The sequence below is a fragment of the Streptomyces doebereineriae genome (assembly GCF_031845645.1).
Classification (GTDB): Bacteria; Actinomycetota; Actinomycetes; order Streptomycetales; family Streptomycetaceae; genus Streptomyces; species Streptomyces canus.
This window is the reverse complement of record NZ_JAVREZ010000034.1, coordinates 1-57671: the sequence shown is the minus strand read 5'-3', so window position 1 is coordinate 57671 and position 57671 is coordinate 1. Positions and strand designations below refer to the sequence as shown.

The following is a 57671-nucleotide window of genomic DNA, read 5'->3' as shown; positions in this document are numbered from 1 at the left end:
CGACGATCTGCGCGCCAGCAGCGAGGCATTCGCGGCCTCACTCGTGAAGTCGGGCGTACCCGTGCGGCATGTCACGGTGCCCGGCGTACTGCACGGCTTCCTGAACCTGCCCTCTTCAGTTGAACCGGTGGACCACGCGCTCGCCGTCCTGGCCGAGACGGTGACAACGGCTCATGCGGGAGAACTCGCGCCGGACCAGGGAGAACGCGAATGACGGAGCGCCTGTACTCAGTGCAGCTCTATACGCTGCGCAACGCCATCGAGACCGATCTCCCGGGGACGCTCGCGCGTGTTGCCGGTATGGGATTCGAGAACGTGGAGCTGTGGAAGTTCGAGCAGTACCGCGACGCGTACCAGCGTGCGCTGGCCGAGACACCTCTGTGCCCTCTCAGCGCACACGCGAGCCTTGTCGATGGAAATGCTTCCGCGGCTGTCCGCGTGGCAGCAGAGCTCGGAATCGGCACGCTCATCGAACCGCACATCATCGCTCAGCGCTGGACCACGCGGGCAGACATCGAAGCGGCGGCTGCGAGTCTGAACGGCGTCGCGAGGCTTGCCCGGGACGCAGGCGTCACCATCGGGTACCACAACCACGACCACGAGGTCCGTCAGGACTTCGGCGGCAGGACCGGCCTCGAAGTCTTCGCGGAGGCGCTGGAGGAGGACGTCGTCCTGGAACTCGACACCTTCTGGGCCGAGGTCGGTGGCGCTTCCGCCGTGGAGTTGATCTCCCGGCTCGGGGCGCGCGTCAGGTTCTTGCACGTCAAGGACGGCCCGTACACCACAACCCTCCTGGAGCAGCAGCCGGTTGGCCAGGGTGCGATGCCGGTGGCGGACATCCTGAAGGCCGCACCGGACGCGGTCCGCGTCGTGGAACTGGACGACTACGCGGGCGACCCGTTCGAAGCCGTGCAGCAGAGCCTGCGCCACCTGGTGGAGGTCGACCGGTGAACTCCAAGCGAGTGGGTGTCGGCGTCATCGGCGCCGGCGTCATCAGCAGCCACTACCTCGAGAACCTGACGCGGTTCCCTGATCTGAACGTGGTCGCGATAGCGGACCTCGACCAGGAGCGCGCCCGCGCTCGTGCGCGGCAGTTCGGGTTGCGGCACCTGCTCGTCCACGAGCTCCTGGCCCACGACGACATCGAGATCGTGCTGAACCTCACCGTCCCCGCCGCCCACTTCGACGTGTCGGCCCGCAGCCTCGCGAGCGGCAAGCACGTTTGGAGTGAGAAGCCCCTCGCCATCAGCCGCCGCGAAGCACGACTGCTGCTGGACAAGGCCGGTCGGAGAGGACTTCGCGTGGCCTGCGCGCCCGACACGTTCCTCGGTGGTGCCCTGCAGACGGCACAACGAGCGGTCCTCGCGGGCCGCATCGGCGAACCGAAGAGCGCGCTGGCGATCATGCAGTCCCCGGGACCGGAAGGCACCCACCCGAATCCCGCCTTCTATTACGACCAGGGAGCCGGCCCGCTGCTGGACATGGGGCCGTACCACGTCACCGCGCTCGTGCAGACCTTGGGTGCCGTCCGGCGCGTGAGCTCGGTTTCCTCAACCGCACGAGCCGTCAGGCGTGTCCTAGTCGGTGCGGGCGCCGGGACCGAGTTCGACGTGCGCGTACCGAGTCAGCACATGGCTCTGCTCGAGTTCGCCTCCGGCGCTCGGGCGACCCTCGTCACGAGCTTCGATTCGGGGATCCGCCGCGACCTCCTCGAACTGCACGGCACGGAAGCCTCACTCGAGGTCCCCGACCCCAACCGCTTCGCTGGAACAGGCAGGTTCGTCCCTCTCCATGCGGAACCGGAAGACGTACCCGCTGTCGGGTCCACGTGGGGCCGGGGAGTGGGGGTGCTGGAGCTCGCTCGCTCGATACGCGACGACGTACCGGAACGCGCCTCCGGCGCTCTCGCCTGCCACGTTCTCGACGTGCTCCTCGCCATAGAGGAGGCGGCACGAGCCGGGGCACCGCTGCCCCTCGAATCCACCGTGGCATCGCCGGCCCCCCTGGACGAGAACTGGGACCCCACGGCCGCGACCCTCTAGAACGATCGAGCAAGGAAGTTTCAATGATCCGCATCCCGTTCAACGACGCGTGGCGCGTCGGCCCTCTCGTGTCCGTTCACGAGGCGATCGTGGTCGCCGGTGCCGGTGACGAACAAGTCACCCTGCCGCACGACGCCATGCTGGGGGGAGGGCGGTCCGCGCAGAACTCCGGTGGACCGCAGACGGGCTACTTCCGCGACGGAAAGTGGACCTACGAGAAGCAGTTCGACGTTCCGGAGGAATGGGCGACGAAGCGAGTCACCTTCGAGTTCGAAGGTGTTTACCGCGACGCGATGGTCTACATCAACGGTGCTCTCGCCGGTCAGTGGGCAGGCGGATACTCCCGCTTCCACGTCAGCGCGGACCCCTTCCTGCAGTACGGCCGGGTCAACACCGTCCGGGTGGACGCACAGGCACACCAGGACTCCCGCTGGTACTCGGGGGGCGGCCTCCACCGCCCCGTCGGCATCCTCGTCGGCGACCTCGTCCACGTCACTCCGACCGGCCTGCAAGTGACCACACCGGACATCGACGCCGATCTCGCCACCGTGGTGGCGGCGACCGAGATCGTCAACGAGGACGTCTCCACTCGCGTCGTCGAAGTGCTTCTCGAGATCCTGGACGCCGGGGGCGAGGTGGTGGCGTCCGACCGAGCCCGGGTCACGCTCCTGGCGGGCGAAGGGATCACCACCCATCAGCGGGCCTATGTCCAGCGGCCGTCACTGTGGAGCGTCGACGCGCCCCACCTCTACCACGCGTCCGTGCACCTCCACGACGAAAGCGGCCCGCTCGACGAGGCTTCCACGTACTTCGGTATCCGCACCGTCACCGCCGATCCCATCCGCGGCCTGCGGATCAACGGCGAGACCGTCAAGCTCCGCGGCGGTGCGATCCACCACGACAACGGCATCCTCGGCGCCGCCGACTTCGCCGACGCCGCCGAGCGGCGGGTGCGGATGCTGAAGGCCGCGGGCTTCAACGCCGTACGCTCCGCGCACAACCCGATGAGCATTGCCCTGCTCGACGCGTGCGACCGTCTCGGCATGCTCGTCATGGACGAGCTGTTCGACGTGTGGACGGTCGCGAAGTCGGGTGACGACTACTCGCGCAGATTCCCGCAGTGGTGGGAACGCGACGTCGACTCGCTCGTGGCGAAGGACTTCAACCACCCCAGCGTGATCATGTACTCGATCGGCAACGAGATCATCGAAGCCGGAACCCCGCACGGTACGCGCCTGGGCCGCCAGATCGCCGACCGGGTGCGCGCGCAGGACCCCACCCGTCTGGTCACCCACGCGCTCCAGGGCATGTACATCGCCCGCGACAAGATCCCCGCGCTGAAGGCGGAACTGGAGCAGGACGCCGCCCCTGTCCGGGGGCTGAACGACTACCTGGGCCAGGTGACGCATCTGATCGACGCCCTGATGGCCTCGCCGGTCGTCGGTGAGCGACTCGCCGAACCCGCCTCCGTGCTCGACGTCGTGGGGCTCAACTACGGCGAGAGCCGGTACATGCTCGACAAGGAGGCCCACCCCAACCGCGTCGTCGTGGGCTCGGAGACCTTCCCGACGAAGATCGACCGGCTGTGGCAGCTCGTCACCGAGAACCCCCACGTCATCGGCGACTTCACCTGGACCGCATGGGACTTCCTCGGCGAGGTGGGAACCGGCCGGCACGTCTATCCCGAGGACCAGCAGGTGCACCGCGCCCCGTACCCGTGGCTCACCGCCGAGTGCGGGGACATCGACATCGTCGGACAGCGTCACCCGATCTCGTACTATCGCGAGATCGTCTACGGGCTCACACAGACGCCCTACCTCGCTGTGCGACGCCCCCGCGAGGACGGTTACGTGATCAAGCCCAGGGCATGGACCTGGACCGATGTCTCCCCCAGCTGGACCTTCGACGTTCCTGTCGGCTCGCTGCTCCATGTCGAGGCGTACGCGGCGGGCGAGGAGGTCGAGTTCCGGCTCAACGGCACTACCGTCGCGACCGTGCCCGTCGGCAGCGAGCGGAACTTCGTCGCCGAAGCCGACGTGCCATACGAGCCCGGCGTCCTGGAGGTCGTGGCGTACCGCGGAGGAGCGGAGGTGGGACGCTCGGCGCTGCGCACCGCCGGTGAACCCACGCGCCTGAGCCTGGAGACGGACCGCACCGAACTCGGCGCCGATCCACAGCGGTTGGTCTACATCGACATCACCCTGATCGACGACGGCGGTGTGCTCAACCCGAACCGGGACACAAAGATCACGATCCAGGTCGACGGTCCTGGTGTCCTCCAAGGATTTGGTACGGGAGCTCCGGCCACCGAGGAGGGCTTCCTCGACGATTCCGCCACGTCGTTCAAGGGGCGTGCCCTGGCGATCGTCCGGGCCACCGGGGAAACGGGACGGATCACCGTCACAGCCCGGGCGCACGGGCTCCCGGACGCCTCCGTCGAGATCGACGTCGTCCAGGCACCCATTCATCACGTGACAGGGGAAGGACAGAAATGACCTACGCGCCGACATCGGCCGGCTCGCCCAACATCGAGGTCGGCCCGAAGTGGCAGCGTCCTGACGGGGAGTTGCTAGCGCAGTTCCAGCGGCACTCGGTCGCGAACATCGGTGACGCACTCGGGCGCCTCGGCATGCCCGACGGTGGCATCACACCCCTCTGGGACGGCTGCCGTGCCGTAGGCAGCGCCCTGACGGTTCTGACGGTCGCCGGAGACGATCTGGCCGTGATCGACGCCGTCGCGCACATCGAACCCGGCGACTTCCTCGTCATCAACGGATTCGGTTACCCGGGCCGGGCCGTGATGGGCGACATCCTCAGCCAGTACTTCTCCTCACGGGGAGCCGTGGGAGCGATCGTCGACGGAGCGGTCAGGGACCGCGACGAGATCCGGCAGCAGCAATTCCCCGTGTGGTCGCGTTCGGTCACGCCGGCAGGGCCGTGGAAACACGGCCCGGGAGCCGTCGGGACGCCCGTCGCTATCGGCGGTGTCGTCATCAACCCCGGTGACGTGGTCGTGGCCGACGCGGACGGCATCGTCGCAGTGCCCCTGAAGAAGGCGTATGACATCGCCACCGAGCTGGCGCGGATCGCGGAATCCGAGCAGGGCATGCGCACGCAGGCCAAGCAGGCGCCCACGAAATGAGCCGCGTACATGGAGAGGACGCGCATGCGCAGGGATCAGCGGTTGAACAACGCCAAGCTGATCCAGGCCGCCGCAGAGCTTTTCGAGCGTTGCGAGCAGCCGATCAGCCTCGCCGACATCGCTCGGCAGGCGGATGTGTCGGTCGCGACGGCTTACCGGCACTTCGAGTCCGCGGACGACGCCCTCAGCGCCTACCGACGGGACATCGTGAGCAAGTTCCGCGATCACAGTCTCGAGCAGCCGAGCAACGGTCTGGCCCTGCTCGAGAGTGTCTGCGGCTTCTGGGTGGACCTCATCCTCGCCGAAGGCGCGGCGCTGGTGCACCGCCGGTCATCGGAAGGGTTCCTCGCGCGGTACAAGGCCGATGAGCCGTACTTGGAAGGCCAGGCGGAGGCCCTCGCCCGCCCCATCCGCGAGCTCGTGATGATTCTCGGGGTGGGCGAGCTCGTCGGCGTCGAGGACGAGGCCGCCTTCCTGTGGAACGTCCTCTTCGACCCCCGGGAGATCTTCGATCTCCGTGACACGCTCGCGCTGTCGCCCACGCAGATCACGCACCGACTGGTGTCGGCGTTCCGCGGCGCGCTGCTCGGATGGACGACCGCGCGGCTGACCGAACCAGCCTGATCGCGAGGAAGCCGTCTCTGCGCACGCGCGGACGGGCGGGACCTTTAGCAGCCCCAGATTGTTGTGAGGAAGAGGACGATGACTGCACCCATCACCGAGACCGAGCAGCCGGGCAGCCGACGCTTCCGTCTGGATGACCGCTACCGCCGCGAGGAAGGCGTCGTGCACGTCTCCGGGATCCAGGCTCTCGTCCGCGTTCTGCTGGACCGCTCCCGGCGTGACAACACGAACGGACTGCATACCGCGACATTCGTCTCGGGCTACGAGGGATCACCACTCGCCGGCTACGACATCGAGTTGAGCCGACGCGGGGCGTTGTTGCACGAGCACGACATCGTCCACAAACCGGGGCTGAACGAGGAGCTCGCCGCGACCGCCGTCATGGGCAGCCAGTTGGCCGGCCAGATCGGCACCTCACGGTGCGACGGCGTCGTGGGCATCTGGTACGGCAAGTCCCCCGGCCTCGATCGCGCCTCCGACGCCCTCCGCCACGCGAACCTGGTGGGAACCGGCCCTTTCGGCGGTGCCGTCGCGTTGGTCGGCGACGACCCGGGAGCCAAGTCGTCCAGCGTGCCGTGTGCCAGCGAGGCGACGCTCGCGGACCTGGCGATCCCGACGCTGTACCCGGCCGATGCCCAGGACGTCCTCGACTTCGGGCTCCACGCGCAGTTCCTCTCCCGGTTCAGCGGCCTGTGGTCGGGCCTGAAGATCACCACCGCCGTGGCGGACTCAGCGTCCACGGCCGTCGTGGCACGCGATCGGATCACGGGCACCGAGGGCGACGGGAGCCCCAGCCCGCACAAGCCGAGCTCCATGCTCCTGGGCGCCAACCTCATGGGCCTCGAACGCAGCCTGCACGACATCCGCCTCCCTCGTGCCGTGGAGTACGCCCGGCTCAACGGCCTCAACCGCGTAGTCCAGCGCGGGCCGTCGGACAAAATCGGCATCCTGACATCCGGCAAGACCTATCTCGACGTCCGCGAGGCCCTCCGCATCATCGGCCTCACCGACACAGACCTCGCCCGGTACGGCATCAGGATCCTCAAACTCGGCATGATCTTCCCCCTCGAACGCGATGCCATCGTCGACTTCGCGGACGGTCTCGACCAGCTGGTCGTCGTCGAGGAGAAACGGCCGTTCCTCGAAACCGCCGTCAAGGAGACCCTCTACGGCCGACCCAACGCCCCGGTCGTCCACGGCAAACAGGACCAGGACGGGCGATCGCTGTTCAGTCACTCAGGAGAGCTCGACGCCGACAGCATCGCCACCGGGCTGTCCAGGGTGCTCGCGCGGCTCGGCATCGAAGCCGCCCGCGCATGGCGTCAGCGGCCCAAGGCCCGTACGGCGTTGTCGCTGCCGCTCCTGGCCCGCAACCCGTACTACTGCTCGGGGTGTCCGCACAACACCTCGACCACCGCCGGCGGGGACTCGCTGGTCGGCGCTGGGATCGGCTGCCACTCCATGGTCGTGTTCATGGATCCCGAACAGGTCGGCCCGGTCGTCGGCATGACCCAGATGGGCGGGGAAGGGGCTCAGTGGATCGGGATGGAACCGTTCGTCGACGCCGACCACTTCGTGCAGAACATCGGTGACGGCACCTTCATGCATTCGGGCAGTCTGGCCGTCCGGGCAGCGGTCGCCGCGGGGGTGAACGTCACGTTCAAGCTGCTCTACAACGGAACGGTCGCCATGACCGGCGGCCAGGACGCCGTCGGCGCCCTTCCGGTCGACCGGCTCGCCGCCATGCTGCTGCACGAAGGCGTCGCCAAAGTGATCATCACGACGGAGGACAGGGCCCGCATCCCGCGGGCCCGGCTTCCGAAGTCGGTGAAGGTTCTGGACCGGGCCAAGATCGAGGGAGCGCTGGCGGAGCTGAAGGCCACTGCCGGTGTCACGGTCCTCATCCATGACCAGGAATGCGCCGCCGAGAAACGGCGTGCGCGTCGGCGCGGCAAGGCCGACGCGCCGACGACGCGAGTCTGGATCAACGAGCGCATCTGCGAGGGTTGCGGTGACTGCGGCCGCAAGTCGAACTGTCTGTCGGTGCACCCGGTCTCGACCGAGTTCGGCCGCAAGACCAGGATCGACCAGTCCTCGTGCAACCTGGACTATTCGTGTCTCGACGGCGACTGCCCGGCGTTCATGACCATCACGCCCGCCGGCAAGCCGAAGCGCGCCGAGCTTCCCGCCCTGGGGGCCACCGACATCGCCGAGCCGGCCCGCACGGCCGGCGCCGACTCCTTCGGCATGCGGATCACCGGGATCGGGGGAACCGGCATCGTCACCATCTCGCAGGTGCTGGCGACCGCGGCCGTCATCGACGGCCGCCACGCCCGCAGCCTCGACCAGACCGGACTGGCCCAGAAGGGCGGCGCGGTCGTCTCCGACATCAAGATCACTGAGGATGTCGTCGAACAGGGCGCCAAGATCGCCGCGGGGCAGTGCGACCTCTATCTCGCGTGCGATCCGCTCGTCGCGACCGACCCGCAGTACCTGTCCGTCGCCTCCGCGGATCGCACCGTCGCCGTCATGACCACGACCGAGATACCCACCGGGCAGATGGTGGTCGACACCGCCGTCAGTTTCCCGGCTCCCGATGTCGTACGTCATGCCGTCCACGACGCAATGCGCCAGCTCATCGCTCTGGACTCCGGCGCGCTGGCCGAGCGGCTGTTCGACGACGAGCAGTACGCCAACATGCTGCTGGTGGGAGCCGCGTACCAAACCGGGCTGCTGCCGATGCCGGCTTCGGCCATCGAAGAGGCCATCGCCCTGAACGGAGTCGCCGTTGAACGCAATGTGCAAGCCTTCCGGCGAGGCCGCCAGGCGGTCGCCGACCCCGAGGCGCTGAGTGCCGCGCTTGCCGGCCCGACGCTCCCAGACGTGGAACTGCGGCTGCCCGCCGGGACCACCGAGCTCGTGGCGTTGGTCACCGATGATGAGGAATCGGAGCTGCATCGCCTCCTCACCGTGCGCGTGGCAGACCTCATCGACTACCAGGACAGGCGCTACGCTCGTGCCTACGTCGACTTCGTCCACACGGTGGCGGCCACGGAGCGCGCTGCCGCCGACGGCTCGACCGAGCTGACCGAGGCTGTCGCCCGCTGTTTCCACAAGCTCATGGCATACAAGGACGAGTACGAGGTCGCACGACTCGCCATTGACCCAGCCGTGGACGACCACATCACCGCGGCATTCGGAAGCGCGAGCCGACGCTCCTACCGCCTGCATCCGCCCGTCCTGCGAGCCCTGGGCATGGAAAGGAAGATCGCTCTCGGAAGCTGGTTCCGCCCGGCCCTCAAACTGCTGCGTGCACTGCGGCGCGTTCGAGGGACCCGCCTCGATGTGTTCGGACTCCAGCACATGCGACGCATCGAGCGTGAACTCGTCGCCGAGTACCGCGAGTCGATCAGCACCGCGCTCGCGCTCCTGAACGAGGAGAACCTGGCCGAAGTCCGCCGACTCGCGGAACTGCCCGATGCGGTCCGTGGATACGAAGGCCTCAAACTCGCGGCCATTGAGCGCTACCAGGCCGAGCAGGCGCGCGTACTCGGCGAGTTGCGGGAGAGCGCGGACCCCGTCCCGACGGAAGCCGGGCAGGGCCGTTGAACTCGATGTGAGGCAGGCCGTCTCGCGGGGGCCACCGGCTCAGGGAGTACGGCCGCGTCCGGACGGGAGGCTCGCCCACAGGTCCGTTGCCCCGCCCCGGACGCGCGCATGGTGAAACTGACACCATGCCGGTTCGGTACGGGACCCGGTCGGCATGATTGGCCACTCCAACGCGACGCCCAGTTGTTCGGTTCCGTGATCGCCCGCCGTGCGGCTACTTCATTCCCGTGGTAGCGATTCCCTCGACGAGGTAGCGCTGGCCCGGTCAGACGCCGAGAGGGCGCCAGCCGGCCGAAGTACCCGGTCTGACCTGCGAGTTCCGGTCCGTTGACCGGCTACACCACCCGGCGGGACGCCATCCGATTCCGTCACTCGCTCCATAACCGACGAGGTGCTGCGGCCCGTGCGGGCCGTTGTGACCGGCGTACTCGGCCAGCCGCCGGCTGTGCTTGCGGCCGACCGAGCTCAGCAGGCCCGGATGTAGTCCCGCATCCGGCGCCGCGCCGACCCGGCCGAATCTTCCGATCACTCGCAGGAACAGGTCCTCGAGCTCGGCGCTCCAGCGTCCACGGACGAAGTCCGCCATCAGGCCGCGATCGTGCGCGTCTCGGCCCGCCGTCCACGGCGGCTTCCCGGAACCGTCCCTGAGACACCGTCAGCCCTGCACGAATGTGGCGCCCGCTACCGCGGCCAGGCCCGCCAACTCCACGCTGTGCCCTGGAAGAAGATCCCCGTGATTCACCGCGCCGACGACCGGGGCCACGGCCGCCACGAACAACGACTCGTGCAGGTCGTCACCGTCGACGGCCTGCTCTTCCCGCACGCCGCCCAAGTCCTGCGCATCCAACGCCGCCGTCTCTATGGAGCGAAGAAGTGCTCCAGCGAGACCGTCCACGCCATCACCGACCTGTTCGCCGAGCAGGCAAGAGCAGCCGAGATCGCTTCCTGAGCTCGCGAACCCGGACCGTGGGAAACACCGCCCACTGGGTGCGAGGTGTCGTCTCCGGAGAAGACAAACCCCAGGTCAGGACCCGTAACACGCCTGCCGCGCCCGCCGCCGTCCGCGACTTGATCCGCAGCGCGCCCAAGCTCGCCGGATACGTCAACACCGCCGCCGGACGCCGAGCCCACACCGAACGCCCACGCATCCTCACCCTCCACGGCAATCACCTGATCAAACCGGACGACCCGCAAACGCCAGGGTCCCAATTCCGGAGCCGGCACCATCGGTATTCACCGGCTGGATTCCTATATACAGGAAATCAATTTCCCTGATTGCAATCTACGGGCCAGATTAGTGGCACCGCAATCGGGAGGAAATCTCCGTGACATCCGCAGCCACGTCGGCACCCTTTACCCACTTCTCCGGACCGTTCGCCGTCGGCGCCCTTTCGGCCGCGGGCGAGACCAGGTTCCCGGGCCTCGTGGCCCCGGACGGCCGAGCGCTCGACCTGCGTACGGCGCTGGACGAGCCCGCGTTGACCACGCTCGCGCTCCTGGAGCGCTGGGACGGGGAGCGGAGTACACCACCGAGCTCGAAAGGCTGGACGAGGACACTCGGCACCCGCACATCTACGACCTGACGAAGCCCGAGAACGCCGACCAGTGGGGCACGTCCAACCCGATGAACGAGATGGTCGCCAAGGAAATGCTCAACAACGTCGACCGCGGCGTCTTCGTCGCTCCGCCGGCCTGACCCCATGACCCCGGGGGCTCGGCGCACTCCCCCGCCTGCCATGCCGCCGAGCCCCCGGCCTGCGTCAACCCACCCAACTCCCAAGGACTGCCATGCACTTCGCCACGTACGAACAGCACGGCCGCAGCCGCGTCGCCACCGTGATGGACGACGGACAGGCCGGGTCATGACCGACACCCCGGACACGAACTCCGCTCCTCCTCCCACAGCGGACGCGGCGGAACTCCAGGAGTTGCTTCCCGGGATCCACGCCTGGGTGCAGCCGGACGGGACCTGGTGGGTCAACAACGCCGGCGCGGTGGCCGGCGACGACGGGGTCCTGGTGATCGACACCTGTGCCACCGCGGCTCGCACCCGCCGCTTTCTCGACGCCGTGGACACGGTCACCGGCGGGGCGCCCGTCCGGCTGGCGGTGAACACCCATCAGCACGGTGACCACACCTACGGCAACAGCCTCCTCCCCTCCACGACAGTGATCGTCGGGCACAGCCGGATGCGGGAAGGGCTTCAGGCCGACCCGGTCATCGACGGCTGCCCACCGCTGTGGAACCCGGTCCCGGACTGGGGGCCGGTGACCCGCAGGCTTCCCGACATCTCGGCCGGCTCCGCACTCACCCTGCACGTCGCAGGTCGGCGGATCGAGCTGCTGCACCCCGGCCGCCCGGCGCATACCACCGGAGATCTGATCGCCTGGCTGCCCGAAGAACGCGTGCTGTTCTCCGGCGATCTGGTGTTCGCCGGACTCACCCCGCTGGTCTTCATGGGCTCGGTGGACGGGGCCCTCGCCGCGGTCGACTGGCTGGAGTCCCTGCAACCCGTCGTCGTCGTCCCCGGCCACGGCCCGGTCCTCACCGGCACCGACATCACCCGGGTCCTGGACGAGCACCGCCGCTATTACCGGCTCATCCTCGACACCGCCAAGGACGGGCTCTCCCGGGGCCTGACGCCCCTGCAGGCCGCCCGCCAGGTCGACCTGGGCGAGTTCACGGGTTGGGGCGACGCCGAACGGATCGTGCTCAACCTGCACCGCGTCTACGCCGACCACGCCGGCCGGGACCTCGACGTGATCGCCGCCTTCGGGGACGCGGTCGCCTGGCTCGGCCGCCCGATGCACACCTCCGTCTGAAGGGAAGCGCGACTGTGCGGTTCGTGACCTATGCCGACGACGACGGTGATCGGGTCGGCGTCCTCCACCACGACCAGGTCCATCCCCTGGGCCGCGGCGTCACGATGCTCGGCCTCCTGCGCGACGGCACCCTGCGGGCGGCCGGGGAGCAGGCCCTGGCGGCGCCTGCCGCGCCCCGGGCGGTCGGCGACCTTCGGCTGCGCGCGCCGATCCCCGATCCTCCCGCTGTGCGGGACTTCATGACCTTCGAACGGCACGTCGAAGGTGTCTCCAGACTCGGCGGACCCGACGCGACCGTCCCCGAGCGCTGGTACGAGGCACCCGCGTTCTACTTCACCAACCCCTACGCGATCCTCGGCCCCGCCGACGACGTCCCCGTACCGCCCGGCAGCCGGATGTTCGACCTGGAGCTGGAGGTCGCCGCCGTCATCGGCCGCACCGGTCGCGACATCCACCCCGGCGACGCCGACGCCTACGTCGCCGGCTACACCATCCTCGTCGACTGGTCGGCGCGCGACGTCCAGTTCGCCGAGATGCAGGTCCGGCTCGGCCCCACCAAGGGCAAGGACACCGCCACCACCCTCGGACCGGTCCTGGTCACCCCCGACGAGCTGCAACCCTGGCGCACCGACACCGCGTTCGACCTGACGATGACCGTCGACGTCAACGGCGAACGGCTGGGGCAGGACCGCTGGTCGTCCATGGCGTTCTCCTACGCCGACATGATCGCCTACGCCTCCCGTGGCACCGAGATCCGCCCCGGCGACGTCCTCGGCTCCGGCACCTGCGGCGGCGGCTGCCTCGCCGAACTGTGGGGTCGCGAAGGCCTGAACGCCCACCGCCCCCTGCAACCCGGCGACGTCGTCACCGTCACCGTCGAACAACTCGGCACCCTGACCACCCGCGTCGTGCCAGGAGTCGAGCCGATTCCCATCCCACCCGCACGACGGGGCCGGTAGGCCCAGTCCGTCCGGAACGGCGACCCCCGTGGGGTCGCCCTCGCCCGCCCAGCCGAACAGACGGTCACCACGCCCCCGAACACCCTTCGGCGGCCATCCTGCCGGTCTGGCAGACGTCGTAGCCGTGAAGCCCGAAACCAGTACACGTCCAGCATTGCGAGGAGAGTCCTGTGAACGAGTTCGTCATCGTCGGTGCGAAGGTGTTCGACGGCGAGAAGAACCTGGGCCAGGTCGACGTGCACGTCGCCGACGGCGTCATCGTCTCGGTGGGCGGGCCGCGTGTCACCGGGGTGGAAATCGTCGACGCCACCGGCGCAACCCTGCTCCCGGGCCTGATCGACGCACACACCCACACCGACGCCGCGATGCTGCGCCAGGCGCTGACCTTCGGCGTCACCACCGAACTCGACATGGGCTCGGTCCCCGCCACCATGATTCCACTGCGCGCCGAGGTCGAGGCCGACCGGACTTTCGCGGACGTGCGGAGCGCCTCCTTTTCGCTCACCCACCTCGACGGCCACCCTCATCAGTTCCGGAAGGGCCTCAACGATCCGGTCTGGCCGACCGCGACCACCGTCGCAGAGGCGGCCGGGTTCGTCGACGATCGGATCAGCGAGGGCGCCGACTACATCAAGCTGATAGCCGAGAGTGGCGAGGCGTTCGGCTTCCAGTTGCCGCACGTACCACTGGAGATTCACGCCGCCGTGATCGCCGAGGCGCACGCTCGCGGGAAGATGGTGATGGCCCACGCCATGACGCTGCACGAGACCGAACAGATGGTCGACGCCGGCGTCGACGGCCTCGCCCATCTGTTCGCCGACACGGCCCACACCCCGGAGATCGTCGACCGCATCGCAAGCGCGAACGTGTTCGTGGTGCCGACACTGACTCCCCTTGCCTCCATCGTCGGGTTGTCGCACAGCACGGACCTGGCGCAAGATCCCCGCGTTGCGGGAAAGCTTGCGCCGGAATTGCGGGCGCACCTCTCCGACACGTTCGGCGGCTTGCCCGCCGCGCACTTCGACATGGCACTGGCCACGATCGCCGCCCTGCGCCAGGCTGGGGTCGACGTGATCGCAGGCACCGACGCCGCGGCTCTGGCCGTGCGCGGCGTGACCCACGGAGCAAGTCTGCACGGCGAGCTGCAACTGCTCGTACAGGCCGGTTTCAGCCCCACCGAAGCCCTGCGCTCGGCGACTTCACTGACAGCACGACGGTTCGGCCTCCACGATCGGGGCCGCGTCGAGCAAGGCCTGCGGGCAGATCTCGTCCTGGTCGACGGTGATCCCACCACGACCATCAACGACAGCCTGTCGATTCGCGCGGTCTGGCGACAGGGCACCCGCCTCGCGGCCGCATCCACGCTCGGCTCCCGGTGAACCCGCCAGGAGCGACAAGGGCGCAGGGCCCTGGCGTCTGCCCTGGTCGTCCGGTTTGATCAGGTGATGCCGTAGAGAGTGAGGACGTGTGGGCGTTCGGTGTGGGCTCGGCGTCCGGCGGCGGTGTTGACGTATCCGGCGAGCTTGAGCGCACTGCGGATCTCAGCCCGGTCCGTGCAACCGCCTCCGACAGGTCCTGTACCCGAAGAACACCCCTTCCCTGATGCTTGAACTCGCTCAAGCATCAGGGAAGTCGGCTGTCCAGCTCAGAGGCTGTTCGGCAGCGCGACGGTGGGGCGGGGTGGCGTGGGCATGTTGCCGCCGATGAAGAAGCTGGGGTGCGGGGGCTGGTTGTAGGCAGTGTTCTGCCAGGCCAGGGCCGTGCGGTACTGGGTGTCGTGGAGGAGGGTCGTGATCCGCGTATTGGTCTGGTACGGCGTGGAGTAGATCCGCAGGGCCGTGTTGTTGGACGTCGGCCAGATGACCTCCTCGCGCCAGTCGCCGAGGATGTCGCCGGACAAGGACGGCGTCGACTTGGTGCCGTTGTTGGCGTGGACCCCGGAGCCGGTGAGCAGGCGGGTGTCGCCGGAGGTGCCGTACTTGTCGATGTGGGTACCGTCGAGGAGTTCGCGCGTGGTGTCGCCGTCCCACCACGCCAGGAAGTTGCTCGACCCGGGCTTACGGCTGGCGACCACCGCGCCCTTGGGGTTGCGGACGCCACTCACGAGCGACGACCACGACTCGGCGCCCGCGCTGCCGGACCAGATGTCACCGGACACGCCCCGGCCGTTGTCACCGCCGGCCGGGGTGGACCAGAGGATCTGGCCGGTCCTCGCGTCCGCCATCCAGGAGGACGGCTTGGAGCTGTCCTCGTCGACCTTGAACTCCTCCAGACCCGGCCGGGACGGGTCGAGGTCGCCCACGTGCATCGCGTCCCCGTGGCCGTTCCGCGTCGTCCACAGGCCGTTGCCGTTGTCGTCGACGGCCATCGCGCCGTAGACGACCTCGTCCTTGCCGTCCCCGTCCACGTCCGCGACCGACAACTGGTGGTTGCCCTGGCCGGCGTAGCCGCTGTTGGCGTTGGAGTCGAAGGTCCACCGGCGGGTGAACTGTCCGTTCCGCCAGTCCCAGGCCGCGATCACCGCGCGGGTGTAGTAGCCGCGAGCCATGATCACCGAGGGGCGGGAACCGTCCAGGTAGGCCGTGCCCGCCAGGAACCGGTCCACGCGATTGCCGTAGGAGTCCCCCCAGGACGACACCGTGCCTCGGCCTGGGACGTAGTCGACGGACTGCATCGCCTTGCCCGTCTGCCCGTTGAACATTGTCAGGTACTCGGGGCCGGACAGCACGTAGCCCGAGGAGTTGCGGTGATCGGCCGAGGAACTGCCTATGACCGCGCCGGTTCCGTCCTTCGTGCCGTCAGCGGTCTTCATGGCGACCTCGGCCTCGCCGTCGCCGTCGTAGTCGTACACCTGGAACTGCGTGTAGTGCGCGCCGGAACGGATGTTGCGGCCCAGGTCGATCCGCCACAGGCGAGTGCCGTCGAGCTTGACGCCGTCGACGATCGTGTTGCCCGTGTAGCCGGACTGGGAGTTGTCCTTGGCGTTCGTCGGCTGCCACTTCAGAACGATGTCCAGGGCACCGTCGCCGTCGAGGTCGCCGACGGAGGCGTCGTTGGCCTCGTAGGTGTACGGCGAGTTGCCCGGTGAAGTGCCCCCGGGCGGCGGGGAGATCGGCACGTCCTTGTAACCGGTGCGGAACTGAAGCGCGTGCTCGGACGGCGCCTGCTCGACGCCGTTCACCACCGCGCGCACCGTGTAGTCGGCCGAGTCCGGGGCGCCGGCGTCCAAGTAGTTCGTCGAGGTGGTCAGGGGCGAGGAGTTGAGTCTGGTGCCGCCACGGTAGACGTTGAAGGCCACGTCGTTCGGGTCGGTGGCCAGCCACCGCCACGAGACCAGGTTCCCGCTGCCGGTGTGGACGCTGGTCAGGCCCCGATCGAGGCGTTCCACCTGCCGCGCGGTCGCGGCGTGCGCGGTGTGTGGCAGTCCGGTGAGTGCGGCGAGGGACAGTGCGGTGGCGGCCGTCAAGCCGCCGAACAGCCTCTTGCTCGACCGGCGTTGGTATCGCCATGGAGGCGATGCGGTGCGCGGATGCCGGTGCGGGTCGGCCACGATGACCTCCGATGTGTGGGGGGTGCGAAGATCGCGGAGACAGCGCTCCGACCACAGCGTGGGAACGCTCCCATTCGCTGCGAGGGTAGAAATTCACTGATAGCCCGTCAAGCATTCTGTTGGCTTTTCCTGTTCGAGCGTGTTCGAGCGCGAGCCGACGAGATGCCCGCGCGCAGCCTCGTCCCCGTCGCTACCTTCCTCCTGAAAGAGCACTTGAACTGGTATGACTCCCACCGTTTCAGACAGCTCACAGCCGAGGCACAGCGAGCACCCGCCCACAGGATCGCACTGCTTCTTCCATGGATTGGTGAGCAACGGTTGACAGCTTCGTGCCCGATCGAGAAGCTGCGTGATGCACCTCCGGTTCGTTGTGATGCGATTGCGCACTTCCGTCGCAACAGCTCTGTGATCGTTCACAGGTCCGATCTGAAGGAGCGGCCCTGGCATGCCAAGGCCGCCCTCTTCGACATGTGCCACTCGTCAGCACTCCTGCCTTAGATGTCGCCGCACCGAGGGAGGCAGCATCGGCCGGATCGCACGCGGCTACACCAACTCCTGCGGCTTGAGCGTCAGTTGTCACCCTCACTCCCCTTGCCCCCGAGAGTCCCTTTCTCGCTGACCCGCTCTCCGCCGGCCGCGACGTCTCACCCACGGCCGACGGAAGGAAAGGACCGACCATGTCCCCGCAACCCCCCACACCAGTTGCCGGGCGCCTCAGCCGGCGAACCCTGCTCAGGGCCACCACCGCGACCGCCGGGGCGATCGCCACCGCCGTCGCGTTCGCCGAACTCGACACGCCTGCCGAGGCCGCGGCGAGCTTTGTCAAGGGCGTCGACATCAGCTGGGCACCTCAGATGGAGGCGCGTGGCTACTCCTGGAAGAACGCCGGCGGGCAGACCCAGGACCTGCTGACGATCCTCAAGGGGTACGGCATCACCGCCGTACGCCTGCGCACCTTCGTCAACCCGTCCAACGACCCGGCCAACGGGCACTGCAGCATCAATGAGGTGGCCGCCTTCGCCAAGCGGGTCAAGGCCGCCGGGATGTCGATCATGCTCGACTACATGTTCGGCGACACCTGGAACTCCGTCGGCGTGCAGAACCCGCCCGCGGCCTGGCGGAGCATGAGCTACAGCCAGATGCGTACCGCGATGGGCACGTACGTGAACCAGACCATGACGGTCATGAGGAACAACGACGTGCTGCCCGCCTGGGTGCAGATCGGCAACGAGATCAACAGCGGGATCTGCCGCCCGGTCGGCAGCGTCTCCAACGGGGCGCAGATGACGGGGCTGCTCAATGCCGCATACGACCAGGTCAAGGCGGTGTCACCGAACTCGACCGTGTGTATCCACCTGGCCCAGCCGCAGAAGTACGACGCGATGACGACGTTCTTCAGCCGCTTCGCGGCAAGCGGCGGCAAGTGGGACATGTCGGTGTTCTCGTCCTACGGCAGCGCCGACCTCGCCCCCGGGATCGTGGCGAACATGAAGAAGATCTCCGACGCCTACGGCAAACCGTTCCTGCAGAGCGAGTTCGGCGGTCGGGTGGACCGCGTCTCCTCCACCCAGGCCTCGCTGGTCGCCTACATCAAGGCCCTCAAGGCCAACGGCGGGCAGGGCATCTTCTACTGGGAGCCTGAGTGCATGTCCCCCTTCACCGGCTACAACATGGGCGCCTGGGACTCCTCCAGCAAGCGGCCCACCGCCATCATGAACGGCTTCACCCAGGCCTGAGCGTCGGGCCATGGACCTCAACCCGGGCAACTCTCCGGTCAAGGACTGGGATTGGTAATTGTAATGAGCATGACATTAGGACTCGAAGGGCACGGGGTCAGGCTGGGAGCAGTGGGTCTGCTGACCCTTGCGACGCTGGTCGGCACCGGTGCGGCGCATGCGGATGCCGCCACGCGGGCACTGCCGGCCGGTTGTTCCGGCACCGCGCCGATCAAGTGTCACTACGCGGTCTCACCCGGCAACTACGACGTGACGGTCTCCATCGGCGGCGCCACTGCCGCCGAGACCGACATGTGGGTGGAGGCCCGGCGCCTGACGCTTCCGGCGACGAAGACGGCGGCCGGTGCCGCCGCCACGTACTCCTTCACGGTCAACGTGCGACAGCCGGAGGGGCAGCCCACCGGCCAGGGCGGCACCGGAAACCCCGGTCTGGACATCCGGTTCTCGGGGACCAACCCGCAGGTCTCGGCCGTCTCGGTGAAACCGGCGACCCAGCCGCTGGTCGCCTACCTGGCCGGCGACTCGACCGTGTGCGACCAGCCCGTGGCCCCGTACACGGGATGGGGCCAGATGATCACGCCGGCGGTGGGCCCCGGAGCGTCCGTCGCCAACTACGCAGACTCGGGGGAGAGTTCGGGCAGCTTCCTGAGGAACTCGGCGCTCTTCCCGGCGCTGCTGCCTCAGGTCAGGGCAAACGACGCGGTCTTCATCCAGTTCGGCCACAACGACAAGCAGACCACCGCGTCGGCCTTCCGGAGCAACCTGACCTCCATGATCACGCAGGTCCGTGCGAAGGGCGGCGTCCCCGTCCTGGTGACGCCGCCGGTCCGCCGGCTGTTCGACGGCAACCGGCTCACGTCAACGGCCCTGCACGTCAACGGCGTCGGCGTGAACCTGCCCGCCGAGATGCGCTCGGTCGGGACGGCCCAGAGGGTTCCGGTGATCGATCTGACCGCCAAGAGCAAGGCGCTCGTCGAGTCCCTCGGCCCGTCTGCCTCCGCGCAGCTCTTCCTGCGCTCCTCCGTCGACGGTGTCACGGACAACACCCACTTCTCGCAGTACGGGGCGAGCCAGATGGGCGGGCTGGTGCTCCAGAGCATCCGCGAGCAGCGCCTGCCCCTGGCCGCGTACCTGCGCTGACCGAACGTCCGGCGCCAGTCCCAAGGAGGGACCCGTTGAGGAACTTACGGATTCTCATCACGACCGCGCTGATGATCGCCTTGTCGAGCGTCGGTGTCAGCGCCGCATCCGCGGCGGACCCCGTCGCCACGAACTGCACCAGCGCCTCCCATGCCCAGGCCCAGGCGGCCCCGGGCCCGGCCGCACGGACGGTCGCCGCACCGGTCACCGTGTGGCTGGCCGGCGACTCCACCATGGCCAACCCGAGTTCCGGCCGTTGTCCGGTCGGCTGGGGCAGCCAGTTCGACGCTCTGTTCAGCAGTGATGTGACCGTCAAGAACCAGGCCGTGGGCGGCCGGAGCATCCAGACCTGGCTGTACGAGGGGAACGTGAGCAGCACCAAGGGCTCGGACGGTGAGTGCCGCCTCACGTCCACCTCGTACTCGTCCCGCTGGCAGGCGATGCTGAACTCGACCACCGGAATGAAGGCCGGTGACTACCTGTTCATCCAGTTCGGCATCAACGACTCCTCCTCGACCTGCCCCCGGCACGTCGGCCCGGCCCGGTACCAACAGCTGATGACCATGATGGCGCAGGCCGCCCTGGCCCGGGGCGCGCACCCGGTGCTGCTCACCCCGGTGGCCGCCATCACCTGCTCCGGCGGCACGGCGACCAAGAACCGCGGCTTCGTCAACGAGACCTTCGCCGCCGGATCCGCCACCAGGGCGCCCGTCATCGACCTGCAGACGCTCAGTGTCTCGCTCTACAACAGTCTGCACTTCTGCCCGAACAACGGCGACTACGGAGGCAGCGGTCCCCTGGGCACCTTCTTCTGCAACGACCACACCCACTTCGACACCTACGGCGCCCAGCGCGTCGCAGGGCTCGTCGCCGGAGACGTGCGCCGCCAGAACCTCCCGCTCGCCGCGTATCTCAAGTAGCACGCGGCGGTGGGCGCGAACCGAGGCCGGTCGGTTCACGGGTGGCCTCAATGACGGCGGTGCCGCAGACCGAAGACGCAGTCGTCCCTACCCGACGGTGGTGTGCGGAAGCGGCTCGGCTCCGATCGGGCCGCGGCGTGCGACGTAGGCGGAGGCGGAGGGTACGACCGGCGAAGCGGGCCCCTCCTCGGCACGCCCACCCGCACAACCTGTGTCCACTGATCGTGATGACCGACATGGGCAAGGTGACACTGCAGGTGGCCGTGCAGCAGCTGAACGGCGTCTACACCAACGACAAGTCGATGGTGTAGACGCCGGAGCGCTCATGTCGGTGATCCCGCTGATCGGGATCTTCCTGCTCGGCTCGCGCCACTTCATCGCCAACCTGGCCGCCGGCGCCATGAAGTTCTGAAGAAGCACGCGCGTGGTCCCACTCTTCGCCAAGCAGCTTTCGCACCTGCGCTGAGTTCTTCTGGCAGGCACGAGTCCTGCTGCCGCACGGGAAATCACCTGACTCGGGAGATGACGCTGTGAGAACCGCGAAGTTCGGCACCCCTGCCCTTCTGCTCTCCCTGGTCACGGCGAGTTCCGTCGCCATGACCCCCGGCTCGGCGCCCGCGAGCGCCGCGGCGGCCGGAAACACCTACTACGTCGCCCCGAACGGGAACGACGGAGCGGCAGGCACGCAGGCCGCCCCGTGGGCATCGATCGCCCGTGCACAGGCCGTCGCCAATGCGGGCGACACGGTCTACTTCCGGGGCGGGACCTACGCCTACACCCGCGCGAACAGCGCCTGTTCGAGCCAGACCGCCAGAGTCGACGCGATCACCCTCAACAAGAGCGGCAGCTCGGGCAACCCGATCCGGTACTGGGCCCAGCCGGGCGAGAAACCGGTCTTCGACTTCTCGCGGATGACGGACGACTGCCGCATCAAGGGCTTCGACGTCACCGGCAGCTGGATCCACCTCAAAGGACTGGAAGTCAAGGGCGTTCCCCAGAACAACAACCGCAACGCCGAGTCCTGGGGGCTCTGGGTCTCCGGCAGCAACAACGTCTTCGAGCAGATCAACACCCACCACCACATGGGCACCGGCCTGTTCATCAGCGGCGGGAGCGGCAACCTCGTCCTCAACTCGGACGCGCACAACAACTACGACCTGCGCAGCAACGACGGTCCCGGCGAGAACGCCGACGGATTCGGTTCGCACTACACGCCGACCGGCCGCGCCGCGAACGTGTTCCGGGGCTGTCGCTCGTGGTGGAACGCCGATGACGGGTTCGATCTCATCTCCACCTACTCGCCTGTGCTCATCGAGAACTCGTGGGCCTGGCGCAACGGGTACGTGCCGGGGACGACGACGCCCTCCGGCAACGGAGCCGGCTTCAAGTCCGGCGGCTACGGGGGAGACTACGAGGCCAACGCGCCCAAGCACACCGTCCGCTTCTCGGTGGCATTCCTCAACAGGGCGGCCGGTTTCTACGCCAACCACCACCCGGTGGCCAACGACTTCTTCAACAACACCGGCTACGGAAACCGCCCCAACTTCAACATGCTGGGAATCGACTCGCGCGGCGCCGCCGTCGGCCGGGGCAACCTGCGCAACAACCTCGCCTACAGCGGAACGGCGACGTCGAACATGAGCGGCACGAGCGCCGCGTACAACTCCTGGAACCTCGGCGTCCCCCTGTCGGACTCCCAGTTCCGGAGTGTGGCGACGTCCGGTTGGGACGCGCCCCGCCAGACCGACGGGAGTCTGCCCGTGCTGCCCCACCTGCGTCTCGCGGCGAACAGTGCCCTGATCGACAAGGGCACCGACGTGGGACTGCCCTTTGACGGAAGCGCGCCGGATCTCGGCGCCTTTGAGAATGACGGAAGGTGATCCTCTTGAGGCAAAGACCGCGTGTCGTCTCCCAATACTGGAAGTTAGCCGCCGCCACCCTGTTGTCCGTGGCGTTGGCGGCGCCGCTGTCGGCGAGCACCGCCGCGGCGGAGACACCCGCAACGCAGAGACAGGCGACGGACCTCCAGGACCACGGGGCGGCGGCTGGACCGGTGGTGGATCGCGGCCTCGAGTACCTGGTGTCCGACTACCAGACGCGCACTCCGACGAAATACACGGCTGACTCCTGGAAGCCCTTCGCCAAGGCGTTGACCGCCGCGGCCGAGGTCGCCGACGACTCCTCGGCCACCACGTCGGACGTCGCCGACGCGGAGACGGCACTGATGACCGCCGCCGCCGATCTGAAGGCCGCCGACGAGGGCACGTTCCAGACCATCACGAACAACACCTTCTGGAACGACACCAGCGGCAACCCCATCTATTCGCAGGGCGGTGGGGTCTTCAAGTTCGGCGACACCTACTACTGGTACGGCGTGCACTACAGCGGCGCCGAGCTCTACCGGGCCAATCCGACGAAGAAGTACGACGGCAACGTCAGCTTCGTCTCGGTCCCCGTGTACTCCTCCAAGGACCTGGTGAACTGGAAGTTCGAGAACAACGTCGCGACACGCTCGACCAAGATCAACAACGGGGCCACCCTCGGTCAGGCGGGATGGGTCGGGCGGCTCGGGGTCTCGTACAACGAGAACACCGGCAAGTACGTGCTCGCCACCCAGGCCTACGTCGGAGGCGGGCACGGTGTCCTGCTGCTGCAGGGCGACTCACCCACCGACACCTTCGACTACGGCTACTTCCAGACCCAGGTCACCAGCTCGCCCACGACCGGCACCGGAGACCAGACCGTCTTCACCGACGAGGACGGCAGGGACTACCTGATCTTCTCCAACCGCGAAGGACGCTCGCGCGGCTTCGTGGCCAAGTTCCGGGAGTCCGACTCGCTGCGGATCGAGCCAGCCGTGCAGATCCGCAGCGGCTCCGGTCGCGAGGGCAACGCCATGTTCAAGCTCGACGGCAAGTACTACCACGCGGCGTCGGACCTGCACGGCTGGAACACCTCGGTCAACTACGTCAATGAGTCGACCAGCAGCAACGTCCAGGGCTCCTACAGCAGCGAGTACGTCCTTGCCGGCACCGAGATGGACTACAGCCACGTGACCCAGACCGGGTTCTTCGTGACGGTCAAGGGCACCAAGCAGAACACGGTGCTCTACGCCGGCGACCGCTGGGCCGACTTCGCCTGGAACGGCATCGGGTACAACCAGTGGGTGCCGATCACCAAGACCGGCGCACGGCCGCAGTTCCACTCGGTGAGCCAGTGGCAGTTCAACGCCACGACCGGAGAGTGGCGCGTCGGGCCGGCGAACAACTACATCCTCAACCCCGACATCCAGGCCGACCGCGTCATCGTCTCCAGCGTACGGGGATGGCGGAACCTCGGCGGTTCGGTGACCAACGTCAACGGTGGGGTGAACGGGTCTCGCTTCGCCCTCCAGGTGAGCAACAGCGGCGGCGTCGAGCAGCGCATCGAGTCGGTGCCCGCAGGCACCTACACCCTGTCCCTGCACGCTCGGGGCAGCGCCGGACAGGTCGTGATCACCGGCGCCAACGGCAGCCAGCGCACCCTCGGCATCCCGTCGTCGAGCGGCTGGGCCAAGCGCGAGCTCACCGGCATCGAGCTACCCGGCGGGGCCGCCACCGTCAGCGTGCGGGCGTCGGGTTCGGGCGGCGTAATCGTCGACCAACTCTCACTCGTCAAGACCTCTGCCGGCACACCAGCACCTCCGGGGCGTTACGAGGCGGAGACCGCTCCGGCTCAGTGCCGGGGCACGATCGACTCCAATCAAGCCGGCTATTCCGGCAGCGGGTTCTGCAACGGCGACCCCGCTGTGGGGGCGTTCGCGGAGTTCACCGTGACCTCCGAAACCGCCCGCACGGCGACGCTGGGGATCCGGTTCGCCAATGGCGCCACCAGCGGTGCGAGGCCGGCGAACCTCGTCGTCAACGGAGCCACGGCAGGGGCGCTTTCGTTCGAGTCCACCGGTGCGTGGACGACGTGGACGACCAAGACCGTGACGGTCCCGCTGAACGCCGGCAGCAACACCATCCGGCTGGATCCGACCACGGCAACCGGGCTGCCCAACGTCGACTACCTCGATGTCGGCTGACTGACATCCCCCTGCTCTGCCGGTCTTCGCGACCGGCAGAGCTTAGGGAACAGCCCATGCCGCCCGTACGTGACATCGTCAGGAGAAGGACATGAGCAGAACGCGTCTGCCCCGCGCCATCGCGGTCGCGACGACGTTGGTCACCATGGTGTCCGCGAACCTACTCATGGTGCCCGAGCCGGCCCACGCGACCTTCGGAACCGCGGACATCAAGCCGATCGAGAGCAATATCGCTGCCAAGCCCTGGGCTTCGGCGACGGCCGCCTCCGGCTCGTCCGACGCCCGTCTGGCCATCGACGGCGACCCGACGACGTCCTGGCAACCCGGTACTGCCGGCGCCCGGCAGTGGCTCACCGTCGACCTCGGTGGAACCTACGACAACCTGCGCAAGGTCAACGTGCTCTTCCCGGACCGCGGCGTGGCCCACCAGTACGTCCTCGAGGCTTCGTCCGACGGCCGCCGGTGGAAGGCCATCACCGACAGATCCCACGACCGGGCCGTGTCACGAGGGGAGGTGCACCTGTTCACCCGGCCGGGAACGCGCTTCGTCCGGCTGACGTTCACAGCTGGGCCGGGCCGGGCCCCGGCAGGCGTCAGCGAGCTCCAGGTCTTCAACTACCTGCGCGACGACCTCACCCTCGGCGCCGATCTGTCCTGGATGGACGACGTCCAGGACCAGCGGTACTGGGTCGACCCCCTGGCCGAGGACCGTGGCGCCGGACCCCAACTGCTCGACGTGGCCAAGGACCGTGGCATCGAGTACAGCCGACTGCGGATATTCAACGAGCCGCGCAGCGAGAGCACCGGTCAACCGACGCCGATACCCCGCCAGGGCCCGGAGCGCTCACTGGCCTCAGCCAAGTGGGTCAAACAGCGGGGCATGGGCCTGGGGATCGACTTCCACTACGCGGACTCCTGGGCGGACCCGAGCAAGCAACCCAAGCCACGCGCCTGGGCCGAGCTGGAGTTCGCAGACCTGTCCCAGGCCGTGTACGACTTCACCGCCGACTATCTGAAGCGGCTGATCCGGCAGGGCACCACGCCGGGGAAGGTGGCCGTCGGCAACGAGATCATCAATGGCTTCATGTACGGCAGCGAGGCGGCCCAGATCGGCACGACGAGTCCGCCGTACTTCGTCGACCAGGCCGATATCTACCAGTCCAAGCCCGGCGGTGGCCTGCTGTGGAAGTACTGGCGGTCAACCGACCCGGCGGAGCAACGGCTCTACCACCAGTCGTGGGACCGGTTCACCACCCTGGCCGCGGCCGGGATCAAGGCCGTCCGCGACGCGTCACCGACATCCAAGGTCGAGATACACGTGATCGTCGACAAGGACAAGCTCGCCAAGACCATGGAGTTCTGGCACCAATTCCTCACCCGGGTGAAGGCAAAGGGCCAGAACCCCGATGTGCTGGCCATCTCGTACTACCCGGAATGGCACGGTACGCCCGAGACACTGGATCTCAACCTCAACACCATGGCCACCACGCACCCCGGCTACAACATCGACATCGCCGAAACCGCCTACCCCGCCTCGGGCGGCGATGGCTCGCCGTTGCCCAACTCGCCGTACCCACGAACCATTCAGGGGCAGGCGGACGCGATCCGGAGGGTGTTCCAGGCCGCCAACGACGTGGTCGACAACCGAGGTTCGGGGGCGCTGGTGTGGGAACCGGCCGGCTACCAGCCCATGTTCCGGGCCGTGCCCGGACTGGCGAACACGTGGGACCCGCACGCGTCCATCAACGTCTTCAACGCCAGCCGCGCCAAGCACATCCTCCAGGACACCGTCTACACCAGCACGATGGTGAGGGCCGTCCCGAAGCTGCCCTCCTCCATCCGCGTGCTCACCACCGCCAACAACAAGATCACCGCTGTCCCCGTCCGCTGGCAGCCGTTGCCACCTGGCGCGACCGACAGGCCGGGTGAGGTGACAGTCACCGGGACGACCGGCGCAGGGCCGGTCACGGCGGTCATCGACGTCATGCCCAGCCACAGCGAACACGACGTGACCACCTCCTAGCCTGCTTCACCGAAGCCACACCGCCGAGACCACGACGGCACCGGCGACATCATCACCGCTTCACAGCAGTGCTCCGCTCACTCGGTGGCCGACAGCAACAACTGCCGAAGCACCTGGGAGAACCAGGCCTTGGGCGACGGGACGGCCACACTCACCCCGACATCTGGTGCACCCGACCAACCACACGCCGGTCCTGCCGCCCCTCGCGGCTGGCCGGAGCACCCACACCCCCTGTTGCGCCGTGCGCCCCGTCGACCTGTCGGCCTCTGTGCCGACGGGACGCACCCGGCAACGGGACCAACCGAACGCCAAACCCCCCACCCATCCCCGCACCCAAGGAGTCACCATGACCCTGCGACGACGGACATTCCTCAGCATGACCGCGGCCGGAGCGACGGGCGTGGGCCTGTCCCTGCTCGGGGCAGGACAGGCACCAGCCGCCGCCGCGCCACTGGACACCGCGCCGACCACGCCGTTCGCGGTCGGCGTGCGCCGGTACAACTGGACCCGTGGCAGCCGCCCGTGCACCACGTACGTCTACTACCCGGCCACCGGCACCGCCGGCGGCAGTCCGGTGACGGACGCCCCGGTCGCCGCCGGGCTCTTCCCCGTCTACAACTTCACCCACGGCTACGGGAGCAGCCCGCAGAACTCCCTGTTCATCATCCGGGCCCTGGCCTCGGCGGGCTTCATCGTCCCCGCCCCGCACTTCAACCACAACTTCGACGACGTCAACAACGGCAACACGTCCAAGGACGTCTCGCAGATCCTCACCAACACCCTCGCGCTCAACGCGAGCGGACCCCTGGCCGGGCACATCAACACCGGCATCGGCGTCGGCGTCTCGGGCCACTCCCTGGGCGGCATGGTCACCCACGGTCTGCTGACCTCCTGGCCCGACAGCCGGATCAAGTCCGCCAACCCTCAGTCCTGCGTGGACATGGGCAACCCATCCGGTTCGGTCTCGGCCAAGGTCCTGTTCGTCCACGGCGACCGGGACTCGACCACGTCGTACTCCTCGGCCCGGCAGGCGTACGCGGAGATCACCTGGCCCAAGGCGTTCCTCACCTTCGTCGGCGGCAGCCACACCAGCTTCTGGAGCGACCAGCGCTTCCCCAGGACCGTCGTCGACTGGGCCCGCTGGACCATGTACGGCGACACCGCCGCACGGGACCGCCTCCCGGCCGACGCGTCCGGGTCCAACACCAGGTGGGAAGCCCAGCTGGGCGAGTCCCCCAGCGGCCCGGGCCTCTACACCCTGCTGGCCCAGCACAGCGGCAAGGCCGCCGAGATCAACGGTGGCTCCACCGCCGCCGGCGCACAACTCGTCCAGCGGACCACCAACAGTCGCCCCAACCAGCAATTCGAGTTCGTCGACGCCGGCGACGGTCACATCCGTGTCAAGGCACTGCACAGTGGCCTGTTCCTCCAGCCCACGGGCACCGCGACCGGCGCGGATATCGTCCAGCAGGCCGACACCAGCGCCACTAGCCAGCAGTGGCGCGTGGTCGACCACGGCGGTGGCGCGATCAGCCTCGTCAACCGGGAGTCCGGCCTGGCCATGGATGTCTGGGAGTACTCCGCCGCCGACGGCGCCCGCATCGCCCAGTACACCTACAGCGGCAACCCCAACCAGCGCTTCACCCGCCGCCGCGTCTGACCGGGTCCTGTCGGGGCACCGCTCGGGCAACAGGGCGGGCGGTGTCCCGACATGGCGCCGACAGTCCTTCGCAACTGACCAAGGGGTGCACAGCCATCAGACTCGACGCCCGAGCGTGCGCAGGGAAAGGTCCGCCAACTGGCCCTGCCGAAGCCTACGGACGTGCCCACGCGTGATCAGGCGAACGGCGAGTCCGAAGAGGGCCTCGTGGATGTCGTCGCGTCCCTCCCATCGAGGTCCGCCGTCAGACCGGCAACACCAAGACGATGATCTTCGCCCCGTCCTTCGTCATACGGTACCTGAGCCAGTTCCTCGGCGTGATCGTCCAGCTGCGCAACTACAGCCACGACTGCCTCAAGACCGGCCCGGCCCTGTTCGAGGACGTGGTGCGGGGATGGGCTCGTCGCGTCCGCGACCACGGAACGGGCTTCCCGCCCGACCTCTTCGCGGTCCTCCACACCTCAGGCCCTCAGCGCTTCCGTACCCCGTGCCGGGGACCGGGACCGGCTTGGACCTGACGATCGTGGTCGCCAGGCACGCCTTCTGGGCGCCCACCTGACCTTCCCCAATCGTCCGGAGGCGGGTGCGGGGGCGGGCGCGGCGAGCCCTCGCGCCTCAAGCTGCTCACCACGTCTGAATCAGCGGCTTCCGCTCCGCCCACGGGGTGGCACGCCGTTCTTCGCCACCGCGTCTGCTGCGATCGCAGTAGGCGCAAGTGTCTGCGAATGGCCAATGACGAGAGGCCGGAGAACTGCGAGCGTGAGGGTGGGCCGTGATCACCGGCCCGGTCGCATGGCATTTTCTGGAAAGGCACGTCGATGTCCCCTCTCGCCCGCTGGTGTCACAGGCACCGGCTCGCCGTCGTCCTGGCCTGGGTGGGCCTGTTGCTCGCCCTGGGGGCCGGGGTCGGCGCCGCCGGCAGCGCCTTCGGCAACAGCCCGACCTCGCAGGACACCGACTCGGCCAAGGCCACGGCTCTGCTGCAGCATGCCTCCGACAGCGCCGCGGGCAAGAGCGGCCGAGTGGTCTGGCAGGTGGACGGCGGCGAGGTCACCGAGCCCGCCGCCGAGAAGGCGATGACCGGCACGCTCAACGGCATCGCCGACGCACCGGGCGTCGCCGCGGTGACCAGCCCCTACACCCCTGTCGGCAAGGGACAGATCAGCAAGGACGGCAGGACCGCCTACGCGACGGTCGCGTTCGACCAGGACGTCTCGGACGCCCAGATCGACCACGTGAAGGCACTCGCCACCGAACCGGAGACGGGGAGCCTGCACATCGCCCTCAACGGGCAGGCGTTCACCGTCAACCCGGAGCCGAACGCGGTCGCCGACGCCATGGGCATCGTCCTCGCCTTCATCGTGCTGCTGTTCGTCTTCCGGGCTGTCTGGGTGGCGGCGCTGCCCATCATCACGGCCGTCATCGGAGTCGGCACCTCCGCGGTCACGGTGATGCTGCTCAGCCACCTCATCACGCTCTCCGACACCACGCTGACCCTCGGCTCGCTGATCGGCCTGGGCGTGGGCATCGACTACGCCCTGTTCATCGTCAACCGCCACCGCGCCAACCTGATGTCCGGCATGAGCGTCGCCGAGTCGGTCGCCAAGTCCCTCAACACCTCCGGCCGGGCCGTGGTCTTCGCCGGCCTCACCGTCGTCGTCGCGCTGCTCGGCATGCTCACCCTGAACGTCGGCATCATCAACGGCATGGCGATCGGCGCCGCCGTCACCGTGGTGCTGACCGTCCTGGCCGCCATCACCCTGTTGCCGGCGATGCTCGGCCTGATCGGTCCGCGCGTCCTCAGTCGCAAGGAGCGCCGTGAGACGGCCGGCGGGACACAGCCGCGTTCCTCGGGCCGCACCGGCGCGTGGGGCCGGTGGGCCGAGCGGGTGCAGGCCAGGCCCAAGACTCTGGGTCTCGTCGCTCTGGCCGTGTTGACGGCGCTCGCGTTCCCGACGCTCTCCCTGCGCCTCGGCGCGTCCGACGACGGCAACCTGCCCACGTCCTCGACGAACCGTCAGGCGTACGACATGATCGCCGACGGCTTCGGCCACGGCTTCAACGGCCCGCTCGTCCTGGCCGTCCAGGCACCCACCGCCGCCGACAAGGCAGCCGAGGCGAAGCTGGTCACCGCTCTCGGAAAGGTCGACGGTGTCGCCGGTGCCGACGCCGCGCCCATGAAGGACGGGCAGACCATCGGAGTGGTCTCCGTCGTCCCGACGACCTCCCCGCAGTCCGAAGCCACCTCCGACCTGATCCACCACCTGCGTGACGACGTGATCCCGCAAGCCGAGCAGGGCACGTCGATGAAGGTCTACGTGGGCGGTGTCACCGCGAGCAACGACGACTTCGCGTCGGTCCTGATGGGCAAGCTGCCCGTGTTCGTGCTGGTGATCGCCGCGCTCGGCTTCCTGCTGCTGACCGTCGCCTTCCGCAGCCTGCTCATCCCGGCGGTGGGCGCCGTGCTCAACATCCTCAGCATCGGGGTGGCGTTCGGCGCGATCGTGGTCGTCTTCCAGTACGGCTTCGGCGCCGGACTGCTCGGGCTCGGCGCCGGCGGACCGATCGAGTCGTTCGTGCCGATCCTGGTCGTCGGCATCATGTTCGGCCTGTCCATGGACTACCAGGTCTTCCTCGTCAGCCGGATGCGCGAGGAGTGGTCCCACACCGGTGACAGCCACCGCTCGGTCCGGGTCGGGCAGGCCGAGACCGGCAAGGTCATCGCCGTGGCCGCCACCATCATGGTCTGCGTCTTCGGCTCCTTCGTGTTCGGCGGCATGCGGGTGATCTCCGAGTTCGGGGTCAGCCTCGCGGTGGCGGTCGCCGCGGACGCCCTGCTGATCCGCATGATGGTCGTCCCCGCCCTCATGCACCTGTGCGGGAAAGCCAACTGGTGGCTGCCCCGCAGTCTCGACAAGGCACTGCCCAACGTGTCCGTGGAAGGCCCTGCCGACCAGCCGGCGCAGCCGCAGGCGGTGCCGGAACGGACGACCGCCGACCTGGTCAACTGACGGTTGGCACGACGGACCGACTTCCCGCGCGCGGGTCGGCGGAAAACGGGGTGACCCCGGGTTCCGCCGGCCTGCGCTCCTTAGAGTGAGGGAATGGAACTGCCCATGGTGTGGCGACAGTGGCTGGCTCGTCATGACCGGATCAGAGACGCGCTGCCCGCCGTTCCGCTGATCGTGATCGCCGTGGCGGCGACCGCCGTCGGCCCGTCCCACTGGCACCAGCCGCGGTGGGACGAGGTGGTATGGACGGCGCTGTCGTGCGTGCCGCTGGCCTTCCGGAGTCGCTGGCCCCTGGGCGTCGCCCTCTTCACCCTGGCCGGCGACCTCACACTGATGGCCGTCGCCTCGCACATCTCGCCGACACCGGGGGCGAGTCTCGTCGCCCTGTACACCCTCGCCCTCCTCGGCAACCGGCGCACCGCGTGGATCGTCGGCTCCTTGGCGGCCGTGGCGATCACTGGTGTCTACGCCGCGACCCATGCGCAGTCCGTGGTGGGGGGTCCCGGCCTGCTGCGGTTCGACCTCGCGATCGCGGCCACCGCGCTCGGCCGCACCGTCCTCAACCGCCGCCAGAACCTCGCGGCGGCCAGGGAACGCGTGGAACACGCCGAACGCACGCGGGAGGAAGAAGCCCGGCGCCGGGTCACGGAGGAACGCGTGCGCATCGCGCGCGACCTGCACGACGTGGTCACCCACCACATCACCCTGGTCAACGCCCAGGCTGGGGTGGCCCACCACCTCATGCGCGCCAACCCGGAACAGGCCTACGCGGCACTGGCCCACATCAAGGACAACAGCCGCGCCGCGCTCGACGAACTGCGCGCCACCGTCGGTCTGCTGCGTCAGCCCGACGACGCGCCCGGCTCGCGCGCCCCCATCGCGACCCTGGCCGATCTCGATGCCCTGGTCAGCGGGTTCCGGGCGAGCGGGATGCCCGTGTCGGTGGCCCGCGCCGGCGATCCGTCGCCAGTGGCACCCGCGACCGAGCTGACCGCCTACCGGATCATCCAGGAAGCACTCACCAACACGCACAAGCACGCCTCCGCGACCCGGGCCGCGGTGGTGCTGGACTACGGGGTGCACTCGCTCCGGATCACTGTCACCGACGACGGGCGGCGCCCGCCCTGCTCGCCACCTCGGTCGAGGACGAGTGGGAGGCCGAGCCGATCTGGGCACCGGCCGGGCCGGTCATGACCGACGGCACCTTCGCCGCCCGGCTGAAGATCACCACGGTGGCCTCCGGGGTGTGGTTCCGCGCCGCGAACACCGCCAACAACTACATGTGGCAGCTGCGCGCCGGCAGTCCCGGCATCCTGCGCAAACACGTCTGCGTGAACGGCACGTACAGCGTTCTCGGCGAGGTGAAGCTGCCGTCGGCCATCACCACCGGGGCGTGGCTGGACCTCGCCGTCACCATGACGGGCTCCACCTTCACCACCAGCGTCAACGGCACCGTCGTCGACACCACCACCGACACCCGCTACGCCTCCGGCAACATCGGCCTGCGCAACGGCCTCACCGAGTCGCAGGTATACGACCGGGTCACGTTCACCGCCGCCGACGGCACCGTCCTCCTCGACGACGACTTCGCCTCCGACAAGAGCACCTTCTCCGCCGGCACGGTCTCCGGCGGCACACTCACCTTCCCCACCGGCGCCTCCTCGCTCTCCTCCTACGGCGCCGACGACACCTGGGCGCTGCTGCGGCATGAGTACGACACGGCGACGGGCAAGGAGATAGCCGCCGGCATCCTCTACGTGGCGGCCGCCTCGCCGGACCCGGCCCGGCAGTACGTGGCCAAGGTGTGGAGCAACGGCACGGTGGTCGGGCACGCTTCAGTGCGATCGGGTACCGGGACCGCGTACCAGGCGTTCGACGTCACCTCCACCCTGCGGGGCGACGGTGGACCGAACGCTCTCGCCGCGCTGTGCTGGACCACCTCGGAGCAGAAGTTCCTGGCCCAGCTGGAGATCACGTACACCGACGGCAGCCGGACCACCGTCGCCTCGGGAGACGACTGGAAGGCGCGTCGCCAGGCCGGGCTGCTGCCCGCGAAGGGGAGCGCGGGCAGCAGCTACTACACGGTCCCGCAGGAGCACTGGGACCTGCGGCAGGAGCCCGTCGGCTGGACCCGGCCCGGCTTCGACGACGGTGACTGGCACACTGCGGTGGTCCGTACGGCGATCGCCTCGCTCGTCCCGGCGCTGATCGAACCGCCGCGGCTGCACGACGTCGTCCCCGCCTCCGTCACGAAGGTCGCCGACGGCCGCTGGCTGGTCGACCTCGGCCGGGAGATCGTCGGCGGGCTGTCCCTGGAGGTCAGCGGGAGCGCGGGGGACACGGTCGAGGTGCGGCTCGGCGAGGAGTTGAACTCCGACGGCACCGTCCGGTATCAGCTGCGCGCCACCAACACCTACCGCGAGGTGTGGACCCTGCGCGACGGGAAGCAGGACTTCGAACACTGGGGCTACCGCGGCTTCCGCTGGGCCGAACTGCGCACCACGCTCGACCTGTCCGGGGCCGTCGTCACCGGGCGGGCCTGGCGGCTCGACTGGGACGACGCGGAGGTCTCCTTCCGCAGCTCCGACCCGGCACTGGACCGGGTCTGGGAGCTGTGCCGGTATTCCATCGAGGCCACCCGCGGCGACCTCTACACCGACACCCCGACCCGGGAACGCGGCCCCTACGAGGGCGACGCGCTGATCAACCAGCTCTCCGAGTACGGCGTCCAGCGCTCCTACGCCCTGGCCCGCTGGTCGAACGACTACCTGGTCCGCAAGGGCACCTGGCCCACCGAATACCGGCTGATGTGCGCGTTGTCGGCCTGGGAGGACTACCTCGCCACCGGCGACGACCGGCAGCTCGCCAAGGACTACGACCTGCTCGCCGCGAAGAACCTCACCGCCTACCTGGACTCCCGGGGCCTGGTCCGCAAGGCGCCCGGAAGCACCAGCCAGGACCTGGGCGACCTCGTCGACTGGCCGACCGCCAGCCGCGACGGATACGTCTTCACGAACGTCAACACCGTCGTCAACGCCTTCCAGTACGCGGCCTTCGACGCCCTGGCCCGGTGCGCCGCGGTACTCGGCAAGGGCGACGACGAGAAGACCCTGCGCGCACGCGCCGACACCCTCGCCATCGCGATGCGCGCCACCCTGCTCGACAGTGCCACGGGCCGGTTCCTCGACGGCGAGGGCACCACGCACAGCGCCCAGCACGCCACCGCCTTCCCGGTCGCGCTCGGCGTGGCGGACGCTCTGGACGACGCCGCGCGGACCCGGCTCGGGGACACCCTCGCTGCGGGCGGCATGCGGACGAGCGTGTACGGGGCGCAGTTCCTCCTCGACGCCCTCTTCCGCCTCGGCCGCGCCGACGCCGCGCTCGCGCTGCTCACCTCCACGGCCACCAACTCATGGCTGCACATGCTGGACTCGCTGAAGGCCACCATCGTCACCGAGGCCTGGGACCCCGCACTGAAGTCCAACATGACGCTCTCCCACGCCTGGGCGTCCGCCCCGGCCAACGCGATCCCCCGGCACGTGCTCGGCGTCCGCGTCACCGCCCCCGGCGCGGCCGAGTTCCTGATCCGCCCCAGGACCGGCGCCCTGACCGACGTCGCGGGAAGAGTGCCGTCCCTGCGCGGACCGGTCGAGGTCACCGTGCACCGGTCGAACGACGCCCATACGACACGGGTGACGGTGCCGCCCAACTCCCGCGCGATGCTGGAGGTGGAGATCGGCGACGCCCGCCCGGCGGACTACCGGGTCACGGCGTCGGCACCCGGCGGGCGCGGACGGGTGGAGGTCAGACCGCTGACCGACCTGACCGGAACGGTGCTGCGGATAGGGCCCGTCGGCTCCGGCACGACAAAGGTCGAGCGCACCCTTCCCTGACTGCGTGGCCCCTGGGTTCCGGCCCGGGGGCTGCCCTTGTCACCTCGGCCGTTCTCAAGTCTGGTCATGAGGATGTCACGTCTTGTTCGCCTCCGCAGCGTGCACCCCACGTCGCGGAATCGCATCCTCCACAACGTGAAGGTGCACAGATCATCCAAACCGCCGCGCGTGCTCGTCGTGGACGCCGACAGCGGTACGCGTCCGCTGCTGACGAAGCTCCGCGAGCTCGGCTTCGAGGTGTACGTGGCCGGTCTCGGTGAGGACGCCGTCCCGGCCGGCCTCACCGTACGCCCCGACCTCGTGGTCCTCGACGTGTTCCTCCCGGACGGCGACGGCTTCGAGACGTACGGCGCCCTGCGTGCCGCCGGCATCGACGCGCCCGTCCTCTTTCTCACCGCCCACGACCGGACGGAGGCGAAGGTGCGCGGGCTGATGTTGGGCGCCGACGACTACGTCACCAAGCCCTTCGAGCTGGAAGAGCTGGTCGCCCGCGTCCATGTGCTGCTGCGGCGCGGGCGGGCCCTCGACTGCCGGCTGCTGCGTGCCGGGGACGTGACACTGGATCCGGCGACCCGCGAGGTGTGGCGGGACGGGCGGGAAGTCACCCTCTCGTGCCGGGAGTTCGACCTGCTCGGCTTCCTGATGGACAACGCGGGTCAGGTCGTCACCAAGGCGCAGATCCTCGACCGGGTCTGGCGGTCGGAGTTCCACGGCGAGTCCGGCGTGGTGGAGACCTACGTCTACTACCTGCGGCGCAAGCTGGGGGACCGCGACCAGTCGCTGATCAGGACCGTGCGCGGGGTCGGATACCTGATGGCGCGGGACGCGGGTCACCGGGCTCCGTCGGCCCAATGACCCGCGGAAGGCCGCTACTTGCAGTTGCCGGGCTTGTCGCGGACGACGTAGTCCATGGCGGGGGTGCCGTCACCGTTGAGGACGTCCGCATAGGTGTCGACGTAGTAGCCGTAGGACCAGATGCGGCTGTAGCCGCGTCCGCGCCAGCTGTGGACCACGGTGCCGACCTCGGACTGGCCGTCGCTCCAGTTGTAGTACTGAACGTGGAACACCGGGTTGATCCGGACGGTCCGCTTCAGCGGGCGGGCGTCGATGTAGCCCTGCCGGCCGTACGAGGGATTGACGGTGACCGTACGTCCCAGCGTGTGGGTCTTGGACCAGGACCAGGAGTAACTGGCGCTGAAGCCGATTTCGGCGGAGAGCTGGTCGGTGAGCTTGTAGGAGAGCTTCGTGTTGACCCCGATGGACACGGAGGCGCCGCGGGTGGTCGCGTAGGACTCGTTGACCGACAGACCGCCCCCGCCGTGCCCGCAGTTGGTCACCGAGTCGTTGGATATCCTCCTCTCCTTGTCGTACCAGGTCCAGGTGGACGACTGCGGGAACTCGCAGTTGCCGACGACGACCTCCCAGCCGTTCGTGAGCGCCCAGTGCTCGCCGTACGGCAGGTCGGAGTGCACACTGCGGGACGCACCGGCGGCGATGTGGTAGTACGGCGCCTTCCCGTACGCCTTGTCGCTGTCGACGATCTGACCGGTGTTGATGTTGAAGACGAAGGACTTGTCGGCGCCACTCATGTCGCCGCACAGCTTGGACATCAGCGTGTCGGTGTTGAAGGGCTCCTTGCCACGGATGTTGACACCGGACGGCGGGTTCGCGTCGGCCACGGGGGCGCTGGCGATCACTCCGGCGATCGCGGTGGCCACGGCCGCGCAGGCCGTCGCGTAGCGCTTGATGGTGTGCGTCACTCGTCTCTCGCTTCTGTGCCTGGGGGTGCGTGGACGGTGGGTCCCGACGGAGCGAGCGCGGGTCGGGCCTGCCGTTGTGCAACAGGGAACCGAGCGGGGTTCAGAGCGGCATCACAGCCGGATCAGAGTCTGATCAGAAACGCGGCGCACATGTGGTCGCGGACGGCACGGGCGGAGTGGTGCGAGGTTGCCCCCCTCGGCCATCACCAGGCCAAGACCGTGTCCACGCATTCCGCCACTTTGCGGTCATCCACGAGACCGGTTCCGACGTCCTGGTTCGGAGGCGAGCCAGGGTTTCTCCGACGACCCTCACGGAGCCCACGCGAGCCAATCGCCCGCGGAAGCAAGGGTACTGACGGTGGCATCACTCGCCTCTTACGGTCCATCCGGCAAAGCGAACGTTGTTCGATATGCCGATCGCGGTAAAGGACAGTCCCTCCCAAAGGTGAAAGGACGAGCCGCCCATGCCTTTCCCGCCCGCTCGACGCCGCGCCCCGCGTCGTCCGTCCACTCCCCTGCTGGTCTCCCTCGCCGTTGCCGCCACAATGTGCGCCCCTCTGCCCGCACAGGCGGTGCCAGCACCGGCCACCGACTCCGAACTCGCAGAAGCCGCCGCCGCGTTGACGGTCTGGAATGCTACCGATGTATGCGGCTACCTCACCCTCCCCACCGCCTCCTTGCACGGCGCGGCCGTTCAATGGGGGTCCAGCAAGCCCCGAACCATCACCCCGACCGGCGAGGTCAACCGCCCCACCCACGGCCGGCCACCCCTCCATGTCACCCTGACGGCCACCGTCCGGCTCGATCAGCATCAGGTCAAGCGCCGCTTCGACGTCACCGTCCGCCCACTCCCGGAACAGAAGCCCATGGAGGGGTACTTCTTCCCCTACTTCGCGGGCGAGCGTTACACCGACGGCGAGCAGGTGTACTTCGGCGCCTCCCGCGGCAACGACCCCCTGCACTGGGACGACCTGAACGACAACAATCCGGTGCTCACCTCCTCCCTCGGCGAGAAGGGCGTCCGCGACCCGTTCATCGTCCGCTCACCCGAGCGCGACAAGTTCTACCTCGTCGCCACCGACCTGAAGATCAACGGCGGCAAGGGCTGGGGCTACGAGATGCGCTTCGGTAGCCAGTACCTGGAGGTGTGGGAGTCCACCGACCTCGTCCACTGGTCAGAGCAGCGCCACGTGAAGGTCTCCGGCGACCAGGCCGGCATGACCTGGGCGCCCGAGGCCACCTGGGACCCGAAGCTGGGTGAGTACGTCGTCTACTGGTCCTCCAACCTCTACGCGGCCGACGACACCGAGCACACCGGCAGCACCTACCCGCGCATGATGTACGCGACCACACGGGACTTCCACACCTTCAGCAAACCGAAGGTCTGGAACGATCCGGGCGGCGGCGTCATCGACTCGACCGTGGCCAGGGACGGCGGCTGGTACTACCGCGTCACCACCGACGACAAGGTCGTCGGATCCTGCGCCCGCGACGTCGTACTGGAACGCTCCCGCGTCCTGACCGCCGTCGACACCCCCGACTCGACACCGCGCACGTGGCAGCTGGTCGACGACTGCGTCCGCACCGGCGTCGGCACCGACTGGGTCGAGGGACCCACGGTCTTCAGAGACAACTCCGGTGACGGCTGGTGGGTGTTCATGGACGAGGCCGGAGGACGCGGCTACCTGCCCTTCCACACCGACAGCCTCTCCGAGCCTGACTGGTCACTGCCGAGCGACTATCAGCTCCCTTCACGGCCCCGGCATGGAACGGTCCTGCCCGTCACCGCCGAGGAGCTGGCGCGGGTGCGCGCCGCGTTTCCGAGCTCCTGAGCCGCGCAGGGTACTGCGCCCGGCCGTCTGTCACGAGGCGGCCGGGCACGGCCGGTTGCGCATAACCCAGCCGCACGAGCCTTAAGCGCGCACCAGACCGTTGTGCGGTGGCGTCCGCCTGTGACCAGAGCTGCCTGCTCGCGCTCCGGTGCGACCTGCCACGCTTTGCGGGTACTGCGCCCGGGGCGCATGGCGAGGTAACGGCCGCCCTCCCCAGTCGAGCACGGCGTCGGCCAGCAGAAGCCCCAACCGGCCTTCGCAGTATTTGAGTTGGCCAGCGGTGGACTGGCAATGGGGCACTAGGTCAGATGTTGCTGGCACACCATGGCGAGCGCCGGCGAACTCGTCGAGATGCTCGCCGTCCGGAAGGGAACCGGGTCCGGCGCAGAACACCTCCCGATGTGCTCAGCCTCCTGTCGGACCACACCTTCACACCCAGCCAAACCAAGAAGATGCCCAGCTCAGAGCTTTGTGCAACACGCTTAGGACACAGGGGACAGATCGAGTCGTAGGGGCTCGTCGCGGTCACAGTGGAGCCTGCCGTCGATGACCCGGGCTGCGGCGACCTGGAGGGAGGAGCGGCGGGTCGCGTAGGTGTCCTCCCCGGCTGCGGCGCCGACGCGGCCCGGGTGGGTGAAGTAGAAGACATAGGCCGTCTCGTCCTGGACGACCACGTCGGCGTGCAGGCCGATGGCTCCGTCGTCGGGGCGGCTGCCCGGCTTGTCGAGGATCAGGCCCTGGTGGTCCCAGGTGGTCAGGTCGTCGGAGCGCAGCACGCCCTGGCCGCGCCACTCGTCGACGAGCATCCAGTAGTGGCCGCCGAGTTCGAAGACGTTGGGGCCCTCATGCGGGCGATGGCCGACGGCGAGGCCGGTGGGGTGCCACTGGTATAGGTCGGGGCTGTCGGCGGCGTAGGTGAGCGAGCCGCGGCGGCCGTCCTTGAACCACATGCGCCAGCCGCCGCCCGGCAGCGGGAACACGCAGGCGTCGATGACCCCGTCGGAGCCGAGGTCCAGGGCGCCGTGAGGGGCCCAGTCCAGCAGGTCGGTGCTGGTGTAGTGGCGGATGGAGGCGGCGCCGTTCCAGTCGTCGCGTATGCCGCGAATGTAGCTGACGTACAGGTGGTAAAGGCCGTCGTGCCAGATGATCTCCGGCGCCCAGAAGGTGTTGCGCCCCCACTCGGTCTCCAGGCCCGTGAGGGTGCCCCGGTAGGTCCAGGTGCGGCCGCCGTCTGCCGAGGCGGCCACGCCCAGGTCGGTGCCGTACACCCAGGAGACGCCGGGGCCGGGGGCGGTAGTGCGGCGGTTGGTGTAGACGAGCCACCATTCACTGGTTTGGCGGTTCCAGATGGCTGTGGGGTCGGCGGCGCCGTCGTGTATCGGGTCGCTGAAGAGTGGCGCCTCGGCCACGGGGTTCACAGGGGTCTCCTTTGTTCGTGCTCGTGCGGCGCGGCGCGCGGCGGGGCGGGGCGGGGCGGGGTCAGCCTCCCGTCGACTCCCGGATCACCAGCGAGAAGTCGCCGATGAAGTCCCGGTGCCGCGTCGAGGGCCCGGTCTGTTCGATGCGCCTGATGAGGAGGTCGACCGCACGCTCGGCCATACCGTCGTGGTCAGGATCGATGGTGGAGAGGGAGGGGATGAAGAACTCGCTGTCCGAGACGTTGTCGAAGCCGATCACCTTGACCTGGTCGGGCACCCGGATCCCGGCATCGGCCAGCCCTCGTATCACGCCCATGGCCAGGGAGTCCGTCACGCAGAACACTCCGTCGAAGTCGAGCCCGCTCTGCGTCATCTCCCGGGCGCGCCGCGCACCTTCACGCATGTCGAGCCTGCCCACCTGCTGGATCAGGCCGGGGTCCGCGGGCAGATCGGCATCCTCGAGTGCCTGCCGGTAACCGGTGAGGCGGAGGCTGGAGGGGTTGACCTCTTCCACGGCCCCGCACATGATCGCGATGCGCCGGCAGCCCCGCTCGACCAGGTGCCGGGCGGCCACCCGGGAGGCCTCGAGGTTGGGCATGGCGACATGGTCCACAGGGCCGCCGAAGATCCGGTCGCCGAGGACGACCACCGGGTGCTCCACCTTGAGCCGCTCGGCGTCGGCCTGGCTCATGCCGGCGGCGCTGAGGATGAGCCCGTCGTACTGGTGGTTGCGCGACAGGGACAGCGCATCCAGCTCGTTCTCCCGGGAGGCGGTCTGCTCGATGCTCACCCGCAGGCCCCGCCGCTCGGCGGCGGCGATGATGCCGACGGCCAGCCGTCCGTAGTAGGCACTGTTGACCTCGGGGACGGCGAGACCGATGACCCCGGTGCGGCCCTTGCTCAGATTGCGGGCGGCGACATTGACCCGGTAGTCGAGCCGGGCCATCGCCTCCAGGACCTTCGCCCGCGTCGACGGGCGCACGTTCGGATGATCGTTGATGACGTTGGACACGGTCATCGGCGAGACTCCTGCCGCCTTCGCCACGTCCTGCATCGTTACCACGTTCGCCCCCGGTCTGCGGTCTGGGACCCCACTGGCATGCTAAGCCGCGGGTTCGTGCGCAGAACGGTGAAGGAGTACGCGGGGACGGCGCAGTCCGGCCCGGTCAGCCGGTCGTGGGCCGGGGCGGCCGGGGCAGGGCCGAAACGGCTGTCGGCGTCCGGGGAGACGGTGAGGGTGGTGCGCGCGTAGCCGGTGTCACCCTCGGAGCCGGACAGTCGGACGCGGACCGTGGCGGCTTCCGGCGTGGTGTTCGCGATCTTGACGATCACCTCGCCTGTGGCGCTGTCGCGGACGGCCGAGACGGCGAAGACCTCGGGCTCCGGCCGGACGTCCTCGACGTCGTGGACGAGTTCGCCGTCGCGGTAGCACCGGATGTGTCGGCCGTCGACCTCGACCCGCAGGTCGTACCAGCGGCCGCTCTCGACCGGCTCGGCCCGGCGCTCACTGAGTTCGTCCGGTACGCCGTCGTCCACGCGCTGCAGCCACGTCGAACGGTTCTCCCAGCCGCCGAGCGTCCAATGACACCAGTTCCCCGGCGACGTGCCGGCGAAGCCCAGGACGAAGCCCTCGGCACCGTCTGTCTTCCGGGCCCGTACGGAGAGAACGTACGACAGCCCGTCCACCGCGTCCGGCAGCAGCAGCCTGGCATCCGTTCCGGTCGCCGTCTGCCGGACACCGCCCTCGCCATACGGCTCCCATACGCCGGACTCGGCCTGCCAGTCGCCGAGGTCCGGGGCCGGCTCGGACTCACCACTCAGGGGGCCGACGGACACATCCGTGAACTCCGCGCGGGTGCCGGCGCCGGTTCCGATGTGGACCGTGTGCCGCGGGTTCTGAGGAGCGGACGGCTCCTGGGGAGCTCCGGTGACCGTCACGGGCAGGGCGGTGTCGCCCGAGTTAACCGAATGCATCCGCTGCACGTGGTAGTTGAGGGTGGGCCAGACGTTCGTGTTGTCGAAGTAGATCAGGTCGGGCAGCCACTGAGTGTGGTCGCGCTTGGCCAGCAGCGGGGCGTAAGAGGCCAGCCGGACGACATCGCCATTGCGTTCCATGGCGATCATGTAGGCCGCTTCGGCGATGGCGCTTCGGCCGTTGTTGCGCCAGCTGCCGTACTCGCCGATGTAGAGGTGGGGGCCCTCGCGGTCCATGGTGTCGAAGCGGCGGGTGTTCTCCAGGAACCAGCGGGGCGATTTGTAGGAGTGCTCGTCGACGACGGGAAGGTTCCGCTCGCGGGCGAACGCCCAGCCCTTCTCCCAGTCCTCCCCGAAGGTGGACGGGCCGAGGGTGCCGATGACCGTGATCTCGGGGTGGTGTTCGCGCAGTGCGTCGTGGATGCGGGAGAAACAGTCGCGGAAGGTGTCGGTGACGGCGTCCTCGTTTCCGACGCCGAGGTACTCCAGGCCGAACGGCTCGGGGTGTCCGGCGGCGGCGCGCACAGATCCCCAGGGCGAGTCGGCGGGGCCGTTGGCCCACTCCACCAGGGCCAGCACCTCGGCGATGTAGGCGTCCATGTCCTCGTCGGGGATGCCCGCCTGGCCGGTCACGTCGCTGTTCTGGCAGCAGACCCCGGCCGCGACGACGGGCAGCGGCTTCGCTCCGATGTCCTCGCAGAACTGGAAATACTCGTAGTAGCCGAGGCCCATCGACTGGTGGTAGTGCCAGATGTTGAACTGCTGACGGCGCTCGTGGAGCGGGCCGATGGTCTCGGACCAGCGGTACATGTTGGCAAGGCCCTGCCCATGGGCGAGGCAACCGCCGGGAAAACGCAGGAACGTCGGCTTCAGGTCGGCGATGGTCTGTGCCAGGTCGGCGCGCAGACCGTTCGGCCGGCCCTTGAAGGTGGCCTGCGGGAAGAGCGAGACCAGGTCCAGGTGGATGGTGCCGGGCCTGGCGGCCGTGAGGGTGAGGCGGGCGTCGGGGTCGGTGACTTCACAGGCGATGACCGCCGCATGGCGTCTCCAGGCGCCGCCCAGCGGACCCAACTCCGCCTGCCCGTGGACTCGTTCGCCGTCCCGGCTCTCGATCCGCGCGACCAGCCGGTCGGCCGGGCCCCCGGCCAGGCGGGCGAAGACGCTCACGTCGTACGTCTCCCCCGCCCGGACCGGGATGCCGTCGAACCCCTCGTTCCGCAGGCCCGCACCGGCGGCGGTGGTGCTGGTCAGCACCGCGTAGTGCGGGTTGGCGGGGTGCGGAGGGTCGTCGGTGGAGACCGTGAGCGATCCAGCGGCACCGTCCCGCTCCACCAGCTCCCAGGCAGTGAGGGAGTGCCATTCGGGACGGTCGGCCGGCCCGTACTCGAAGGACCTGTTCTGTACGAGTTCGGCGTAGAGACCGCCGTCCGCCGCGTAGTTGAGGTCCTCGAAGAACGCCCCGAACAAGTCGGTCGAGATGGCCGTGCCCGGAGCCCGGGTGTCCACCTCCACGACCGTCTCCAGGCCGGATTCACTCATGGTCGTCAACTCTCCTTGTTCTTTCCGCGGTTGGCCGGAGCCCGCTACTTGGCGTACATCAGCTGGCCGAAGCCGAGCTGGTCGTATGCGCCGCTGGTGGTGCCGTAGTCCCCGCCGCCGCCCTCGATGCCGACGAGTTCGCTGGACATGGCCGCAATGTACTTGTCATCCAGGCCCTTGATCCGGTTGTAGTGGTAGTGGAGCATCGCCCACACCGGGCGGATGCCTCCGCGGCCGGACGAGGAGATGGTGGTCTGCTCGTTGTACGTGCAGCCGCTGCCGCTGCCCCAGCTGTAGGTGGTGTACGGCACGTCCAGGCCGATGTTGTACTTGGCGACGTACTGGGCCGCCTTGAAGAACCGGTTGTCGTCGTAGCCGTACAGGTCGACGCCCTGGTTCCAGGCCATCTCGCAGAGCGCGCCCATCTGCCCCATCCCCATGAGGGTGTGGCCCTGGTCGCGGCCGGACTCCTGCCACTGGCCCAGCTCGTAGCCGTCGTCGTCCGTGTACAGGTACGGGACCGCGTTGCCGATGGCGCCGTTGCCCACGCCGCTCTGGAAGTAGGTGACGGCCTCGTCGAACTTGTCACCGTCCTCGCACAGGATCGCGATGGCCATGATCGAGGCCATGTTGCACAGGTCCCAGTTGGCCCAGTAGTGGCTGTCGCAGACGAAGTTGTGATCGCGCAGGAAGCCGTGGTTGATCGGGTAGAACACGTTCAGCAGCATCTGCTGGAAGGCTTCGAGGTCGAACACGCCGTAGTCGCGCAGCAGTTCGCCGACGTTGGCAAACTGCCAGCCGTAGATTCCCGCGGCCAGGATCGCGTCCGTGCTGCCCGTGATCGTGGTCAGGGTGCTGGACCAGGCGTTGCAGATGGCAGCCGCGCAGTCGGCGTGGGCGGTGTCACCGGTGATCAGCCAGCGCAGGGCGTTCTGGTAGGCGGCGGCGATGTCGTTGTAGAGGATCGCGTAGTTCTGGTAGCTCCCGCCGCGGTAGACGGTCTCCTGGGGGTTGGCCACCCAGGTGGACGCGGAGTGCGCGTTGGCGGTCAGCACCTGCCAGTCCGCGTACCACGGGTCGATGCCCGCGGCGACTCTGACCTTGGCACGGTTGATGTCGCCGGGGTGGTGCAGAGCGCCGGGGTGCGTCCAGACGGACGGTGCCGCGGCGAGGGCCAGATTGCGGACACTGTGCCGCCTGCCGACGGCGTCGGCGGAACGTGCGGAGGCGGCGCCGAACGCGCCTGCGAGAGCCACTCCGCCGGCGGCACGCAGGACGCCTCGTCGGCTCGGGGGCTCGGTGTGGAGGCGTTGGGGCGCGCCTTGGCCGAGTGGGGGGAGATCGTTGCGGCTCATAGGATGTGCGACTCCAATCGAACGGGACCCGACAGGCTCTGATCGGGGAGGATGCCGACTTGGTCGAAACTGCGTGGCGTCGAGGCTCGGGAGTTGTGTGAAACGGAGCACAGGACCCACGTGGGAGGGGCGTTGCCGAAGCCGGGGAGATCTCCCGCAGCGTGGGGGAGGTCGGACAACGCCCTCTTCTCAGGCGCGGTCGGACCTATGACGCCGCGGCCGCCCGAGCCTCGGCGGTGGTGAGGAACTTCAGGTTCGTCACGTGCTCGTTGACGTACCACTGCACGGTGTCGGTGGTGTAGTACCAGGTGGGCTTGCGCATGGTGTCGGCGATGACCACGCCGTTGACCACGAGGTTCTCGAAGGTGACGTTCTTGATGGCGTGGTCGGCGTCGTAGCCGAGGAACAGCGACGGGTTGGCGTGGGTGCCCGTGTAGGTGAGGTTCTTGATGTAGACGTCCTCGATGCCGCGGCCGGCCGAGGTGTTGTACGTCTTGTTGAACATGACCCTGAAGTTGAGGAGCTGGCCCCAGCGGAAGTCCTCGACCCGGACGTCCTCGATGCGGATGTTCTTGATGAGGTTGGAGTCGCCGGCGTTTAGGGCGATGCAGCCCTGGTAGTTCAACTGGGGCTCGCGGTGGTCGAGGATGTCGACGTTCTTGATGACGAGGTTCTCGATCACCTCCGGGTCGTCGCTGTTGCCGTGCGTGCCGATGTTGACCGGGTGCGCGACGTCCGCCCACAGGGTGGCGTTCTTGATGGTGATGTCGCGGGTGTCGCCGTACCACTCACCGCGGTGGGCGTAGATGGAGTGGCTGTCGTCGGAGCTGCGGACGAAACAGCCGTCGTAGGTGATGTTTTTGGAGCTGTAGAGGGGGAGGCCGTCGCCCCACTGTCCCCACGTGAAGACCCGGACCTTCTTGACCAGGCCGCCGTCGGCCTCCCAGCAACCCAGGCCGTTGCCGAGCAGGATGACGTCCTCGACACGGATTTTCTTGCTCTGGGTGAGCTGGACGCCGCCGACATTGCCCCTCGGTACCAGCACGCCGTGGCCCCTGAGGCAGGCCTTCTCGGTCTGCTTGAAGTTGATCTGCCCGATGACGACGGCACCGCCCGCCAGGTAGACGGTCTTGCCACTGGGGACGTAGAGGATGTCGCCGGGGATCGTGTGCAGGCCGGGGCCGTAGTAGATGACGTCCGGGTCGTCGGCGGACGGGGCGTGGTGTTCGACGCGGTTCGTGATGACGTGCAGGCAGTCGAAGATCTCGTCGTTGATCTGGACGACCACGTCCTTCGGCTCGTCCAGCGTGAACACCAGGGTGTCGCCGCCAAGTTCGGGCTTGATGCCGAGGGAGTCGGGACGGACCCGGGCCTTGGTGGTCCCGCCCTTGAGGTACGTCACCTCGATCTCGACGGAGCCCTGGAAGTCGAAGTACACCATCGAGGAGCCCCAGACCTTGCCGGAGCCGGTGGTGGGGTTGATCTCCTTCGTGCCCGGCGCATAGCAGGAGAGGGTCTGCCACTCGCCGTCGGGGGCGGTGCGCACCCGCACCTTGAAGCTGGCCTGGGTGGCCACGCCGGACGGTATCGGGTAGGTGACCAGCTTCGGCTCGGGGGCGGTGTCGCCGTCCGCCGTGCCGTCGGCGTGGGCCGCCGTGGCGGTCAGGGAGGACAGGCCGGCGGCGAGGGCGGCGGCTCCCGCGGCCTGGAGGGTTCTGCGGCGGGACGGGTTCGTGTTCATGTGCGGCTCCTTGTCAAAGTGAAGTGGGTCTGCGCCGAAGGGAAGTGATGTTTCGTCAGTCCAGCGGGGCGCTGAGCGTGACGAACGAGTGGGGCGGCAGCGTCAAGGTGAACCCCTGGTCGGTCGTCTTGAGGTCGCCGAAGGGGCGCGGGCCGACCGTGTCCGGGGCTCCGGGGGTGTTGTGGTCCTGGAGCCGGTCGGCGGTCAGGATGCGGGCGGTCGGCTCGCCGACGGCACCGCCACGCAGGTCGAGCGTCACCTCGGCAAGCTCCTCGGCGTCGAGGTTGGACAACGAGATGAGCACCGTCCCGTCCTTGACGCTGGCGGAGGCGGACAGGGTCTCCAACTCCGCGTCGCCGACCGTGCGCCGGGTGCCGTCGCCGCGCAGGTGGACGGCGAGCGAAGTGGAGTCCTGGTGGCCCTTGTTCATCTCGAAGACGTGGTAGGTCGGGGTCAGCACGAGCGCGTCGCCGTCCGTGAGGACCATGGCCTGCAGGACGTTGACGGTCTGGGCGATGTTCGCCATGTGCAGGCGGGCGGCATGCTTGTGGAAGATGTCGAAGTGGGTGCTCGCCACGAGCGCGTCACGCAGGCTGTTCTGCTGAAACAGGAACCCGGGGTTGGTGCCGGGCTCGACGTCCCACCAGGTGCCCCACTCGTCCAGGACCAGACCGAGGGTGCGGCCGGGGTCGTAGACGTCCATGACGGTGGAGTGGCCGGTGAGGATGCGGTCGATCCGGCGGGCCGCGGCCATCGTGCGGTAGTAGTCGTCGGTGTCGAAGGCGGTGGCGCTGCCCTTCGCCTCCCAGGGGCCGGCGATCGTGTAGTAGTGCACGGACAGGCCCTGGAAGAAGTTCTTCGGTGTGGCCTCGCAGCCGAAGCAGCTGATCTGCTGCATCAGCGTCTCGGTCCACTTGTAGTCGTCGTCGGAAGCGCCCGAGGCGATGCGGTACAGCTTGTTGTCGCCGTGGTCGCGGCAGTACGTGGCGTACTGGCGGGCCAGGTCGGCGGAGTACTCGGCGCGCATGTTGCCGCCGCAGCCCCAGGTCTCGTTGCCGATGCCCCAGTACTTCACGCGCCAGGGCTCGTCTCGGCCGTTGGCCTTGCGCAGCCGGACCATGGGGCTGTCGCCGTCGCGGGTGAGGTACTCGACCCACTCACTCATCTCCTGGACGGTGCCGGAGCCGACGTTGCCGCTGATGTACGGCTCGGCGCCGAGGAGTTCGCACAGAGCCATGAACTCGTGGGTGCCGAAGTGGTTGTTCTCCTCCACCTCACCCCAATGGGTATTGACCATCCGGGGCCGCTGCTCACGCTGACCGATGCCGTCCTTCCAGTGGTACTCGTCGGCGAAACAGCCGCCCGGCCAGCGCAGGTTGGGGATGTTCAGGGCCCGCAACGCCTGGACGACGTCGAGCCGGATGCCTCCTTCGTTGGGTATCGGCGAGTCCTCCCCGACCCAGAAGCCGCCGTAGACGCAGCGGCCCAGGTGCTCGGCGAAGTGGCCGTAGAGATGTCGGCTGATCGTCGGGCCCTCGATGTCGAGGTTGATGACCGCGGTGGCGTTGGGCACGGACGTACTCCTGCGTCGTTGGGGAGGCGCATGGGGGGCGCGAGGCGTTGCGGGGCGTTGCTGCTGGGAGCATTGCTGCGGGGCGTGTTGCAGCGGGGCGCGAGCGGGGGTGGCGCGGCGATTCCCGAGCGTGGCTGCCTCGTTCGAGGTGTCGAAGTGTTAGCAACCGGTTTCTTGTAGCGCTACAAGAAGCTGCCACCGTCCCACCGGAAGAGTCAAGAGGCTTGCGTCAAGGTGATGTCGACGGAAGCGAACACCCGGTCGGGCCGAGTCTTTTGGGAGGTTCCGAGCTCTTGACACCACTTGGAAACCGCACCTAGCGTTCGCCGCAAGTTTTCACAACCGGTTTCCTGTGGCAGGCGTTTCGGGGCGTGACGCCGCACAGACGAAGCACCGGTCCCCCGTCTCTCGGCCTTCACCCGTGTTCGGCGGCAGCCGACGAGGCCGTACACCACATCCGGGTGCGCGACAGCGCTTCCTTCTCCCTGCCCTGAGGTCCCTCCCCGCGCGTCCTCTCCCGCGCGGCAGCGCCGTCGTCCTCGCACACACCCCTGCCCTCAACCCGCGCGAAAGGCTTCATCGCCATGCCCGTTTCATCCAGAGGCTCCCTCGACCGGCGCCGCTTCCTGGCCGCCTCCGCCGGCGCCGCTCTCTCCGCCGCAGCCCTGCCCGGCTGTGCCGCCTCCGTCGACTCCGGGAGCGGTGCCAAGGGTGCCGAGGAGACGCTCACCATCATGGACGTCGCCTGGCCCAAGAAGGACAAGCAGAACGCCGAGCAGGCTCTCGGCATGAACCTCGACATCGTCACCTACGACATCACCAAGCTCAACGCCATGCTGGCCGGCAAGAACCCGCCGGACGTGGTCCGCGGCGTCGGCGCGACGGATGTGCCCTACTTCGCCGCGCGCGATCTGATGTCCGACCTGGATGCGTACTTCGCCAAGAGCGACGTGCTCAAGCCCTCCGACCTCGCCCCGGCCAACGACGTGTGGCGCTACGACAGCTCGACCAGGAAGCAGGGCACGGGCCCCCGCTACGGCATGGCCAAGGACTACTCGCAGGACTGCATGTTCTGGTACCGCACCGACATGTTCGAGGCGGCCGGACTGGAACTCCCCAGCGACACCGAACCGTTGTCCTGCGACGAGTGGCTGGACCTCGGCAAGCGCCTGGTCAAGCGCAGGCTCGGCAAGGTGAAGGTGTACGGCCTCAGCGGCACGGCTCTGGGCGGCCCCCTCACCGAGGTCATGTGGATGGCCGCGTCAGCCGGCGGAAGCCTGTTCGCCGAGGACCTGGCCACGGTGGACTTCTCCTCGCCCGAAGCGCTCAAGGCGCTGACGTGGTATCTGGACTACGCGAAGGCCGACATCGGTCCGAGCGTCGTCAACCCCAACCCGGACGGCTGGGACTGGCCCACCTACCAGGCCAACCGTATGGCGATGGCCACCGACGGCTACTGGTTCGGCGGGACGATCGGCGGCGACGCCAAGATCGCCGAGGTCTCCCGGTTCGCCCCCGCACCCCAGCTCGGCAGCCACCGCATCAGCCCTTGTTTCAGCGGCACCGGCTACTGGATCCCCAAGGGCGCCAAGAACAAGGACGCCGCCTGGAAGTACTTCGAGTGGTACTTCGGCGGCAAGCCCGCCCGGGACCGCGCGACCACCGGCTGGGGCATCCCCTCCCTGAACTCGCTGCGCTCGAAGATGCCGCGGGACACCGCTTTCCACAAGCAGTCCTACGAGGTCCAGCAACGGGAGCTGCCCTACTTCTCGGTGCTGCCCGTCAGCCCGTACGCCCAGATGGACGCCCTCAACGCGGTGCTCACGAAGGTGCTGCCGGACGCGGTCAAGTCCGGCACCTCGGCCGGGAAGGTCGCGGACACGCTCAACTCCCGGATGAACGAACAGCTCGCGCGGGGCAAGGAGCTGGTGGGGTGAGTACCGAACAGCTCGCCGCGCCGGACGCGCGTTCGCCGATGCGGGCGGCCGTCACCCGGCCCGGCTCGACGCGAGCACGTCGTCCCCGCTCGCTGCGGGCCCGCCGGACCGGGGCGTTCTATGTGTTCGCCGGCCCCTGGCTGCTGGGTTTCCTCGCCATGACGGTCTTCCCGCTGGGGTACGCGCTGTGGCTGAGTTTCACCAACTCCGACGGGCTCTCGCCGAACTCCCGCTACGTGGGGCTGGCCAACTACCGTGAGGTCTTCACCGACCCGGACACACTGGCGTCGCTGACCCGCACCGGCCTGTTCACCGTCATCACGGTGCCGCTGACGGTCGCCGCGGGACTGTTCCTCGCGGTGCTGCTGAATCAGCCGATCCGCGCCCGGGGCGTGTTCCGCACGCTGGTCTATCTGCCGGCCGTGGTGCCACCGGTCGGTTCCGCCCTCGTCTTCAAGCTGATCTTCGACCGTGACTCGGGTTCGGCCAACGGCCTGCTGGACCTCTTCGGCGTGAACGGACTCTCCTGGCTGGCGGATCCCTACGCCCGCTATGTACTGATCTCCCTGACCGTGTGGGGCTGCGGGAACGTCATGATCATCTCGTTGGCGGGACTCCAGGACATCCCCGCGGAACTGCTCGACGCAGCGCGGGTGGACGGGGCGAGCTGGTGGCAGTCCTTCACCCGGATCACCCTGCCCCTCCTCTCCCCCGTGCTGTTCTTCCAGGTGGTGACCCAGATCATCGCAACGCTGCAGAGCTTCCTGCCGCTCCTCATCTCGATCGACCCCACCCCCAAGGGCGTAGGAGCCGTCCCCGAGAGCAACCAGCTGATCATGATCGACGTCTTCGCGCAGTACTTCTCCAACGGCCGCTACGGCTACGCCTCCGCCCTGCTCTGGGTGCTCTTCGCGTTCGTCATGGCCGTCACCTTCCTCGTCTTCAGGCTGAGCAAGGGAGTGGTCTTCTACTCCGTCGATCCCGAACACGCGAAGAACAAGCCCCGGACGATCGGAGACAACTGATGGTCCTGGCCCGACGCAAAGTCGTCTACATGCTTCTGGTCGCGATCCTGGTGCTCATGCTCAGCCCCTTCGGCTGGCTCCTGATCAGCGCGTTCAAGGATCCCTCCGAACTGCGCGCGGTGCCCATCCACTGGTGGCCGCACCACCCGACCCTGGAGAACTTCCGCCTGGCCCTCACCCTCTTCGACTTTTTCGGCTACGCCCGCAACTCGCTGACGATCGCCGGCATCTACTCGACCCTGATCACCCTGGCCTCGGCTTGGGCCGGCTACGGCTTCGCCCGACTCAGCGGGCCCGGCAAACGGATCATCTTCGGCCTCATGCTGTCCACGATGATGACGCCGCAGATCATCACCCTCATCCCGACCTACCTGCTGTTCTCCAAGGCCGGCCTGGTCAACACGTATGTGCCGTGGGTGCTGTGGGGGCTGTGCGGAGCGCCGTACCTGATCTTCCTCTTCCGGCAGTTCTTCAGCAACATGCCCAAGGAACTGGAGGAGGCGGCGATCATCGACGGCTGCGGACAGATCCGCATCTTCTGGCGGATCTTCCTCCCTCAGTCCTGGCCCGTCATCGCCACCAGCCTGGTCCTCTCCTTCAGCTGGAGCTGGGGCGACTACATCTCCCCCGCACTGCTGCTGGACGACGACCGCACCACACTCGCGGTGAAGATGGCCACCGGCTACGTCACCGAGCACGGAACCGGGCTCTACACCGTCGTCGGAGCGGGCGCCATCCTGTACATCGTGCCCTCGCTGGTCCTGTTCCTGATCCTGCAGCGTGGCTTCGTCACCAGCACCGCCACGTCCGGACTCAAGTGACCAGAGCAGCTCCTCAAGAGAATCAGATCAAACCGTCCTTCGACGAGTGGAACGTCCAGACCTACGGACCTCTTCGCTGCGTCCGGGAACGTCGTCCGAATGTGACCTCCGAGCACCGTCGGCATCCAGACCGAGAAGGAATCCCCAGCCATGACCGTCTTCACCACCCAGGACGGCGTCCTCGAACGACGCACCCCGCACGAGGTCCTCCTCGTCGAGCCCTGGGGGCCGAACTCGGTACCGGTCCGCGCCCGCCCCGGTCACGCTCCCGACGACACACTCCCCGGCGCCCTCGACGTCCCCGCCGCGTGCCCTGCCACCACCGTGACCGCGGACGCGGCCGGCAGCGCCCGCATGGTCAACGGCTGTCTCACCGTGGAGGCCGGCAACGACGGCTCGCTGCGCTTCCTGCACACCGCCACGGGCCGCGAACTGCTCTCCGACAAGCGCCCCTACCAGGCAAGCCCGCAGGCGCGCTCCTACGCACCGCTCGACGACGGCACCTACCGCATCGAGCAGCGCTTCGAGGCGTACGACGGCGAACGGATCCACGGCCTTGGCCAGCATCTGCACGGCTGCCTCGACCAGAAGGGCCTGGTGATCGATCTGGTCCAGGGCAACACGGTGGTCACCATCCCCTTCCTGCACTCCTCCCGCGGCTACGGCCTGCTCTGGAACAACCCCGCGATGGGCAGGGTCGAGCTGGGCAGGGATGCCACCCGCTGGGTCGCCGACTCGGCCCACCGGATCGACTACTGGATCACTGCGGGCGACACCCCGGCCCAGATCATGGAGGCCTACGCCGAGGCCACCGGCCACCCTCCGCTGCTGCCCGAATGGGCAGCCGGTTTCTGGCAGTCCAAGCTGCGCTACCGCACCCAGGACGAACTCCTGGCAGTCGCCCGGGAGTACAAGGAGCGCGGGCTGCCTCTGTCGGTGATGGTCTGCGACTTCTTCCACTGGACCCACATGGGTGACTGGGACTTCGATCCCATCGACTGGCCCGACCCGGCCGCCATGATCAAAGAACTGGAGTCGCTCGGCGTCAAGTTGGCGGTGTCCGTCTGGCCCTCCGTGGACCCCGGCAGCCGTAACCACGACCCGCTGCACGACAGCGGGCTCCTCGTCGGCGACAGCCACGGCGGTCTGCTGGCCTTCCACTGGCCCGCCCGCGGACGCGGCACGGACTACCGGCCGATGACCTACTTCGACGCCACCCATCCGGACGCCCGCCGCCATCTCTGGCAGCAACTGAGCGAGCACTACCACTCGCTCGGTGTCTCCGCCTTCTGGCTCGACGCCTGCGAGCCGGACCTGCCTCTCGAACTGGCCGTCCGCGGGGTCTACTCGGCGGGTCCCGGTACCCAGGTGGGCAACCTCTACGGGAAGCAGGTCGCCCGTGCCGTCGCCGAAGGCCTGAACGAGGCCGGCGACGAGCGCCCACTCAGCCTCGTCCGCTCCGCCTGGGCCGGCAGCCAGCGCTACGGTGCCGCCCTGTGGTCCGGTGACATCCAGCCCACCTTCGAGTCGCTGGCCCAGCAGATCCGGGCCGGACTGAACGTCGCGATGAGCGGCATCCCATGGTGGAACACCGACATCGGCGGCTTCCTCGGTGGCGACCCCACCGACCCGGCCTACCAGGAGTTGCTGGTCCGGTGGTTCCAGTACGGCACCTTCAGCCCCATCATGCGGCTGCACGGCGACCGTGCGCCGAACCACCCCACCTTCTCCGCGGACATGACCGGCGGACCGAACGAGGTCTGGTCGTACGGAGAACAGGCATACCCGATCCTGACCGCGCACCTGCGGCTGCGCGAGCGGCTGCGCCCCTATCTGCTGGAGTTGTCCGAGCAGGCGCACCGCACCGGGGCGCCGGTGATGCGTCCCCTGTTCTTCGGCTTCCCCGAGGACGCGCACGCCTGGACCGTCGACGACCAGTTCCTCCTCGGACCGGACATCCTCGTCGCGCCGGTCGCCAAGGCCGGAGCCCGCAGCCGCGCCGTCCACCTCCCGGCCGGCGCCCGCTGGACCGACACCGCCACCGGCGAGCTCCACGAGGGCGGCACCACGTTCGACGCGCCCGCGCCACTGGAACGTATCCCGGTCTTCGTCCGTGACGGCGCCGCCGTCACGGACGCGTTCACACAGCTCACCGCCTGATGGCCGATGCGCCGGCCTTCGCAGCACGGTGAACCGATCCGAGGAGCAGGTCGGGTTGTGCGAGCCGGCAGACGCAGCTGGCGATAGTCCTCACGCCCGGGTCCACGCCCTGAACCGGGTCATCGACAGAGTGCTGACGGCCCCGATCAAGTCCGACACCTCGCCCCGGAAAGATCGCCGACGCGCTCAGCCCGATGTGTGCGTGCCGCCTCGACAGCGGTCACGACCTTCGACATTTCATCGAACCGGTTCGAGGAGGCCGGCGCCGACGAAACCGGCCAGCAGTACCCCAGGACCCGGATCCATTCGACCGCACAGGCTGCCCGTCCTGGCGGGTGCAGGGCAGCCCCAACTGTCGAATTCGACATCCGGCCTACTAGCGCTCGGGGGTACACCCGGACAGGCCAGGCATTACACCTCCACACACTGACGTTTCCGGGCCGTTACGAGAATTTCGGTTCGAGGCGTTGACACTCGTCCGGGTTGCTCCTACCTTCACTTCACGCGAACCGGTTCGACGATCGACACTTGGCTGATTTCAGTCCCTGGATCCATCGAACCGGTTCGACCGACCTCGGCAGGGAGCCCTCCGTGAACATCGGTGAGATTGCCAAGCGGGCCGGTGTCTCGCGGAGCACCGTGTCCTACGCTCTGAGCGGGAAGCGCCCCGTGTCCGAGGACACCCGTCAGAAGATCCAGCGGGTCATCGACGAGCTGGGCTACCAGCCCAACGCGAGTGCGCGGGCCCTCGCCAACGGCCGGACCGACACCATCGGTCTGGTCTTCCCGCCGGCCGGGAACCACTACACCGGCATGCAGCTGGACTTCATCGGCAGCGTCACCGAGGCCGCCGCGGCCTACGACTACGACGTGCTGCTCTCACCGAGCGGTGCGGACAGCGACCGTTCGTTCCAGCGGCTGCTGGGCGAGCGGCGGGTCGACGGCGCGATCCTGATGGAGATCCGGCTGCAGGACGACCGGCTCGACCACCTGACCGCGGTGGACTTCCCCTCCGTCGCCATCGGCCGCACCGCCCACCCGGAGGGCGGCTGGTGGGTGGGCCTGGACCACACAGCACTGGCCGCCGCCTGTGTGCACCACCTCGCGGACCTGGGCCACCGCAGGATCGCCTTCGTCAACCGGCCCGAACAGCTCCTGCGGGCCGGGTACGAGTCCGCCCACCGGGGGCTCGACGGGTTCACCAAGGCCGCGGCGGAACGCGGGCTGGCCGTCCGGACGTACTGCTGCGGGGACGACCCTGCCTCCGGCCTCGCCTGTCTGGAGCGGATCCTGCACGACGACCCGGCCACCACGGCCCTGGTCACCCTGAACGAGGCCGCGCTCGGCGGCCTCTACGGAGGGCTGGCCCAGGCCGGCCGCCATGTGCCCCGCGACTTCTCCGTCACCGGGGTCGTGGCAAGCCGTTGGGCGGAGACGGTGACCCCGCAGCTCACCGCGGCGGACGTGCCTGCGGAGCAGCTGGGCCGGCTCGCCGTCGACCTGCTCGTCGAGCGGCTCGACCATCCCGACACACCGGCCCGACATCACCTGCTCGCGCCGCCGATCTCGTTGCGAGCGAGCACCGCACCCGCCGCTCACACGCACCCCTGACGTCACCCCGCACTCCCCCCGTCACACTCCACACTGGCCGACCGCGCACTCACCGCTCGGTTCGGCGAGCCCGGCAGGCCCCGATCACCCCTCCCAGGGCACACCTGTGCCGATCCAAGGGCACACCTGTGCCAAAACCCATGAGGAACGCGCAATGAACAGATATGCCAGACGGCGTCTCACCGCCGCAGTCCTGACCGTCGTCGCCGTCACCGCCGGCGTCACCGCCTGCGGCTCCGGCTCGGGTAGCAGCGGCACCCACAGCGCCGGCAGCGGCACGTACACCGTCTGGGACCCGTACCCGCAGTTCGACAAGACCTCGGCCTGGGCCCAGGTGCTGGACACCTGCGGCAAGGGCGCCGGCGTGAAGATCAAGCGGACTGCCTTCGACACCAGTGACCTCACGAACAAGGCGCTGCTCGCGGCGCAGCAGGGAAACTCCCCGGACGTGCTGATCGTCGACAACCCCGTGGTGTCGACGCTGGCGGAAGCGGGCGTGCTCACCACGACCGACGACAACAAGATCGACACCACGAAGGTGGACCCCAACCTGCTCGCGGCCGGCCAGTCGGGCGGCAAGACCTACGGCACCCCGATCGGCGCCAACACCCTGGCCCTCTACTACAACAAGAAGGTCCTGAAGGAAGCCGGCGTGGACATCGCCTCGATCAAGGACTGGAAGTCGCTGACCGCGGCACTCGCCAAGGTCAAGCAGGCGGGGAAGAAGGGCATCACGTTCTCGGCGATCGGCACCGAGGAGGGCAGCTTCCAGTTCCTGCCCTGGTTCTGGGGCTCGGGAGCGAAGCTGACCGAGCTCGACTCGCCTCAGGGCGTCTCGGCGCTGTCGCTGTGGAAGAACTGGCTGACGAAGGGCTACGCGCCCAACTCGGTCATCAACAACACCCAGACCACCAGCTGGCAGGAGTTCGCGAGCGGCGACTACGCGTTCGCCGAGAACGGCACCTGGCAGCTCGCAGCCGCCGACAAGGGCGGCCTCGACTACGGGGTCCTGCCCATACCCGCCGCCGCGGGAGGCAACGCCTCCGCCCCCACCGGCGGCGAGTTCGTCACCGTCCCGGTCCAGGACGACACCGGCCGCTACACCACCTCGCAGAAGCTGGTCTCCTGCCTGACCGGCGACGAGAACCTGAACTTCACCGACAAAACGCTGTCCTACGTGGCGCCCACCAGCATCATCCAGGCCAAGGAGAAGGCGGCCAACCCGGAGCTGACGCCGTGGATCGAGGCGGTCAAGGCGGCCAAGGGCCGCACCAGTGACGACCTGGGCACCAAGTACCCGAAGATCTCCGAGCAGATGTGGAAGGCCGTTCAGTCCGCCCTCAGCGGGTCCCAGTCACCCAAGGACGCGATGGTCGCGGCCCAGGTCGCCGCCGCCAAGTAGCAAGGACTCCCGGCCCCAGATGAACCGCACCACGCACCTGCCGGACCGGCAGCCGGTGCGCGACCGGAACGGGGCGGCCACCGCCGCCCCGCCCCCGGCCCGCGCAACCGACCGGCGCCGTCGTCCCGTCTCCTCGCAGTGGGCCGCCTGGGCGTTCCTCGCCCCGGTGACCCTGTACCTCGTCCTGTTCTACGCCTATCCGCTGTACCGCAACCTCGACCTGAGCCTGCGCCACTACACCGTGCGCTCGTTCGTGCAGGGGGATGCGCCCTTCACCGGCCTGGCGAACTACCGGACGGTCTTCGACGACCCGACCTTCGCCCCGG

General features: G+C 68.5%; 40 protein-coding genes and 3 pseudogenes (1 of these 43 running past the window's edge). 33 read left to right on the top strand and 10 right to left on the bottom strand.

Annotated features, from left to right (window positions below; translation table 11 throughout):
* The 13 genes and pseudogenes from RNB18_RS48640 to RNB18_RS48580 form a co-directional block, all read left to right on the top strand.
* On the top strand, nucleotides 1-214 hold the end of the coding sequence (locus tag RNB18_RS48640; RefSeq protein ID WP_311720577.1) for an alpha/beta hydrolase. The gene continues 776 nt to the left of window position 1, outside the view; 214 of the gene's 990 nt are visible here — the last part of the coding sequence; the start codon falls outside the window, past its left edge; its stop codon occupies nucleotides 212-214.
* Complete coding sequence (locus RNB18_RS48635; RefSeq protein WP_311720576.1) at nucleotides 211-951, top strand: sugar phosphate isomerase/epimerase family protein; 741 nt, start codon at nucleotides 211-213, stop codon at nucleotides 949-951. The genes RNB18_RS48640 and RNB18_RS48635 overlap by 4 nt, the downstream gene beginning before the upstream one ends.
* Complete coding sequence (locus tag RNB18_RS48630) at nucleotides 948-2042, top strand: Gfo/Idh/MocA family protein (RefSeq protein WP_311720575.1); 1095 nt, start codon at nucleotides 948-950, stop codon at nucleotides 2040-2042. The genes RNB18_RS48635 and RNB18_RS48630 overlap by 4 nt, the downstream gene beginning before the upstream one ends.
* Nucleotides 2043-2065: 23 nt before the next feature.
* The gene (locus RNB18_RS48625) at nucleotides 2066-4537 is read left to right on the top strand and encodes a glycoside hydrolase family 2 TIM barrel-domain containing protein (protein WP_311720574.1); all 2472 of its coding nucleotides are present in this window, start codon (nucleotides 2066-2068) and stop codon (nucleotides 4535-4537) included.
* Complete coding sequence (locus RNB18_RS48620; protein ID WP_311720573.1) at nucleotides 4534-5184, top strand: RraA family protein; 651 nt, start codon at nucleotides 4534-4536, stop codon at nucleotides 5182-5184. The genes RNB18_RS48625 and RNB18_RS48620 overlap by 4 nt, the downstream gene beginning before the upstream one ends.
* A 24-nt stretch (nucleotides 5185-5208) precedes the next feature.
* On the top strand, nucleotides 5209-5808 hold the full coding sequence (locus RNB18_RS48615; protein ID WP_311720572.1) for a TetR/AcrR family transcriptional regulator: 600 nt from the start codon (nucleotides 5209-5211) through the stop codon (nucleotides 5806-5808).
* A 78-nt stretch (nucleotides 5809-5886) separates the two neighbouring features.
* Nucleotides 5887-9417 carry an indolepyruvate ferredoxin oxidoreductase family protein gene (locus tag RNB18_RS48610; RefSeq protein ID WP_311720571.1) on the top strand — a complete coding sequence of 1177 codons (3531 nt, stop codon included), beginning with the start codon at nucleotides 5887-5889 and terminating at the stop codon, nucleotides 9415-9417.
* Between the two features lie 571 nt (nucleotides 9418-9988).
* Nucleotides 9989-10581: pseudogene (locus tag RNB18_RS48605) on the top strand (ISAs1 family transposase); the annotation flags it as partial.
* Between the two features lie 161 nt (nucleotides 10582-10742).
* Nucleotides 10743-11000, top strand: coding sequence for a hypothetical protein (locus tag RNB18_RS48600; RefSeq protein ID WP_311720583.1), 258 nt, complete (start codon nucleotides 10743-10745; stop codon nucleotides 10998-11000).
* Nucleotides 10925-11113: pseudogene (locus tag RNB18_RS48595) on the top strand (VOC family protein); the annotation flags it as partial. The gene RNB18_RS48600 and the pseudogene RNB18_RS48595, both read left to right, overlap by 76 nt.
* Nucleotides 11114-11279: 166 nt before the next feature.
* Nucleotides 11280-12239: an MBL fold metallo-hydrolase gene (locus RNB18_RS48590; protein WP_311720569.1), complete on the top strand. Its 960-nt coding sequence runs from the start codon at nucleotides 11280-11282 to the stop codon at nucleotides 12237-12239.
* A gap of 14 nt (nucleotides 12240-12253) precedes the next feature.
* Complete coding sequence (locus RNB18_RS48585; protein ID WP_311720568.1) at nucleotides 12254-13198, top strand: fumarylacetoacetate hydrolase family protein; 945 nt, start codon at nucleotides 12254-12256, stop codon at nucleotides 13196-13198.
* Nucleotides 13199-13398: 200 nt separating this feature from the next.
* Nucleotides 13399-14577: an amidohydrolase family protein gene (locus tag RNB18_RS48580; protein WP_311720567.1), complete on the top strand. Its 1179-nt coding sequence runs from the start codon at nucleotides 13399-13401 to the stop codon at nucleotides 14575-14577.
* A 266-nt stretch (nucleotides 14578-14843) separates the two neighbouring features.
* Here the strand turns inward: RNB18_RS48580 and RNB18_RS48575 are convergent, their stop codons facing one another.
* Nucleotides 14844-16748, bottom strand: a complete 1905-nt coding sequence (locus tag RNB18_RS48575) for a rhamnogalacturonan lyase (RefSeq protein ID WP_394817787.1) — start codon at nucleotides 16746-16748, stop codon at nucleotides 14844-14846.
* A 93-nt stretch (nucleotides 16749-16841) separates the two neighbouring features.
* Nucleotides 16842-17225 carry a hypothetical protein gene (locus RNB18_RS48570; protein WP_311720565.1) on the bottom strand — a complete coding sequence of 128 codons (384 nt, stop codon included), beginning with the start codon at nucleotides 17223-17225 and terminating at the stop codon, nucleotides 16842-16844.
* Between the two features lie 200 nt (nucleotides 17226-17425).
* On the opposite strand from RNB18_RS48570, the gene RNB18_RS48565 reads away from it, so the two are divergent.
* The 3 genes from RNB18_RS48565 to RNB18_RS48555 all read left to right on the top strand — a co-directional run bounded on the left by RNB18_RS48565 (nucleotide 17426) and on the right by RNB18_RS48555 (nucleotide 20544).
* On the top strand, nucleotides 17426-18484 hold the full coding sequence (locus tag RNB18_RS48565) for a glycosyl hydrolase 53 family protein (RefSeq protein ID WP_266520781.1): 1059 nt from the start codon (nucleotides 17426-17428) through the stop codon (nucleotides 18482-18484).
* Between the two features lie 111 nt (nucleotides 18485-18595).
* A complete protein-coding gene (locus tag RNB18_RS48560) occupies nucleotides 18596-19624 on the top strand; it encodes a rhamnogalacturonan acetylesterase (protein WP_266520783.1) in 1029 nt (342 codons plus the stop codon).
* Between the two features lie 35 nt (nucleotides 19625-19659).
* Entirely contained in the window at nucleotides 19660-20544 is an 885-nt protein-coding gene (locus RNB18_RS48555) for an SGNH/GDSL hydrolase family protein (protein WP_266520785.1), read from the top strand.
* A 283-nt stretch (nucleotides 20545-20827) separates the two neighbouring features.
* On the opposite strand, the gene RNB18_RS48550 is transcribed toward RNB18_RS48555, so the two are convergent.
* A complete protein-coding gene (locus RNB18_RS48550; RefSeq protein WP_311720564.1) occupies nucleotides 20828-21001 on the bottom strand; it encodes a hypothetical protein in 174 nt (57 codons plus the stop codon).
* A gap of 73 nt (nucleotides 21002-21074) precedes the next feature.
* On the opposite strand from RNB18_RS48550, the gene RNB18_RS48545 reads away from it, so the two are divergent.
* The 9 genes from RNB18_RS48545 to RNB18_RS48500 all read left to right on the top strand — a co-directional run bounded on the left by RNB18_RS48545 (nucleotide 21075) and on the right by RNB18_RS48500 (nucleotide 36052).
* Nucleotides 21075-22424 (top strand): right-handed parallel beta-helix repeat-containing protein, encoded by a 1350-nt coding sequence (locus RNB18_RS48545; RefSeq protein WP_311720563.1) that lies wholly within the window; start codon nucleotides 21075-21077, stop codon nucleotides 22422-22424.
* 173 nt (nucleotides 22425-22597) lie between these two features.
* A complete protein-coding gene (locus RNB18_RS53955; protein ID WP_394817788.1) occupies nucleotides 22598-24610 on the top strand; it encodes a family 43 glycosylhydrolase in 2013 nt (670 codons plus the stop codon).
* Between the two features lie 91 nt (nucleotides 24611-24701).
* Entirely contained in the window at nucleotides 24702-26633 is a 1932-nt protein-coding gene (locus RNB18_RS48530) for a glycosyl hydrolase 53 family protein (protein WP_311720562.1), read from the top strand.
* A gap of 346 nt (nucleotides 26634-26979) precedes the next feature.
* Nucleotides 26980-28293, top strand: coding sequence for an RICIN domain-containing protein (locus RNB18_RS48525; protein ID WP_266520791.1), 1314 nt, complete (start codon nucleotides 26980-26982; stop codon nucleotides 28291-28293).
* 266 nt (nucleotides 28294-28559) lie between these two features.
* The gene (locus tag RNB18_RS48520) at nucleotides 28560-28811 is read left to right on the top strand and encodes a hypothetical protein (RefSeq protein WP_266520794.1); all 252 of its coding nucleotides are present in this window, start codon (nucleotides 28560-28562) and stop codon (nucleotides 28809-28811) included.
* A gap of 300 nt (nucleotides 28812-29111) precedes the next feature.
* Entirely contained in the window at nucleotides 29112-31304 is a 2193-nt protein-coding gene (locus RNB18_RS48515) for an MMPL family transporter (protein ID WP_266520796.1), read from the top strand.
* 93 nt (nucleotides 31305-31397) lie between these two features.
* Nucleotides 31398-32498, top strand: a complete 1101-nt coding sequence (locus tag RNB18_RS48510; RefSeq protein ID WP_311720561.1) for a sensor histidine kinase — start codon at nucleotides 31398-31400, stop codon at nucleotides 32496-32498.
* Nucleotides 32495-35197, top strand: coding sequence for a family 78 glycoside hydrolase catalytic domain (locus RNB18_RS48505; protein WP_311720560.1), 2703 nt, complete (start codon nucleotides 32495-32497; stop codon nucleotides 35195-35197). The genes RNB18_RS48510 and RNB18_RS48505 overlap by 4 nt, the downstream gene beginning before the upstream one ends.
* 141 nt (nucleotides 35198-35338) lie before the next feature.
* On the top strand, nucleotides 35339-36052 hold the full coding sequence (locus RNB18_RS48500; RefSeq protein ID WP_311720559.1) for a response regulator transcription factor: 714 nt from the start codon (nucleotides 35339-35341) through the stop codon (nucleotides 36050-36052).
* A gap of 14 nt (nucleotides 36053-36066) precedes the next feature.
* On the opposite strand, the gene RNB18_RS48495 is transcribed toward RNB18_RS48500, so the two are convergent.
* Entirely contained in the window at nucleotides 36067-36957 is an 891-nt protein-coding gene (locus RNB18_RS48495) for a hypothetical protein (RefSeq protein ID WP_311720558.1), read from the bottom strand.
* Between the two features lie 464 nt (nucleotides 36958-37421).
* Here RNB18_RS48495 and RNB18_RS48490 point away from each other — a divergent pair, with 464 nt between their 5' ends.
* Nucleotides 37422-38789, top strand: a complete 1368-nt coding sequence (locus tag RNB18_RS48490) for a glycoside hydrolase family 43 protein (RefSeq protein ID WP_311720557.1) — start codon at nucleotides 37422-37424, stop codon at nucleotides 38787-38789.
* Nucleotides 38790-39271: 482 nt separating this feature from the next.
* On the opposite strand, the gene RNB18_RS48485 is transcribed toward RNB18_RS48490, so the two are convergent.
* The 6 genes from RNB18_RS48485 to RNB18_RS48460 all read right to left on the bottom strand — a co-directional run bounded on the left by RNB18_RS48485 (nucleotide 39272) and on the right by RNB18_RS48460 (nucleotide 48389).
* On the bottom strand, nucleotides 39272-40207 hold the full coding sequence (locus RNB18_RS48485; protein ID WP_266520850.1) for a glycoside hydrolase family protein: 936 nt from the start codon (nucleotides 40205-40207) through the stop codon (nucleotides 39272-39274).
* A 61-nt stretch (nucleotides 40208-40268) separates the two neighbouring features.
* Nucleotides 40269-41261, bottom strand: coding sequence for a LacI family DNA-binding transcriptional regulator (locus RNB18_RS48480; RefSeq protein ID WP_266520852.1), 993 nt, complete (start codon nucleotides 41259-41261; stop codon nucleotides 40269-40271).
* 2 nt (nucleotides 41262-41263) lie between these two features.
* Entirely contained in the window at nucleotides 41264-43720 is a 2457-nt protein-coding gene (locus tag RNB18_RS48475; RefSeq protein WP_311720556.1) for an alpha-L-arabinofuranosidase C-terminal domain-containing protein, read from the bottom strand.
* 44 nt (nucleotides 43721-43764) lie between these two features.
* Nucleotides 43765-45075, bottom strand: coding sequence for an alginate lyase family protein (locus tag RNB18_RS48470; RefSeq protein WP_311720555.1), 1311 nt, complete (start codon nucleotides 45073-45075; stop codon nucleotides 43765-43767).
* Between the two features lie 205 nt (nucleotides 45076-45280).
* Nucleotides 45281-46816, bottom strand: a complete 1536-nt coding sequence (locus RNB18_RS48465) for a glycosyl hydrolase family 28 protein (protein ID WP_311720554.1) — start codon at nucleotides 46814-46816, stop codon at nucleotides 45281-45283.
* 55 nt (nucleotides 46817-46871) lie between these two features.
* Entirely contained in the window at nucleotides 46872-48389 is a 1518-nt protein-coding gene (locus RNB18_RS48460; RefSeq protein WP_311720553.1) for an alpha-N-arabinofuranosidase, read from the bottom strand.
* A gap of 584 nt (nucleotides 48390-48973) precedes the next feature.
* Here RNB18_RS48460 and RNB18_RS48455 point away from each other — a divergent pair.
* The 7 genes and pseudogenes from RNB18_RS48455 to RNB18_RS48425 all read left to right on the top strand — a co-directional run.
* Nucleotides 48974-50326: an extracellular solute-binding protein gene (locus RNB18_RS48455; protein WP_311720552.1), complete on the top strand. Its 1353-nt coding sequence runs from the start codon at nucleotides 48974-48976 to the stop codon at nucleotides 50324-50326.
* A complete protein-coding gene (locus RNB18_RS48450) occupies nucleotides 50323-51351 on the top strand; it encodes a carbohydrate ABC transporter permease (protein ID WP_311720551.1) in 1029 nt (342 codons plus the stop codon). The genes RNB18_RS48455 and RNB18_RS48450 overlap by 4 nt, the downstream gene beginning before the upstream one ends.
* On the top strand, nucleotides 51351-52172 hold the full coding sequence (locus tag RNB18_RS48445; RefSeq protein WP_311720550.1) for a carbohydrate ABC transporter permease: 822 nt from the start codon (nucleotides 51351-51353) through the stop codon (nucleotides 52170-52172). Before RNB18_RS48450 ends, RNB18_RS48445 begins: the two co-directional genes overlap by 1 nt.
* A 150-nt stretch (nucleotides 52173-52322) precedes the next feature.
* On the top strand, nucleotides 52323-54332 hold the full coding sequence (locus tag RNB18_RS48440; RefSeq protein ID WP_311720549.1) for a glycoside hydrolase family 31 protein: 2010 nt from the start codon (nucleotides 52323-52325) through the stop codon (nucleotides 54330-54332).
* Nucleotides 54333-54923: 591 nt separating this feature from the next.
* Nucleotides 54924-55943, top strand: a complete 1020-nt coding sequence (locus RNB18_RS48435; protein WP_266520869.1) for a LacI family DNA-binding transcriptional regulator — start codon at nucleotides 54924-54926, stop codon at nucleotides 55941-55943.
* Nucleotides 55944-56097: 154 nt separating this feature from the next.
* Nucleotides 56098-57345, top strand: a complete 1248-nt coding sequence (locus tag RNB18_RS48430; RefSeq protein WP_266520872.1) for a sugar ABC transporter substrate-binding protein — start codon at nucleotides 56098-56100, stop codon at nucleotides 57343-57345.
* A 19-nt stretch (nucleotides 57346-57364) separates the two neighbouring features.
* A pseudogene (locus RNB18_RS48425) lies at nucleotides 57365-57671 on the top strand (sugar ABC transporter permease); the annotation flags it as partial.

Excerpts from the sequence above, each read along its gene's own strand:
- RNB18_RS48510 (WP_311720561.1), top strand. The coding sequence starts at position 31,398 with ATGGAACTGCCCATGGTGTGGCGACAGTGGCTGGCTCGTCATGACCGG.
- RNB18_RS48520 (WP_266520794.1), top strand. The coding sequence starts at position 28,560 with ATGATCTTCGCCCCGTCCTTCGTCATACGGTACCTGAGCCAGTTCCTC.
- RNB18_RS48610 (WP_311720571.1), top strand. The coding sequence starts at position 5,887 with ATGACTGCACCCATCACCGAGACCGAGCAGCCGGGCAGCCGACGCTTC.
- RNB18_RS48505 (WP_311720560.1), top strand. The coding sequence starts at position 32,495 with ATGACCGACGGCACCTTCGCCGCCCGGCTGAAGATCACCACGGTGGCC.
- RNB18_RS48430 (WP_266520872.1), top strand. The coding sequence starts at position 56,098 with ATGAACAGATATGCCAGACGGCGTCTCACCGCCGCAGTCCTGACCGTC.
- RNB18_RS48625 (WP_311720574.1), top strand. The coding sequence starts at position 2,066 with ATGATCCGCATCCCGTTCAACGACGCGTGGCGCGTCGGCCCTCTCGTG.
- RNB18_RS48620 (WP_311720573.1), top strand. The coding sequence starts at position 4,534 with ATGACCTACGCGCCGACATCGGCCGGCTCGCCCAACATCGAGGTCGGC.
- RNB18_RS48490 (WP_311720557.1), top strand. The coding sequence starts at position 37,422 with ATGCCTTTCCCGCCCGCTCGACGCCGCGCCCCGCGTCGTCCGTCCACT.
- RNB18_RS48445 (WP_311720550.1), top strand. The coding sequence starts at position 51,351 with ATGGTCCTGGCCCGACGCAAAGTCGTCTACATGCTTCTGGTCGCGATC.
- RNB18_RS48635 (WP_311720576.1), top strand. The coding sequence starts at position 211 with ATGACGGAGCGCCTGTACTCAGTGCAGCTCTATACGCTGCGCAACGCC.
- RNB18_RS48525 (WP_266520791.1), top strand. The coding sequence starts at position 26,980 with ATGACCCTGCGACGACGGACATTCCTCAGCATGACCGCGGCCGGAGCG.
- RNB18_RS48455 (WP_311720552.1), top strand. The coding sequence starts at position 48,974 with ATGCCCGTTTCATCCAGAGGCTCCCTCGACCGGCGCCGCTTCCTGGCC.
- RNB18_RS48480 (WP_266520852.1), bottom strand. The coding sequence starts at position 41,261 with ATGCAGGACGTGGCGAAGGCGGCAGGAGTCTCGCCGATGACCGTGTCC.
- RNB18_RS48530 (WP_311720562.1), top strand. The coding sequence starts at position 24,702 with ATGAGCAGAACGCGTCTGCCCCGCGCCATCGCGGTCGCGACGACGTTG.
- RNB18_RS48565 (WP_266520781.1), top strand. The coding sequence starts at position 17,426 with ATGTCCCCGCAACCCCCCACACCAGTTGCCGGGCGCCTCAGCCGGCGA.
- RNB18_RS48440 (WP_311720549.1), top strand. The coding sequence starts at position 52,323 with ATGACCGTCTTCACCACCCAGGACGGCGTCCTCGAACGACGCACCCCG.
- RNB18_RS48590 (WP_311720569.1), top strand. The coding sequence starts at position 11,280 with ATGACCGACACCCCGGACACGAACTCCGCTCCTCCTCCCACAGCGGAC.
- RNB18_RS48515 (WP_266520796.1), top strand. The coding sequence starts at position 29,112 with ATGTCCCCTCTCGCCCGCTGGTGTCACAGGCACCGGCTCGCCGTCGTC.
- RNB18_RS48475 (WP_311720556.1), bottom strand. The coding sequence starts at position 43,720 with ATGAGTGAATCCGGCCTGGAGACGGTCGTGGAGGTGGACACCCGGGCT.
- RNB18_RS48465 (WP_311720554.1), bottom strand. The coding sequence starts at position 46,816 with ATGAACACGAACCCGTCCCGCCGCAGAACCCTCCAGGCCGCGGGAGCC.
- RNB18_RS48470 (WP_311720555.1), bottom strand. The coding sequence starts at position 45,075 with ATGAGCCGCAACGATCTCCCCCCACTCGGCCAAGGCGCGCCCCAACGC.
- RNB18_RS48615 (WP_311720572.1), top strand. The coding sequence starts at position 5,209 with ATGCGCAGGGATCAGCGGTTGAACAACGCCAAGCTGATCCAGGCCGCC.